Annotated in this window: 54 protein-coding genes, 1 tRNA gene and 1 other RNA gene (2 of these 56 cut by a window edge); 22 read left to right on the top strand and 34 right to left on the bottom strand. The window is 50.2% G+C overall.

What is annotated here, in order from left to right; genetic code table 11:
• Positions 1-27, bottom strand: partial view of a sensor histidine kinase gene (locus CLC93_RS10880; protein WP_095505984.1) — the start only. The gene continues 996 nt to the left of window position 1, outside the view; the window shows 27 of its 1,023 coding nt (coding positions 1-27); it begins with the start codon at positions 25-27; its stop codon lies beyond the left edge, outside the window.
• Between the two features lie 353 nt (positions 28-380).
• Between CLC93_RS10880 and CLC93_RS10875 the strand changes: the two genes are divergently transcribed.
• The gene (locus CLC93_RS10875; protein WP_095505983.1) at positions 381-1,811 is read left to right on the top strand and encodes a sigma-54 dependent transcriptional regulator; all 1,431 of its coding nucleotides are present in this window, start codon (positions 381-383) and stop codon (positions 1,809-1,811) included.
• Positions 1,812-2,075: 264 nt separating this feature from the next.
• On the opposite strand, the gene fliS is transcribed toward CLC93_RS10875, so the two are convergent.
• From fliS to CLC93_RS10785, 18 genes are all read right to left on the bottom strand, one after another.
• Complete coding sequence (gene fliS / locus CLC93_RS10870) at positions 2,076-2,465, bottom strand: flagellar export chaperone FliS (RefSeq protein WP_095505982.1); 390 nt, start codon at positions 2,463-2,465, stop codon at positions 2,076-2,078.
• 169 nt (positions 2,466-2,634) lie between these two features.
• Positions 2,635-2,949, bottom strand: a complete 315-nt coding sequence (locus tag CLC93_RS10865; RefSeq protein ID WP_095505981.1) for a hypothetical protein — start codon at positions 2,947-2,949, stop codon at positions 2,635-2,637.
• The gene (gene fliD, locus CLC93_RS10860; RefSeq protein WP_095505980.1) at positions 2,949-4,331 is read right to left on the bottom strand and encodes a flagellar filament capping protein FliD; all 1,383 of its coding nucleotides are present in this window, start codon (positions 4,329-4,331) and stop codon (positions 2,949-2,951) included. The genes CLC93_RS10865 and fliD overlap by 1 nt, the downstream gene beginning before the upstream one ends.
• A gap of 19 nt (positions 4,332-4,350) precedes the next feature.
• On the bottom strand, positions 4,351-4,737 hold the full coding sequence (locus CLC93_RS10855; protein ID WP_095505979.1) for a flagellar protein FlaG: 387 nt from the start codon (positions 4,735-4,737) through the stop codon (positions 4,351-4,353).
• 135 nt (positions 4,738-4,872) lie between these two features.
• Positions 4,873-5,688 carry a flagellin N-terminal helical domain-containing protein gene (locus tag CLC93_RS10850; RefSeq protein WP_095505978.1) on the bottom strand — a complete coding sequence of 272 codons (816 nt, stop codon included), beginning with the start codon at positions 5,686-5,688 and terminating at the stop codon, positions 4,873-4,875.
• A 169-nt stretch (positions 5,689-5,857) separates the two neighbouring features.
• Positions 5,858-6,676 carry a flagellin N-terminal helical domain-containing protein gene (locus CLC93_RS10845; protein WP_095505977.1) on the bottom strand — a complete coding sequence of 273 codons (819 nt, stop codon included), beginning with the start codon at positions 6,674-6,676 and terminating at the stop codon, positions 5,858-5,860.
• A gap of 53 nt (positions 6,677-6,729) precedes the next feature.
• Positions 6,730-7,935 carry a flagellar hook-associated protein FlgL gene (gene flgL / locus CLC93_RS10840; protein ID WP_095505976.1) on the bottom strand — a complete coding sequence of 402 codons (1,206 nt, stop codon included), beginning with the start codon at positions 7,933-7,935 and terminating at the stop codon, positions 6,730-6,732.
• An 8-nt stretch (positions 7,936-7,943) separates the two neighbouring features.
• Complete coding sequence (flgK, locus tag CLC93_RS10835) at positions 7,944-9,854, bottom strand: flagellar hook-associated protein FlgK (RefSeq protein ID WP_095505975.1); 1,911 nt, start codon at positions 9,852-9,854, stop codon at positions 7,944-7,946.
• Complete coding sequence (gene flgJ / locus CLC93_RS10830; RefSeq protein ID WP_095505974.1) at positions 9,851-10,822, bottom strand: flagellar assembly peptidoglycan hydrolase FlgJ; 972 nt, start codon at positions 10,820-10,822, stop codon at positions 9,851-9,853. The genes flgK and flgJ overlap by 4 nt, the downstream gene beginning before the upstream one ends.
• 57 nt (positions 10,823-10,879) lie before the next feature.
• Positions 10,880-11,971, bottom strand: coding sequence for a flagellar basal body P-ring protein FlgI (locus tag CLC93_RS10825; protein ID WP_095506036.1), 1,092 nt, complete (start codon positions 11,969-11,971; stop codon positions 10,880-10,882).
• Positions 11,971-12,654, bottom strand: coding sequence for a flagellar basal body L-ring protein FlgH (flgH, locus tag CLC93_RS10820; RefSeq protein ID WP_095505973.1), 684 nt, complete (start codon positions 12,652-12,654; stop codon positions 11,971-11,973). The genes CLC93_RS10825 and flgH overlap by 1 nt, the downstream gene beginning before the upstream one ends.
• A gap of 14 nt (positions 12,655-12,668) precedes the next feature.
• On the bottom strand, positions 12,669-13,454 hold the full coding sequence (gene flgG, locus CLC93_RS10815; RefSeq protein WP_095505972.1) for a flagellar basal-body rod protein FlgG: 786 nt from the start codon (positions 13,452-13,454) through the stop codon (positions 12,669-12,671).
• A 12-nt stretch (positions 13,455-13,466) separates the two neighbouring features.
• Positions 13,467-14,210, bottom strand: coding sequence for a flagellar basal-body rod protein FlgF (gene flgF / locus CLC93_RS10810; protein WP_095505971.1), 744 nt, complete (start codon positions 14,208-14,210; stop codon positions 13,467-13,469).
• Between the two features lie 198 nt (positions 14,211-14,408).
• Positions 14,409-15,758 carry a flagellar hook protein FlgE gene (gene flgE, locus CLC93_RS10805; protein ID WP_095505970.1) on the bottom strand — a complete coding sequence of 450 codons (1,350 nt, stop codon included), beginning with the start codon at positions 15,756-15,758 and terminating at the stop codon, positions 14,409-14,411.
• Positions 15,759-15,797: 39 nt separating this feature from the next.
• Positions 15,798-16,490 (bottom strand): flagellar hook assembly protein FlgD, encoded by a 693-nt coding sequence (locus CLC93_RS10800; RefSeq protein WP_095505969.1) that lies wholly within the window; start codon positions 16,488-16,490, stop codon positions 15,798-15,800.
• 9 nt (positions 16,491-16,499) lie between these two features.
• Positions 16,500-16,916, bottom strand: coding sequence for a flagellar basal body rod protein FlgC (gene flgC, locus CLC93_RS10795; protein WP_095505968.1), 417 nt, complete (start codon positions 16,914-16,916; stop codon positions 16,500-16,502).
• A gap of 2 nt (positions 16,917-16,918) precedes the next feature.
• Positions 16,919-17,320, bottom strand: a complete 402-nt coding sequence (flgB, locus tag CLC93_RS10790; protein ID WP_095505967.1) for a flagellar basal body rod protein FlgB — start codon at positions 17,318-17,320, stop codon at positions 16,919-16,921.
• 135 nt (positions 17,321-17,455) lie between these two features.
• A complete protein-coding gene (locus CLC93_RS10785) occupies positions 17,456-18,328 on the bottom strand; it encodes a CheR family methyltransferase (protein ID WP_425439848.1) in 873 nt (290 codons plus the stop codon).
• A gap of 172 nt (positions 18,329-18,500) precedes the next feature.
• Between CLC93_RS10785 and flgA the strand changes: the two genes are divergently transcribed.
• The 11 genes from flgA to CLC93_RS10725 all read left to right on the top strand — a co-directional run bounded on the left by flgA (position 18,501) and on the right by CLC93_RS10725 (position 27,875).
• Entirely contained in the window at positions 18,501-19,157 is a 657-nt protein-coding gene (gene flgA, locus CLC93_RS10780) for a flagellar basal body P-ring formation chaperone FlgA (protein WP_245837143.1), read from the top strand.
• A gap of 87 nt (positions 19,158-19,244) precedes the next feature.
• On the top strand, positions 19,245-19,574 hold the full coding sequence (flgM, locus tag CLC93_RS10775) for a flagellar biosynthesis anti-sigma factor FlgM (RefSeq protein ID WP_095505965.1): 330 nt from the start codon (positions 19,245-19,247) through the stop codon (positions 19,572-19,574).
• A 30-nt stretch (positions 19,575-19,604) separates the two neighbouring features.
• Positions 19,605-20,030, top strand: coding sequence for a flagellar export chaperone FlgN (gene flgN, locus CLC93_RS10770; RefSeq protein ID WP_095505964.1), 426 nt, complete (start codon positions 19,605-19,607; stop codon positions 20,028-20,030).
• 10 nt (positions 20,031-20,040) lie between these two features.
• Complete coding sequence (locus tag CLC93_RS10765) at positions 20,041-21,000, top strand: flagella assembly protein FlgT middle domain-containing protein (RefSeq protein ID WP_095505963.1); 960 nt, start codon at positions 20,041-20,043, stop codon at positions 20,998-21,000.
• 135 nt (positions 21,001-21,135) lie between these two features.
• A tRNA-Arg gene (locus tag CLC93_RS10760) sits at positions 21,136-21,211 on the top strand.
• Between the two features lie 1,242 nt (positions 21,212-22,453).
• Positions 22,454-22,963, top strand: coding sequence for a hypothetical protein (locus CLC93_RS10750; protein WP_141237380.1), 510 nt, complete (start codon positions 22,454-22,456; stop codon positions 22,961-22,963).
• On the top strand, positions 22,960-23,814 hold the full coding sequence (locus CLC93_RS10745; protein WP_095505960.1) for a hypothetical protein: 855 nt from the start codon (positions 22,960-22,962) through the stop codon (positions 23,812-23,814). The genes CLC93_RS10750 and CLC93_RS10745 overlap by 4 nt, the downstream gene beginning before the upstream one ends.
• Positions 23,815-24,190: 376 nt before the next feature.
• On the top strand, positions 24,191-24,712 hold the full coding sequence (locus CLC93_RS10740) for an RNA methyltransferase (protein WP_095505959.1): 522 nt from the start codon (positions 24,191-24,193) through the stop codon (positions 24,710-24,712).
• A 285-nt stretch (positions 24,713-24,997) separates the two neighbouring features.
• Positions 24,998-25,627 (top strand): tetratricopeptide repeat protein, encoded by a 630-nt coding sequence (locus CLC93_RS10735; protein WP_095505958.1) that lies wholly within the window; start codon positions 24,998-25,000, stop codon positions 25,625-25,627.
• 57 nt (positions 25,628-25,684) lie between these two features.
• A complete protein-coding gene (locus CLC93_RS10730) occupies positions 25,685-26,422 on the top strand; it encodes an SDR family NAD(P)-dependent oxidoreductase (RefSeq protein WP_245837142.1) in 738 nt (245 codons plus the stop codon).
• A 109-nt stretch (positions 26,423-26,531) separates the two neighbouring features.
• Positions 26,532-27,875 (top strand): hypothetical protein, encoded by a 1,344-nt coding sequence (locus CLC93_RS10725; RefSeq protein WP_141237379.1) that lies wholly within the window; start codon positions 26,532-26,534, stop codon positions 27,873-27,875.
• A gap of 69 nt (positions 27,876-27,944) precedes the next feature.
• On the opposite strand, the gene chrA is transcribed toward CLC93_RS10725, so the two are convergent.
• The 3 genes from chrA to CLC93_RS10710 all read right to left on the bottom strand — a co-directional run bounded on the left by chrA (position 27,945) and on the right by CLC93_RS10710 (position 32,857).
• The gene (gene chrA / locus CLC93_RS10720; protein ID WP_095505955.1) at positions 27,945-29,099 is read right to left on the bottom strand and encodes a chromate efflux transporter; all 1,155 of its coding nucleotides are present in this window, start codon (positions 29,097-29,099) and stop codon (positions 27,945-27,947) included.
• A gap of 76 nt (positions 29,100-29,175) precedes the next feature.
• Positions 29,176-29,643, bottom strand: a complete 468-nt coding sequence (locus CLC93_RS10715; protein WP_095505954.1) for a hypothetical protein — start codon at positions 29,641-29,643, stop codon at positions 29,176-29,178.
• Entirely contained in the window at positions 29,636-32,857 is a 3,222-nt protein-coding gene (locus CLC93_RS10710) for an nSTAND1 domain-containing NTPase (protein WP_095505953.1), read from the bottom strand. Before CLC93_RS10710 ends, CLC93_RS10715 begins: the two co-directional genes overlap by 8 nt.
• Positions 32,858-33,062: 205 nt before the next feature.
• Here CLC93_RS10710 and CLC93_RS10705 point away from each other — a divergent pair, with 205 nt between their 5' ends.
• A complete protein-coding gene (locus tag CLC93_RS10705; protein WP_095505952.1) occupies positions 33,063-33,629 on the top strand; it encodes a ricin-type beta-trefoil lectin domain protein in 567 nt (188 codons plus the stop codon).
• On the opposite strand, the gene CLC93_RS10700 is transcribed toward CLC93_RS10705, so the two are convergent.
• Entirely contained in the window at positions 33,603-34,505 is a 903-nt protein-coding gene (locus CLC93_RS10700; RefSeq protein ID WP_095505951.1) for a sulfite exporter TauE/SafE family protein, read from the bottom strand. The two genes, CLC93_RS10705 and CLC93_RS10700, sit on opposite strands and share 27 nt — an antisense overlap.
• 131 nt (positions 34,506-34,636) lie before the next feature.
• On the opposite strand from CLC93_RS10700, the gene CLC93_RS10695 reads away from it, so the two are divergent.
• From CLC93_RS10695 to CLC93_RS10685, 3 genes are all read left to right on the top strand, one after another.
• Positions 34,637-35,077 carry an SRPBCC family protein gene (locus tag CLC93_RS10695; RefSeq protein WP_095505950.1) on the top strand — a complete coding sequence of 147 codons (441 nt, stop codon included), beginning with the start codon at positions 34,637-34,639 and terminating at the stop codon, positions 35,075-35,077.
• Positions 35,078-35,230: 153 nt separating this feature from the next.
• A complete protein-coding gene (locus tag CLC93_RS10690) occupies positions 35,231-36,232 on the top strand; it encodes a hypothetical protein (protein ID WP_095505949.1) in 1,002 nt (333 codons plus the stop codon).
• Between the two features lie 208 nt (positions 36,233-36,440).
• Entirely contained in the window at positions 36,441-37,742 is a 1,302-nt protein-coding gene (locus tag CLC93_RS10685) for an NAD(P)/FAD-dependent oxidoreductase (protein WP_095505948.1), read from the top strand.
• 229 nt (positions 37,743-37,971) lie between these two features.
• Here CLC93_RS10685 and ltaE read toward each other — a convergent pair whose 3' ends face one another.
• From ltaE to CLC93_RS10665, 4 genes are read right to left on the bottom strand one after another with little or no spacing between them, the layout of a single operon-like run.
• Positions 37,972-38,985 (bottom strand): low-specificity L-threonine aldolase, encoded by a 1,014-nt coding sequence (ltaE, locus tag CLC93_RS10680; RefSeq protein ID WP_095505947.1) that lies wholly within the window; start codon positions 38,983-38,985, stop codon positions 37,972-37,974.
• Between the two features lie 21 nt (positions 38,986-39,006).
• Positions 39,007-40,134: a phosphotransferase enzyme family protein gene (locus tag CLC93_RS10675; protein ID WP_095505946.1), complete on the bottom strand. Its 1,128-nt coding sequence runs from the start codon at positions 40,132-40,134 to the stop codon at positions 39,007-39,009.
• 12 nt (positions 40,135-40,146) lie between these two features.
• Positions 40,147-40,479 (bottom strand): RnfH family protein, encoded by a 333-nt coding sequence (locus CLC93_RS10670; protein WP_095505945.1) that lies wholly within the window; start codon positions 40,477-40,479, stop codon positions 40,147-40,149.
• Entirely contained in the window at positions 40,469-40,906 is a 438-nt protein-coding gene (locus CLC93_RS10665; RefSeq protein WP_095505944.1) for an SRPBCC family protein, read from the bottom strand. Before CLC93_RS10665 ends, CLC93_RS10670 begins: the two co-directional genes overlap by 11 nt.
• A 106-nt stretch (positions 40,907-41,012) precedes the next feature.
• Here CLC93_RS10665 and smpB point away from each other — a divergent pair, with 106 nt between their 5' ends.
• Positions 41,013-41,498 carry an SsrA-binding protein SmpB gene (gene smpB, locus CLC93_RS10660; RefSeq protein ID WP_095505943.1) on the top strand — a complete coding sequence of 162 codons (486 nt, stop codon included), beginning with the start codon at positions 41,013-41,015 and terminating at the stop codon, positions 41,496-41,498.
• Here smpB and CLC93_RS10655 read toward each other — a convergent pair.
• The 3 genes from CLC93_RS10655 to CLC93_RS10645 form a co-directional block, all read right to left on the bottom strand.
• Complete coding sequence (locus tag CLC93_RS10655; protein WP_095505942.1) at positions 41,495-42,868, bottom strand: sigma-54-dependent transcriptional regulator; 1,374 nt, start codon at positions 42,866-42,868, stop codon at positions 41,495-41,497. The genes smpB and CLC93_RS10655 overlap by 4 nt on opposite strands.
• A gap of 21 nt (positions 42,869-42,889) precedes the next feature.
• Complete coding sequence (locus CLC93_RS10650) at positions 42,890-44,854, bottom strand: ATP-binding protein (RefSeq protein ID WP_095506034.1); 1,965 nt, start codon at positions 44,852-44,854, stop codon at positions 42,890-42,892.
• Between the two features lie 128 nt (positions 44,855-44,982).
• The gene (locus CLC93_RS10645) at positions 44,983-46,035 is read right to left on the bottom strand and encodes a porin (RefSeq protein WP_095505941.1); all 1,053 of its coding nucleotides are present in this window, start codon (positions 46,033-46,035) and stop codon (positions 44,983-44,985) included.
• Positions 46,036-46,364: 329 nt separating this feature from the next.
• Here CLC93_RS10645 and CLC93_RS10640 point away from each other — a divergent pair, with 329 nt between their 5' ends.
• The 3 genes from CLC93_RS10640 to CLC93_RS10630 all read left to right on the top strand — a co-directional run bounded on the left by CLC93_RS10640 (position 46,365) and on the right by CLC93_RS10630 (position 49,079).
• A complete protein-coding gene (locus tag CLC93_RS10640) occupies positions 46,365-48,155 on the top strand; it encodes a flavocytochrome c (protein WP_095505940.1) in 1,791 nt (596 codons plus the stop codon).
• Positions 48,156-48,378: 223 nt separating this feature from the next.
• Positions 48,379-48,733: a transfer-messenger RNA gene (gene ssrA / locus CLC93_RS10635) on the top strand.
• Positions 48,734-48,911: 178 nt separating this feature from the next.
• Complete coding sequence (locus tag CLC93_RS10630; RefSeq protein WP_095506033.1) at positions 48,912-49,079, top strand: integrase arm-type DNA-binding domain-containing protein; 168 nt, start codon at positions 48,912-48,914, stop codon at positions 49,077-49,079.
• 50 nt (positions 49,080-49,129) lie between these two features.
• Here CLC93_RS10630 and arrB read toward each other — a convergent pair whose 3' ends face one another.
• Together arrB and arrA are read right to left on the bottom strand one after the other, a co-directional pair.
• Positions 49,130-49,831 carry an arsenate respiratory reductase iron-sulfur subunit ArrB gene (arrB, locus tag CLC93_RS10625; RefSeq protein WP_095505939.1) on the bottom strand — a complete coding sequence of 234 codons (702 nt, stop codon included), beginning with the start codon at positions 49,829-49,831 and terminating at the stop codon, positions 49,130-49,132.
• An 8-nt stretch (positions 49,832-49,839) separates the two neighbouring features.
• Positions 49,840-52,404 (bottom strand): arsenate respiratory reductase molybdopterin-containing subunit ArrA, encoded by a 2,565-nt coding sequence (arrA, locus tag CLC93_RS10620; protein ID WP_095505938.1) that lies wholly within the window; start codon positions 52,402-52,404, stop codon positions 49,840-49,842.
• 487 nt (positions 52,405-52,891) lie between these two features.
• Here arrA and CLC93_RS10615 point away from each other — a divergent pair, with 487 nt between their 5' ends.
• On the top strand, positions 52,892-53,857 hold the full coding sequence (locus tag CLC93_RS10615; RefSeq protein WP_095506032.1) for a porin: 966 nt from the start codon (positions 52,892-52,894) through the stop codon (positions 53,855-53,857).
• 238 nt (positions 53,858-54,095) lie between these two features.
• Positions 54,096-56,279: a catalase/peroxidase HPI gene (gene katG, locus CLC93_RS10610; protein WP_095505937.1), complete on the top strand. Its 2,184-nt coding sequence runs from the start codon at positions 54,096-54,098 to the stop codon at positions 56,277-56,279.
• A 66-nt stretch (positions 56,280-56,345) separates the two neighbouring features.
• Here the strand turns inward: katG and CLC93_RS10605 are convergent, their stop codons facing one another.
• Entirely contained in the window at positions 56,346-56,810 is a 465-nt protein-coding gene (locus CLC93_RS10605) for an Hsp20 family protein (RefSeq protein WP_095505936.1), read from the bottom strand.
• 140 nt (positions 56,811-56,950) lie between these two features.
• Positions 56,951-57,671: the 3' portion of a LysR family transcriptional regulator gene (locus CLC93_RS10600; RefSeq protein WP_095505935.1), read on the bottom strand. It continues 212 nt past the right edge of the window; only the last 721 of its 933 coding nucleotides appear in the window; the start codon falls outside the window, past its right edge — the gene reads right to left on this strand; its stop codon occupies positions 56,951-56,953.

Here is a 57,671-nt window from a genome sequence, read left to right as displayed (position 1 = left end):
ACTGTGAACTTCGGCAACCCGAGACATCCAAACTCCGTCAAAAAACTGCGCTTATTATTGTTATGCCAAGGAGATTTGCAAGGAGGATGCCAACTCGAGAACATCGGTAATTCATTACCAAAAGTGAAACTTGTTAACAGGTATTGGGCGTCAGATTCCTGACTGTGTTCAAAATTTCGTCAGGATTTCTGGCTAATGTTTGACCTTTTTGGAATTAGCTCGCGAAACCGTCAACAAAGCTCGGATAACTGAGCTTTAGACTTGCGCTTTGGGCATCATTTAGGACATTATTTTGCAAAAGGACTTTAACTCGGTACGCGATTTTAGATTTACGCGAGAAGTCCAAACCGAAGATGCAACTAATAAAACGTTAATAACAAATGCAGACAGACCAGCGGATTCTACTTGTCGACAATTTATCAGAGCGCGTCCAGCGTCTCTTTTGCGTCCTTGAGTTTCTCGGGGAAAAAGTCGAGCTAAGAAAACTGGAAGAAGTAGCCAACGCCGCCGAGCCCAAACGCTGGCGCGCGGTTATCATTGCTACTGACCAGATTACGCCTGAACAAATTTCTAGGGTTGCCGCCAAATTGCCTTGGCAACCGATACTGACCATAGGCAGGAGTCAGGTCGAGCCATGCCAAAACTTAATTGGCCAGCTCGACGAACCGCTAGCCTACCCTCAGGTCACCGAGCTTCTTAATTTCTGCCAAGTCTTTGGCCAAACCGTACGCCCACAAACTCCTACTAGCCCGAATCAAACCAAACTGTTTCGCAGCCTAGTCGGCCGCAGCACAGGTATTTCGCAAGTTCGCCACATGATCAACCAAGTGGCCGAAACCGATGCGACCGTGCTGATTTTGGGACAATCAGGTACGGGTAAAGAAGTGGTTGCACGCAATATTCATTACTTGTCAGCCCGCTCAAATGGTCCCTTCATTCCGGTGAACTGTGGTGCCATTCCTGGCGAGCTGTTAGAGAGTGAATTGTTTGGTCATGAAAAAGGTGCTTTCACCGGTGCAATTAGCTCTCGTAAGGGCCGATTTGAGCTAGCCAACGGCGGTACCTTATTCCTCGATGAAATTGGCGATATGCCAATGCCGATGCAAGTAAAACTGCTTCGAGTACTGCAAGAAAGAACTTTTGACCGCGTCGGTGGAAACAAGTCAATCGCGACCGATGTACGCGTGATCGCAGCAACTCACCGCAATCTTGAGCATATGATTGCCGATGGCACTTTCCGCGAGGACTTGTTCTATCGCTTGAATGTGTTCCCAATTGAAATGCCGAGTTTGAGCGAGCGCGCTGACGATATTCCGCTGCTATTGCAAGAATTAGTATCGCGAGTATTTAACGAAGGCAAAGGTAAAGTTCGCTTCACTCAGCGCGCCATTGACTCGCTGATGGAACACCCCTGGTCGGGCAATGTGCGAGAGCTTTCGAACCTAGTTGAGCGCTTAACCATCTTGTTCCCCAACGGCATGGTCGATGTGAACGACCTACCAATGAAATATCGTCACATTGACGTGCCGGCTTACGCGGTAGAGGTGCCAGAAGAGCAGCTAGAGCGCGATGCCTTGGCCGCTATCTTTACCGACGAGGAGCCGGTGGAGATTCCTATGGGTCAGCTGAGTAACGAGCTGCCCGCAGAGGGTGTGAACCTTAAAGACTTGTTGGCAGAGCTGGAAATCGACATGATCCGCCAAGCATTGGATCAGCAGGAAAATGTGGTTAGCCGCGCCGCTGAAATGCTGGGTATTCGCCGTACGACTCTGGTAGAGAAAATGCGTAAGTATGGACTGAGCAAGGCTTAGTGGCACTCCTGTCGTCCCCAGCTGTCATCCCCAGCTTGACTGGGGACCCATCCAACCGCCACTCACGCTTGTCATTCCCAACTCACGCTTGTCATTCCCAACTCACGCTTGTCATTCCCAACTTGATTGGGAATCTAGCCACTTGCTAACCAGCAGTTAGGTAGATTCCCGCTTTCGCGCGAATGACAGGGGTTCGCGAGAATGACAGGGTTTCGCGAGCACGACTGAGCACGACGAAGGAATTAGGAAGCAAACTTGCAGAGGTTACTTATGATGCATATCCGCCGGAATCGCATCCCAACCAGCTTTAACCTCACGCAGCAAGCCACTAATCTCGTCAATGATATTTACGTCATTGGCCATATTCGCAGCCGCCAACTGACGAGTCATATAGTCGTACAGCGCATCCAGGTTTTGGCTGATCTCGCCACCCTGCTCCATATCCAAACTGCCGCGTAGACCAGAAATGATGCCTTGCGCCTTATTGAGCTGTTCGCCCTTCAGCGCCATATCGTTTTGCTCCATGGCATAACGAGTGCGTGCTAGACGCTCTAACGCGCCATTAAACAGCATTTGTACCAAGCGATGAGGCGAAGCCGCCGCCACCTGACTTTCGATGTCGACCTTGCGATAGGCTTGCAACGATCCTCTCATATGATTTCCTCTATCCTTAGTTTCCAACGTTGGAATAAGTGATTAGTGGGGCGAAACCCCATTGGCCAAATCGCATCAATTGAGATAGCGCGTTTGGCTCTTATTTGTCACCTGACATATCACTACTAACTAAAGCAATTATCAGGCCAAAGGTGTGTGTAATGCGGAATTATCTAGCGTTGGCGACAGCCTGATAGGCCTTTTGGGTATTGGCACCCTTTTTAAGACGATGCAATGCCGCGGCGGAAGCCATTTTTTGCTTCACCGCCCACTCGCTCAACGCCTTGTTAAAGGCCATGTGCTCGGCCAGTTGCTCATCCAAAATCCCTTGGCTAACCAGTTCGTTTAGACAATTCGAACGAACGGCCAGATGCTTTTGTAATTCCAGCAAATAGGCCTCAGGTTCCTCTGGTAAATCCTGGTTGAGAAAATTACGTTCCAACCACACATTAGTCTGTTCCAAATGTTCAAGAAGTGACTGCATTATGTCCGCACCAATCCAGGCAGTGAGTCAAAACGACTTTGCAAAGAGGCGCCTTGTGCATTTAGCTGACTCACTATCAAATCCATAGCGTTGAACTGCTTATATAGCCTGGCTTCCAGAGCTTCCATCCTGTAGGCCAAATCTTCGCGTTGATCGTCAATTCTATCGATTTGTCCATTTAGGCTTTTGTCTCGACCATCTAACAATCCGCCAGTTTGCGTGTATCGTTCAAGAAGCTCGTTAAACCCTACTGCAAGCCCATCCTCTGAATTAGCGAAAAAGTGGGCGGGATCAAGCTGCCCGTCTTCCAGAGCTGCAGCCATTTTGCCTTCGTCTATTTCCAACTTGCCATATCGATCGCTAGTAATTCCAAACTCAGACAATGCCTTCCCGTCAACTAGGTTCATGACCTGAGATTTTAATTGGGATGACAGGCCCCTGACTAAGCTATCACCCTGCAGTGGTCCACCGCTTTCAGTTTCGGCATTATAACTACTGTCTTTTGAAATCAAGTCCTGTATCTCATTATATGCATCAACGAATGCAACAAGAGCTTCGGTAATTTTTTCCTGATCTTTAGCGACCGAAATCCAGACTGGTTCGCCGCCCGTTGTCTCCGTCAAATCTAAACTAATTCCATTAATAACGTTATCGACTTTGTTCGTCGAAGAGGTAACAACTAATCCATCAATTTCGATAATTGCGTCTAATGGTTGTTGTAACTGGGTTAGCTTACTAGTACTAGGGGATTGGTTGTCGCTTTGGCTACCGAATAAGTCCGTGAGAGAAGTACCCGATCCAGAGTTTGTAGCTGAGATTTCTAATGCGTTTGAAGTTCCGGTCTCACTTGAGGTTAATACTAACCGGGCACCTTCATCGCTATTTACTATGCTAGCTTGGACACCAGAATTTTCAGGAGAATCATTAATTGCTCGCATCACGTCCTGTAGGGAATCCGTCGGTCCGACAATAATGTCAAAGTTCTCGCCTCCAACTCCTAAAGTGACAGTACCTTCTCCAACTGGTGAAGTAACGTCGTTCACCGCATTTAAAGCCACTTTGTGTTGAGATGCCAATTGATTAACCTTTACTTGGTATCTTCCTGGAGTCGAATTTTCTGAAGTAGTTACGCTAAAAAATCCATCTTTGCTGAGCTCGGCGGTGGAAGAAGAAAAAAAGCTAGCTTTACTGAGGCTTTCCAACGATTCGCTAAATTTAGCTAGAGTAGATTTTAAATTACCAAAAGCAGATATCTGGGCTTTCAGGCCACTTTCTTGAGCGTCAAAAGAGGCTTCTTTAGGGGCTTTTTGCGCATTCACTAGACTGCTTACAATAGCGTTAATATCTAACCCAGACCCCATCCCCGTAGCGGTCAATGCCATGCGTTACCTCTTAGTATAATCATGCTTCGTCGTTTAAAAGTAATCCTTGAGCATCGGCCAACTTTTGGGCTAGCTCTAAAGCTTCAATAGAAGGGATATGTCTTATCACCTCTCCCGTATCCGTATCAATGACAGCGATTGTTTGCTTTCCGGAGGCTTCGTGAATTCCAAAACTCAGCCCCTTTTGTATCATTTCTACAAACTCTGCCATCTCATGCACGATTTGTTCCAAATCCACCTGTTCACGAGACTCGGCGCCAGACTTTGCTTGGTTGGCTTCCACCGAGCTAACGCTTGCTTGCTCTGGCAGCTCTTGCTGCTTGGCTTGAGCGGCTTGCGCTTCTAGATTCGGCTTAGTCAACAAGCTGGCGTTGCTACTCGCGGCAGCGGCCTGATTAATTTCCATAAAGCCTCCAGTTTCCCTAATGATTCCGGCTTGATAGTTAGCTCTATTGCCGGGCGGCAAATCCTTGCCACCGAAAAACAAAAAGCGGAGACGCGCTTAGTGCACGGCTCCGCGATAGATTCCACCTTGGGTCTGTTACAGTAGCGATAGAGCCAATTGTGGGATTTGGTTAGCTTGCGCTAGCATCGCAGAACCAGACTGTTGCAGTACTTGCTGCTTGGTCATTTCTGCAGTTTCCTTGGCAAAGTCAACGTCTTGGATACGGCTACGCGCATCGGCTACGTTGGCTTGGATATTAGACATGTTATTGATGCTGTGGCTCAATCGGTTTTGAAATGAACCCAAAGTCGCGCGCTGACCATCAACCAATTTGATCGCGTCGTCGATCGCAGTGATTGAAGTCGCAGCTGCACTCGCATCGGTTACATCTAATGAATCTACAGACAAAGCAGCTGCATCGATGTCACTAATGCTTAACGCCAAGGTATCGCCCGATGATGCACCGATGGCAAATGATTTAGATGTAAATGAACCGTCAATAAGAGCAACACCACCGAACTCAGTTTTGTCGGCGATTCGAGTCAATTCTGAGGCTAAAGCAGTGATTTCGTTGCCGATGGCGGTGCGCTCATCTGCTCCGTTTGAGTCGTTTGCGGCTTGCAGAGCCAGGTCACGCATGCGATGTAGAATGTTGGTTGATTCCTGCATAGCGCCTTCGGCGGTTTGAGCTATTGAAATACCATCATTAGCATTTCGCATTGCCACATCGATACCTCTTACTTGTGAGGTTAAGCGGTTGGCAATTTGTAGACCAGCTGCATCGTCTTTGGCAGAGTTAATGCGAAGCCCACTAGAAAGGCGCTCCATCGATTGTTGCATTGCGCCGTTTGCGTTATTCAGGTTCTTCTGAGCAAACATGGAAGTTACGTTGGTATTTACAGTAATAGCCATTTTGATTTTCCCTTTTAGCTTGAATCAAAGAGCCTGAATAAATTGATGTTTTTGCAGGCCATTCACGTTCGGTTCAAAACTATTAACGGCCCCTAAAAGAAAACCTTTAGATCTTTTTTCAATAAAAAAACGACCCATATGGGTCGTTATTTCCTGGCTAGATCAAATGCTATTGCAGTAGCGAAAGTGCCAATTGTGGAATCTGGTTTGCCTGCGCAAGCATGGCAGACCCCGATTGTTGTAACACTTGCTGCTTTGTCATCTCGGCTGTTTCTTTGGCAAAATCCACGTCTTGAATTCGGCTTCGGGCATCAGCTACATTCGCTTGAATGTTGCTTTGGTTATTTATCGTATGTGACAACCGATTTTGGAATGTACCTAGCGTGGACCTCTGCGTGTCGATAGTACCAATTGCTGTGTCAATTGCCGTGATCGCCGCCCCCGCATTTGTCGCATCGGATACGTCAAGAGCGTTCACTCCGAGAGCAGTTGAGTCAAAGTCTCCTATACTCAATCCAATAGTGTCACCAGAAGCCGCTCCAATCTGAAAGGACTTTCCGGTATAAGATCCATCAAGAAGTTTAACTCCACCGAATTCAGTTTTCTCAGAGATTCGAGTTAATTCAGCGCTCAAAGCAGAAATTTCGTTTCCAATGGCAGTCCTTTCAGCAGTACCATTTGAATCGTTCGCAGCCTGTAATGCCAGATCGCGCATGCGGTGTAGAATGTTGGTTGACTCTTGCATAGCACCTTCAGCGGTTTGCGCTATGGATATGCCATCATTCGCATTTCGCATCGCCACATCAATACCTCGAATTTGTGAGGTTAATCGGTTGGCAATTTGCAAGCCGGCAGCGTCGTCTTTTGCTGAATTAATTCGCAAACCGCTAGACAATCGCTCCATCGCTTGCTGCATTGAACCATTGGCGCTATTCAGGTTTCTTTGTGCCAACATTGAAGTGACATTCGTATTTACTGTAATTGCCATCCGCGAGACTCCTTTTGTGGCCGCCTGACTTCTTTCAAAACCCTTGGCTGCACTTAGATATAGTTAAATAAACTTATTGTATTCACTTTCGAAAAAGTGTTGTTTACGGCGTTCAACGCCAACATTTGTTGCTCAAACAGCGTTATAGCTTCTGCATAGTCAACGTCTTGCAAAGGCGAAAGTGCTGTCTCATTCAACAACCGCGTTTCCTCATGCGCTTGTTGAAATGAATCAAGGCTCTTTAAAGTGTTCCCAAACTCACCCCGCTTTAGATGAATGGACGCAAGCCCTTGGTCTATATCATTCAAAAGCTGTGCCAACTCTTTTTGACCCGCGGGTGATTCCAAGCCAGGATCCGCGTTAAGCAGGTCTATCGCTTGATTTAGCGAAGAGAACACATCAAAACTGCTGCCAGGCGTGGTATCGATGACATCACCGATTTCTGGCGTTCCGCTGAACTGAACTTCCATACCGTTGAATTTCAACGGTTGCGACGGGTCGAATGGCGATTGGGTGTGCACCGTATTGCCGCCACTGTCCAGTACCTGCAATTCCATGCCGCCGCTGCCATCGCCAACAAACTGGTAGCGGAAATCGTCTGCCGTGTGGTTTGCCGGATCGGTGATCTTTGCCGACTCCAAGAAACCATCCCCAGTATTGCCCGCGTCGTAACTGGCACGATAATCACCGCTTGGGTTGGCAATTTGCATCAGCATATCTAGGCCGGACGTTGAGGTATCGATGCGAACGCCATCATCGACTAGCGCTTCGAGCTTGCCCGCATCGCCGCGAAATACCACAGTGCCATCCGCTTGACGCACAAACGGCGCTTCACCTTGTTGGTGGCCGCCAAACACGTAATTACCACTGGCGTCTTTGGTGTTGCCAATCGCAACTAACTCGTCCACCAAATTATTCATTTCATCGGACAACAGCCCTTTCTCGTCAGCGGTCAGTTGGCCATTGTTGGCGCGGAGCATCAGCTCTTTGACATTGTTAAGTAGGCTATCGGCTTCACCCATCTTGGCTTCGTTCAAACTCAAGCGATTGCGAGCGTAATCAATATTGCTCAAGTATTGCTCGGCCAAGCGGTTTTGCTGATTAAGGTTGTTAATTGCAATTGCCGCAATCGGGTCATCACCGGCGGTGTTCACCTTTTTACCTGTGGCCAATTGCTCCATGGTTTGGTTGAGCAGGTTCTGCGTCTTGGACAGCTGCGAGTGCGAATTGAAATAAAGCAGATTAGTGGAAATACGCATGATTCATCCTATCGCAGCGAGTTAAATAAAGTGTCGTACAGCTCAGAAGCAGTACTCATTAAACGAGCTGAGGCTTGGTAGGCCTGCTGGAAGCGCATTAGGTTTGCAGCTTCCTCGTCAAGGTTGACGCCAGATTCTGACTGAACGCGAGTGTAAGCCTGGTTGTAGAAAGCTTGAGCACTCTCCACCTCACCGGCAGCACGCTTGGTCTGGGCACCAACTGAGTTGATAGTTTGGTTAAATACATCGACAAAGGTTTGCCGCCCACCGTTCATGATTTTGTCGGTTTGCAAGCCCGCCATGGCCAGCGCATTGCTGTTATCGCCCTCGCCAAAGGACATATCCAAGGTGAAGCTGTCACCATCTTTCAAATCGTTTGGCACGGCTAACGTTACGCCAGCCACCGTTAGGCTTGGTGGCGTATAAGGACCGCTGCTCACCGTATTGCCGTCTTTGTCGGTGGCGGTGTAAGTACCGTTGCTGGCATCAAAAGTTAAGGTCAGAGGCGAATCGGCGGTGGGAAAGTTGTTCGCGGTTCTATCAACACCCAAAACGCCCAGAGTCGCACCGCTGTTGTTCTCGTCAGCTTCGATTGAGTATCCTGCCGCGGCGATGCCATCTGGGTCGGTCATAGTGACTTCTAGCGCGCTAGAAATACCGGCGGCGGGACGAATTTCAAAACGATCGCCGTCGTTCATGGCGCCAGCGTCAATGCGAATGCTGAAACCATCACCGCCAATTAGGCGCGACGGGTCATTCGGGTCAGGCGTCAGGGGAATTTGCTCACCGCTGGTTTTATTGAGTAACTGATACTGGCCAGCTTCAAAGCTCAAGGTATAACTGCCCGAGCCCAATTGGCTGAAGTCGTCGATGTTGACGCTAAGCTGGGCGTTACCAGTATTTTCGGAGTAACCGCCCACTCGCCCTAATGACAATTCAGGGCTATTGATGTCGCTAAAGATGTCCTGACCGATTTGGCCGTTCAAATCAAAGCCGTTGCGTTGCGCTTCGTTGATAGCACCGGCAATACCCGCAGCCAACTGGCTTAGCTGCATTTTGGCTGGGACCAAGCTTTGGTCGCGATACTCAAACAGCGCCTGCATTTGCCCGCCCAGTCGTGCACCATCAACGCTGACAGTACGTCCACCTGAAGTTACTGTGAGACCAATTTCATCGCCAAATGGGTCGCCGTCAGTGACACCCAACTGCATTGGAATTTCACCGGATACCAGCATCACCGAGCCGCCAATCATGATGCTTTTAGCACCGTTTTCCAGCGGCACAGCGTTAACATCTGTGTATTGCGATAACTCTTGAATCAGCTGTTCTTGTCGGTCTTGCAGGGCGGGGTCCTGCACCTGCTGCCCCATCAACTTGGTATTGATGTCAGCAATTTCTTTACTGATGTCGTTAATGCGATCCGCAGTGGCTCGAATTTGATCGTTGGTGTTGTTGTATTGAACGTCCAGTTGACTGCTCAAAGAGCGAATCGACTGAGCGACGCGATCGGCGTTGCTCAGCAAATTGGTGCGCATGCCAGGATCACTAGGCAAGTCGCCTAGCTTGTTAAAGGCATCGAACATGTCGTTGATGGCATTCGGCACGGATTTGCCGGTTAACGAGAAGAGTTGGTCCAACTCATTAAGCTTGGTGTACTTGGCTTCTGAATAGCTCAGATTACTCTGGCTAATACGCATTTCTTTGGTCGCAAACTCATTGTAAATGCGTTTTACATCAGACACATAAGTGCCGGCACCTTGAAACGCTCCACCAATAAAATCCGAGCCAATCGAGCGTTGTTCTGCCACCTGACGGTGATAACCTGCCGTGTTGGCATTGGCAATGTTATTGGAAGTCACGCCCAGTTGGCGCTGCGCCGCGAGCAATCCGCTACGGCCAATATTCAGTAAGTCGCTCATTGGTCAGCCTCGGGCAAAAACTTGCCGCCGAATTGGCGAGTAATTTGTTCCATCAGGCCTTTCACTTTGTCCCCGTAGTTCGGGTCGGTGGCATAACCGGCTTGATGAATGGCGTCGATGAATTCGCCCGGAGAGGCAGCTTTATCCAGAGCCGACTGGTAGCGAGAGCCGGATTGCAAAAAGCTGACAAAATCGTCAAAGCTTTGCTGAAACCCTTGGTAGGCGCGAAAGTCGGCTTGTTTTTTCACCGCAACGCCTTGCTCAAATTCTAAGGTGGCCACTTGGGTCTTATCTCCATTCCATCGACGGTCGGCTTTGATATTGAAAAGATTAAAGCTGGATTCACCGTTGGAGCGTTTTACGATTTTACGTCCCCAGCCAGTTTCCAGCGCCGACTGCGCTAATAGCAATGCAGGTGATGTGCCAAGTTTCTGGCTGGCCTCGATAGCCATAGGGGTAAGCTGGTTGATGAAGTCTTCGGCTTGGTCAAAGAAGCCCGTGGCTTGAGGGCTAGCTTCAGCTTGCACAGAGGCTTGTTTAGATTCCTCTGAAAGCTTTTTAGTATCAGCCACTTGCTCAGAAGGTTTAACCACTGCCGGAGCCATGACGGTTTGACTATCAAGGCCACCGCGAAGACTACTTGCCGGCGCAAAATTGGCACTGCCGCCACCGAGCTGGGTAACAATCAAATCCGCCAAACCCAAACTGCCTTTTTGGCTGAGGTCCACCGACATTTGTTGGTCGTGCATCTGCTGGTAAAACTGGGTGTATTGAGTATTGAAAGGACTGTCGCTTTCAAAAGCCGCGTTAGCTTCACGCATGCTTTTAAGCACCATTTGCATGAATAAGCCCTCGAACTGCTCGGCGGCAGCTCGCAGGGCTTGTGGGTCATTGTCTTTGGCTTGGGAGCGCAATTTATCTAAACCAGCTAAATCCATATAGTGCTGGCTTTCCGATATTTTGTTCATTCCCTGACCTCTGTTCCCTTAGGTATTCGGCTTAGATATTCAGCTTAAATGTTCGGCTTAGATGATGATCAGTTCGCCGTGTAAAGCACCAGCGGTCTTCAGCGCTTCTAATATGGCCATCACATCCGATGGCGCCGCGCCCACTTGATTGACCGCACGAACCAATTCGTTGAGGGTAACGCCTGGGTCAAACAGGAACATACGGCTGTCTTCTTGAGCCACATCAATCGTCGAATCTTGAGTAATTACCGTCTCGCCGGCACCAAAAGGATTCGGTTGCGAGGCGCGCTCGGACTCGGCGATGGTCACGGTTAAGCCGCCGTGGGTCACAGCCGCTGGCAGCAAACGTACATCACTACCAACCACAATGGTGCCAGTGCGTGAGTTAACGATAACCTTGGCGGACTCTCGCGCAGGCTCGACTTCGATGTTTTCTAAGGTCGCCAGATAAGATACGCGTTGGTTGGGATCGCGCGGTGCACTGACCTGTACCGAAGCACTATCTAGCGCATGGGCCATACCAGGTCCTAGCAAGCCGTTGATGGCATCCGCTAAGCGCTTGGCGGTGGAGAAATCCGGGTGGCGTAGGTTAAAGGTTAAGCTATCGCCGGTTTGAAATGGCGAGGCAACCGTGCGCTCCACAATTGCACCATTGGGAATGCGACCTACCGTTGGGGTGTTTTGCATCACTTTCGAGCCATCAAGGCCCTGAGCGCTGAACCCACTGACGACCAAGCTGCCTTGAGCGATGGCATAAACATTGCCATCAGCCCCTTTTAAAAAGGTCTGCAACAAACTACCACCGCGAAGGCTCTTCGCTTCACCGATGGAAGACACAGTAACGTCGACGGTTTGTCCGGTTTTGATGAAGGCCGGCATAGTGGCGTGTACTGCAACCACGGCAACGTTTTTGATTTTTGGCCGTACGTTCTCTGGCAGGTTGATGCCAAAGTTCTTCAACATGGTTTTAAAGGTTTGCTCGGTGTAGCGAGTCTTCTCGCCAGTGCCAGGCAAACCCACCACCAAACCGTAACCAATCAGTTGGTTGTCGCGAACCCCCTGAATGTCGGCAATGTCTTTAATGCGTTGCGCCTGGGCTTGCAGGCTCACGCTTACTAGGGCTAAAGCAATCCATTGAAACCAGCGCATTAGAATGGCCACCATCCGCTCATGAAGAATTTACTCAACCAACCCGATTTTTGAGAGTCGGCAAAGGTCCCGGTACCCGAATATTGAATTCGAGCGTTCGCCACTCGAGGCGACAATATGCTGTTGTCGGTATTGATGTCCTGAGGACGCACAATACCGGTCAGACGAATGAACTCGTCACCATTGTTAATGGTGATCCATTTCTCGCCGCGAATGACTAGGTTGCCGTTCTCCAGCACCTGCATTACGTGAGCAGTAATGCTGCCCGACAAGCTGTTGCTCTGCCCCGCACCCGCTTTACGAGTATTGTTGAAGCTATCGGAATACCCCAAATCAATAGGACGGCCATTGATGGTCACAGGCACGCCACCATTGGTAACCGGCCCGATTTGACCCGAATTGGATTTATCAATCTTATTGTTCGCGCTTTTACTGGCCTGAGTTTGCTCGGTCAGTACCACGGTGACTATGTCACCCACGCGGTGAGCACGCAGATCCGAATACAACTCGTTGACTTGGCTAGTCTGAAAAATTGACCCAGTGGCCACCACAGGCTCTTGCACCTGCTCAGGAAACACAGGCGCGTAGTGCGGGTCATCAGGCAATGGCTTGTTGTTAGCAGTTGAAGTACAACCCGCCAATCCAACTAATGCCAAGGCTCCAAGAACTAATCCAATTCGCATCACGGAGCTCCTAATTAAAGGTTCTGATTGGCGTAAGACAGCATTTGGTCAACCGATGAAATCACCTTGGAATTCATCTCAAACACACGCTGCGATTGAATCAGGTTCACCAGCTCTTCGGTGACGTTCACATTCGAGGTTTCCAACGCGCCTTGGCGAATCGCGCCCATGCCATCCAGGCTGGCAGTCCCTTGAATCGGCGCACCCGAAGCGCCAGTTTCGCGGTACAGATTCTGCCCCATGGACTCAAGGCCCGATGGATTGACAAAATCAGAGATGGTTAGCTGACCAACAATTTGGTTTTCCGCCTGACCAGGGATCGCCACCGACACTTCACCTTCGGCACTCACGGTAACGCTCTGGGCATCTTCTGGAATGGTAATCGCCGGCTGCACTACATAGCCGCTAGGTGTCACCATTTGCCCTTCGTTATCTAGGGTAAACTGGCCGGCACGGGTATAGGCAATGTTGCCATCTGGCATTTCAATTTCGAAAAAGCCCTTGCCGTCGATCATCAGGTCCATGCTGTTATTGGTGGTTAGCATGTTGCCTTGGCTGTGAATTTTTTGAGTGGCTACTACCTTGGCACCGGCACCTAGTGATAAGCCAACCGGCAGCTCGGTATTTTGCGCACTGATGCCACCGGCTTGGTTGATGTTTTGGTACAACAAGTCTTCAAACATGGCGCGGTCTTTCTTAAAACCAATGGTGCTGGCATTGGCCACGTTGTTCGAAATGGTAGAAATATTGGTTTGCTGTGCGTCTAAGCCAGTTTTGCTAATCCATAACGCTGGGTGCATGAGTTGCTCCTATTATCCTATCTTCATCAAGCTAGATGCGCTGCGGTCGTTCTCTTCCGCGGTTTTCATCATCTTGATTTGCATTTCGAATTGTCGTTGTAGGTCAATCAGACCGACCATCTCGGCGACGGCATTAACGTTGCTGCCTTCAATGGCACCGCTTTGCAGTCTGACCGTGGCGTCAGGCAAGGCTGCCACGCCATTTTTTTGGCGAAACAAACCGTCTTCGCCTTTGTATAAATCACCGACATTAGGCTTAACCATTTTTAATCGGCCTACCTGCTCTAACGCCTCAGCTGGTGCACCTTGCGGGCGTACGGTAATGGTGCCGTCCTGACCGATATCCACCTTTTGAATCGGTAGCGGCAAGAAAATTGGGCCATCGTCGCCAAGCATGGGCTGGCCTTGGCTGTTGGTCAGCATACCGGTTGGGTCAAAGCGCAGGCTACCGTTGCGGGTATAGGCTTCATCACCGTTACCACCTTGTACGGCAAAAAAGCCGTCGCCATTGATCGCCACATCTAAATTGCGACCTGTGGTTTGCAGCACACCTGGGGTAAAGTCGGCGCTTGGGCTTTCGGTTACCGCAAAAGCGCGACTGGCATGTCCTTCGCCATAAACCTGTAAGGTCCGGGCCTGAGCAATTTCCGCCTTAAAGCCGTCGGTGTTGGCGTTAGCCAAATTGTTACCGCGTAGGGCTAAAGTCTTGAAGTTTTGCTTGGCGCCGCTCATGGCGATGTAGAGATAGTCGTCCACCGCACTCTCCGTCAATTATTCGCTGTCGCTTGGTGTTATTAACAAGGTAATTGCAACAGCTGTGCCAATTAACGAAACCCAGTGGCTTCAGGGGCTTGCGGGAGGTTTGTTTGGTTACTATTTGTTCGAGGCGGCAATCGTGCGGAAGGATAGGCAAAAGCTTGCCGCCCCGAGAAGACCCCGAGGCGGCCATACCCATTAGCGGATTTGTAGAATGGTCTGCTGTAGGGTGTTGTTGATTTCTAGGCTTCGTGAGTTGGCTTGGAAGTTACGCTGAGCACTAATCAAGTCAACCAGCTCAGAGGTCAAATCGACGTTAGCTTGCTCAAGACTGGCGGAGTTAATCGCACCAAAGGTTCCAGAACCGGCTTCACCTGCCAATGCGTTGCCCGAATCTAAGCTGGCTTTCCACGAGCTGTTGCCGACTTGCGCCAAGCCTTGCTCGTTGTTAAACCGCGCCAGAGCGACACGACCTAAAGGTACTTCACTGCCGTTGGAGTAAGTGGCTTTTACCAAACCGTCCAAACCGATTTCCAGTGCGGTCAAACGACCCACGGTTTGGCCGTTCTGGCTCAAACGAGTCACTTCAAAATTGGCCGCAAACTGAGTTGGGTTGCTGAAGTTAATGTCTAGAGTTTGAGTACCGTCGGCGCCTGCGCCAAGAATACCTGCGCCGTTAGCGCCTAGCTCCACGGTTTTGATATTCGCCGGGTTAGTGCCTTGATAAACGCCATTGTCATCAAAAGTCACTACCGCACCGGCCCAGCCGTTGCCGTCTGAAGCGGGTTCAGTGGTAGTGCCGCCAGCGCCATCATCCTTGGTATAACTGCCCGCAGAGTCAACGTTCACCGGCTTGCCATCAACCGCGTAAAAAGCCACCCATTGGTTCTCACCGTTGACTGAGCCACCTTCAGGTCGAACAAAGTAAGTGGTCATCACATGTGGGTTACCCAGCGAATCGTAAATCGTCGCTGAGGTTGAGTTGTTGTAAGTCGATGGGTCATCAGGATCGAAGTTCGCTGGGTCGTGGTAATCGTCGCCAGCATTCAGGTTCATGCCAATATCCAACGCCGTGGACTTAATTGGATTACCCGCAGTATCAGGCACTTGCAGCGGCTGAGTGGTCGACAAGCTGATGGAAGTTGACGCGCCATTTTGGTCGACTGGGAAGGTCTGGAGGTAGTTACCTGCCGAGTCAACGATGAAGTTTTCACTGTTGAGCTTAAAGGCACCAGCGCGAGTGAAATTGAAGTCCTGACCATCGCCATTTGAGGTCACAAAGAAACCGTTGCCTGAAATTGCCATGTCCAACGAGTTGTTGGTGCGAACCAAGCTGCCCTGTTGGAACTGCTGCGCTACTGAAGAAGTTGCTACACCGCCACCTGTATTGGTACGACTGTTAGAAAACATTGAGCTGGCGTATACGTCAGCAAATTCCGCACGTGAGCCTTTAAATCCATAAGTGTTCACGTTGGCAATGTTGTTTGCCGTGGTATTCAGGTGCTTTTGACTGGCTGAGATACCACTTAGAGCGATGTTAAAAGACATAGTTATCCCCTATGTTGCTAAATGCGTAAATTCTTTTCGTTATGATTCGGCTACTGCTAGGACGTCACCTAACAACACACCGCCAATACCGCGTAAGTTCAGGATTGCACCGGTTTCTGGAGTGCCCAGAGACACACTAGAAACGTGCGCGTAAGTCGATACTGGCAGTTCTTGGCTCTCGCCATCCACAGTACCTTCGACTTTGAAGGTGTACATGCCAGGCTCCACTGCGTTACCTTCGCTATCCAAACCATCCCACTCAAAGTCGACGTTACCTTCTTTGCCGGCTGGAATATCCACAAAGGCCACCAATTGGCCGTTCTCGTCTTCCACACGAACCTTGTTGGCTTCGCCACCAGACGGCAGAGTGACCACGCCCTTAATGCTGGTATTGCCATCACCGATGTAACCGGATGCGGAAGGAATCAATACTTTCTGACCGACCAAACTTGAAGCTTGCAGCGCTTGGCTTGAGGTCATGATGCTGTTTAGGTTGGCAATTTCACCGTTTAGCTGGTTGATACCATCAACCGTCGCGAACGAAGCCATTTGCGAAATCATCTGGTCGTTGTCAACTGGGTTGGACGGGTCTTGCATCGACAACTGCTGAGTTAACAAGGCAAAGAAATCTTCTTGAGTCAGACTTTGGTTGTTATTGGTCGAGTTGGTGCCATTGTTGTTGGTACCTGATGCATTGTTGGCGGTTAAATTGCTTAATTCATTGATATTCATAATCTAACCTTACTTACCTAAGCGCAGAGTTTGCATCAGCATGGTCTTGGCGGAATCGGCCACCTGGACATTCATCTGGTACGAGCGCGATGCGCTGATCATATTGGCCATCTCTTCTACTACATTGACGTTTGACTTGTAGATAAAGCCGTCAGTATCTGCCAGAGGATGATCCGGCGCGTGCTCGCGAGTCAGTGGCTTGTCGCTTTGCACAATGCCTTTGACTTGCACGCCCATACCTTTAGTCTGACCGCCAATCGCTTGTTGAAGCTCGGCGGCAAATACCGGATGGCGAGCGCGGTAAGTTTCTTCCGTGTTGCTAGAAACCGAGTCTGCATTGGCAATGTTTGAGGCCGTGGTGTTTAAGCGCACGGATTGAGCGCTCATGCCGCTGCCGGCTACGTTAAAGATGTTATATAGGCTCATGATTAATCACCTCTAATGGCTTTACGCAAACCAGAAAACTTGCTGTCTAAGAAGGTAAAGCTCATTTGATATTCCATGGCATTACGCACGTATTCGTTACGTTCTTTTTGAACGTCTACCGAGTTACCGTCGCCAGTATCCGCCTGATTTGGCGTGCGATATTTCAGATGCGGCGAAAGATTGCCGTCTAGACCCAAATGGCGTTGGTCGGTGGCGCTCAAGCCAACGGGCGCACTCGTTGACGAAGTCGCCGCGCGCAACGCTTGCTGAAAATCTAAGTCCTGAGCCTTGTAACCTGGCGTGTCGGCATTGGCGATGTTGCTCGCCAACACTTCAGCGCGTTGAGCTCTAAGGCCCAAACTGTGTTGATGAATGCCAAGCGCTTTGTCGAAGTTAATTGCCATGCTCTGAAATAAAACCTTTGACGCTAATCGGTAATGTCAGAACAAAAGCAAAGCGTGTGCCAAAAACCAAAAAAGCGCCGACTAAGCGACGCTTTTCTATCCAGTTTTTCAACTCAATTTGGTAGGAAAATCAGACTAGCTCTGCTTTTGGTAGTAAAAGCCGCTCGAAGCGCGGATCATCTTAAACTCGTCACTGATACCCGCAAGGGATTCACTTGAGCCCAGTACAAGAATGCCACCTGGCTGCAAAGCGGCAGCGATTTGCCGCAGTATCAACCGCTTGGTTTCCGCAGAAAAATAAATCAGTACGTTGCGACAGAATACGATATCAAACTTGCCCAATAACAAGCTCGAATCGGTTAGGTTGTGACGGCGAAACTCGACGTATTTTCGCAAGTTGGCATTTACCAAGTAACGCCCATCAGTGCCCTGTTTGAAGTGGCGTTGCAAGCGCTCGCTACACAAGCCTCGAGATACCGCTAAACCGTCGTAACTGGCCTCGCGACATTGAGACAACATGCTTTCAGAAATGTCACTGGCTAGAATATTCGGGTCCTGTTTTAACAAGCCAGGGTTAGCTCGTTTAAACTCGTCGATGATCATTGCCATAGAGAAAGGCTCTTGGCCCGAACTGCAGGCGGCGGACCAGATTTTCACCGGTCGCGTTAACTGACGAAACTCTGGTAGCAAGGTGTCCGACAACAATTGATAGGGAAAGGTATCCCGAAACCAGAAAGTCTCGTTGGTTGTCATGGCGTCAATCACTTGACTGCGCAGCGCGGAACGCCCGTTCCGCATTACCTGAGATAACATATCTTCGATGGAGCCAAAAGATTCTTGCTGCGCAAGGCTCGCCAAACGGCTGCGCACCAAATACTGTTTGCTCTCACCCAATACAATGCCTGAGTGCTGCTCTAAGAATCGGCAAAAGTCCAAATACATGGAGTGACTGATTTCTGCCACGGGTTTTATCGAAGGGGTTTGCATGCCACCGGAATACTCAATCATACGGCGCGCCGAGTCGGGCACGCATCTTGCTTATCTTTATTATTATCTCGGCCAAGCGTCAAAAGTAGTGACGCTAGTAATTTGGCGTCGTACAAAAGGCAATACACGTTTCATGCGCACCGGCTTTCTTAAACTTTTCTCCGTCCTTGTTTGCTGCTTTGGACTCAATGCCATGGCTGCATCCGACAACGATAACCGTTTATCGGCACTCGAAGCGTTTGCTAAAGACTTTGTCGAGCAGAAGCTAGATTTGTCTCAGGGAGCCATTGCTGACGTCAAGGTTCTTCCGATTGATCCTCGCTCTCAGCTGGTCGATTGCCCATTAGGGTATCAGGCTAAGCTACCTGCTAACAGACAAATTTCAAGACACAATACCCTAAAGGTCGAATGTCGTGAGGCGGATCAAGCCAACGATGGCGATTGGCACCTGTACGTAAAAGTGCGAGTAAATACCCTTTATCCTGCAATCATAGTAACTAAGCCTTTGGTCGCCGGTCATATTTTAACAAAAGACGATTTAAAGCTGGGTTACTTGGCTGAGCACAAATTGCGCGGCGGCACTTTTCAGAATATCGATGAGTTAATAGGCGTTCGCTTAAAAAGACGCCTAAACCAAGACCAACCGGTATTCTCTCAATCCCTGTGCTATGTGTGTCAGGGTGATCAAGTGACTATTATTGCCGCTGCAAGCACTTTACAATTACGGACTCGAGGGCAAAGCGTCAGCGATGGCAATATCGGTGACACAGTGCGGGTAAAAAACAGTCGTTCGGGCAAACTTGTCGAAGCCGTGGTACGCAAGGTTGGCGAGGTGCAGGTTCGGCTATAAAACTCATCTGTAAAAAAAGCTAAAGCTTTCTACAGTGCCGCCGATATAAAGCCTGAATCGCTATAAATTGTACCTAAGGAGCCTGTTATGGCCATAGACATCAATCGCTTAACGCCAAGCCACAACGGCAAAATCAGCTCGGCCAGCGACAACAAGTCCAGCGCGAAATCTAGCGCCAGCCCAGCAGCTAGCACGAGTGCCGCGACCCCGAGCGATAAAGTCGAGGTGAGCGAGCAGGCGAAAAAATTACAAGATATTCAGGTGAGCTTGAACGCTCAACCGGAGATTAACAGCGCGAAAGTTGCCGAGATCAAGCAAGCAATTGCCGAAGGCCGCTATCACGTTGACCCAGAAAAACTGGCAAGCAACATTGCCAAATTAGAACAACAGCTGGATGGCTTAATCGACGAAGACTAGCCCCAGCCAATAGCGATTCATGGAGTGGGTATGGCTGACCTCAGTCAATTATTGGTGCAACAAAAACAAACCTTGGCTCAATTGGCAAGCATTGCCACCGAGCAAAAGACAGCGCTAGAAGCGCAAAATGCCGAACGTTTATTAGAGCTCAACGCGAATCAGCAACAAGCCCTGGTTGAGCTGGCACAAACCGACGAGCAAATCAAAGTCCATCCTCAACAAGCGACGCTTACGCAAGACACAGGACTTGCTGAGCAAGTTGCCGAAATAAAGCAGCAGTTAGCCTCAGTGCAACAACAAAGCCAAGCCAACAAAACCCTCATCGACCTTAACTTGGCGAGCTTGCAGCGTTTTCAACAAGCCTTGATGGCCAGTCGTAATGCCAACAGCCTGACCTACGACGACAAAGGCCAAACCAATACGCAGTCCACTCTGGGTAACAGTGTTACAGCCTAAGGGAAGACTCATGCGTCGATTCACCACTCGCTGTTTTAAGTTTGGATTGGGGTCCTTGTTGACCTTGAGCCTCGGTGCGCTTGCAGAAGAACCTAACAGGGTTACCGTAGAAATGGGTGCTGTATTGGGTGCTATTGCGCAGCCCTCTTGTATCGCTTCGGATAGCCAGTATCGCGCCAGCGTGCTCATTCCCAAGGTACAAGTTAAACACCCAAGTCAGCTTCGCGTAGGTCAAGTGTTTGAAATCGAAACTTGGTTGGCGGCTCAGTTAGCGCGCAGCATGAATCAAGTTGGCCAACAGTCATACGCACGCACACAAGCTAAAGCGCTAGAGCATTTAGCTAAAGCCAGTGACGACGCACGCGCCCAACGAATTTCCGCTAGTGGCGATCAATACCTGCTACAGCTAGAACTTGTGGATTTCTCAACCGGTCCATACAAGAGCTTTGTTGGCGGTCTGTTTGAATCAAGCCCACAGCGGAACATGGTACTGTCCGTCAATTTATACGATGGCACTAGCGGTCGCGCGATTTGGAACAAAGTTATTGAGCGACAGGAGGATTGGGATTTCAGTCGCGACGAGGCAGTCAGTCTTAATTCACGCAAGTTTCAGCGCTCGGACTTTGGCAAGCTTCTCAGTGCCACCACAGATTGGATTGCCGCAGAGGTAAACTCTGTCATACAACAACGTCCGCTGCGTGCGCCATTGCGTCAATCTAGCGGCAACAGGCTGTATGTTGACCTAGGTGCCGAACACGGACTTAAAATTGGTGACAAACTGCAACTTAAAGGGGCTGCGAACAAACCGTTTGAACAGCAAACCGCAACCGTCACCGTGGTTGACCTTGAATCCCGGCGCGCTCGGATCGTGCAAGATTGGTCAGTGGTACCGCTGGCGCTAAACAGTGGCGACACGCTCGAGTTACCAATCTGTAAACAGAGTGAAGAGCCCGCTTCCAACGCGGACTAAAATAGTGTCATCAAAACGTCGGCCGCGATGATTTTTGAAGCTGGTGACACTTTTTCCTCAAACTTCGCTGGCTTTTTAAGCAACTGATTGTACGAGCTTTCCTCTAGCCAAAAAGTGTGACTACAATAGCCCTGTCTCCCTATAGCTCAACAGGATAGAGCAGCCGCCTCCTAAGCGGCCGATCCGGGTTCGAGTCCTGGTGGGGAGGCCACCCTTCTTTTAGGCACTTTGACCCGCTTTGACCCATTTTGCTAAAACCCCAGTGTGTTGCGGCTTTGCGCCAAGTCCTCGTATCTTTCGCCTGTACTCAATTTGATGTGTTTTGAGTGAAAAGGTGGCCTCTGGGTGGCACGCCACTCGCTCTGCCACCACTTGTCAGCTGAGTATCGCCCATATCCCATTTACAGGCTCAGAGGTTCGAGATGAAAAAATTCAAATTCACCGTCAGTCGGATTAAAAACCTGGACACACCCAATACCGTCGCCGAATACGGAGATACGGAAATTAGCACTCTGCAAGTTTTTGTGACGACTAAAGGTCAGAAGTGTTTTAAACTGAGAAAAAAGTTCCAAAGGACCAAAACCCGAGTCAACCTTGGCGATTTTGAGCACATGACGGTGGACCAGGTACGAAATTATTGAGTAGTGTTCGCTCCCCTACCCGTGACACAACTAGAAACTAGAACTTCACCTAATAGTTTCTGGCGATATTCCGTCGAAGGAGCAACTATCGGCGATACGTGCATGCGCTCGTCGTTATAATCCAGACGCCAAATCCCAGCCATGTCTCAAATTTGTTCTAGATCTGAACATAGGAACACATTCAAAATCTATCACCGGAACCAACCGTTAAAACGTTAAAGAAAGCCGTTTTGCTGCTTGCTAAGCTGAATGGCATCATGTATTTGCAATGTTCTTCTCAAAAGCCAGTTTGGTGTGAGCGAATTTTCATAGATTGCCATCTGTACGTTAGACAGCAAGTTCTCAAGAACATTCGCGCACACATGAACTGCTGCTTTGAGCTGTGAGTTCAGCCCAAAGACAAAATCACGCTTTGATAACCAAGCGCTACAAAATACTAACAACAACCTCACAAGGCGCTAACCTTGCGCCGAGTCTACAAAAAGAGTTTCAGTACAAATGTTTGTCAATTATTTTCTTTGGATATTTGTTTTGACGCAAGCTTTAGTCTTTGTAGCTATAACCCATCCTTAGGCTAGGATGTTGGAATTACAAATCCGACACAATTAAGACAGTATTGTGAAGCGCTAGTTATGAGCTGAAAACAAAGGAGTTACCACCCCATTCAAGACCCTGATCACCTAACAACAATGAAGTGCATTCTATTTCCCAACCTTTAAATTTGATCATAAAATCATTTCGGATTTTAATTTTAACCAATCAACTATTAACAATAAAAAATAAAGAAAACACTTATTAAGGATGATGAGTTTATGCGTCATAGATTATTCGCAACATTTGTTGCGCTAACACTATTGTCAGGATGTATATCAACTACCGCGATGAGGGGGCTAAAGTCAGGAGGAACAACAGGGCTCGATGCAAGGATCTTATACAAAGCCAAAGATAATTGCCCTGAATACAAAGTTGTAATCTCAGAAGGAAAGCTTTCTTACTTTGGGCAGCATAATTATTACTGGCCTGAAGAGTTAAGCCTCTGTATAGGCGAACTAAAAAAAGTAAAATTCTATGAGAAGTTTCAGCCCAATAAATTAAATAACAACAGCTTGGAATTGTTCGTGTACCTGGCCGATGGCACTCTAGTTTTCGACGCCAACCCAAACAATCCAAATATAATAAACTATGGAGCTAGAATATTTTTAAATCTAGAGCCTAAGCAAATAGAGAGGAATATAAGTACATTAGAAAACTTTTCAACAAGTATGGCAAGAAATATATCGATAACAATCTATAGCCCAAATTACAAGGAATTAAGCAGATGAAGTCCATTTACAGAGCATCAATCGCAACGGCAATATTACTAGCAATGCCCGGGTGTAAGTCCACAGAACATGCCGCAGAAGCCAACATGCCACTAGCTTCTACTGAAAAAGTAATCGAATTTTCTAACGAGCTCGGCAATGTTGATTTGTATGAAGTTAATAGGCAATTACAAGAAGCTATCTTAAAGTACTCTTCGTATCGGCCTTATGGACCGAAAAAACTAACCATGGGGTATAGCAACACTTATAACAAGGGAATTAAAGTAAGAACTAGCAGCAATAAAGTAACCGTCGACTATGCTAGCTCCATGAAAGACAATGGAAGAAAGTTCACAAGTTACAAAACAGCAGAAATGACAGTATCTGGTGAAAATAACGATGGAAAATTTAAAGTAACAATCAAATCGCCAAACAGCATTAACGTTCATACCGGAAAAGCATTTGTTTTCCCTATTAATCATTTGGATTCGAATGAGAACATTGCTAAAGACCTGGCACAAATCCACGCATCATTAGACAAAATAATTATAGAGAAAAACTCTAACTTTAAACATGAATCGGTTTCTGATTATGGAGTAGACTCGGTAATTTCAAACTTCGAACGAAAATACTCAGTTCAGAATGTACGTTCAAATATAGCTAATGGAAAAGCAATTTCCTTCAGGAATTCCATAAATGGCTCTCTAGTAACGATTGAAGTCTCTCCTTATCGAAATGGCAGTATCGCCGTATCTAGACACAGTATTCCCTACACTTTGTTCGCTGACGGAACAGCATCGACAACGAAAGCAGAGTTGGAATCCTTAGCCGACCGTATCTACAAAGAAATTGACAGTGTAGTTAAGTCCTAATTAACTATCACGATTATAGTGGGAGGTTGCATCCTCCCATTTTTCGCCGGTGGTCAAACCCAGAGTAGGATTAAGCTTCGTTCAAACGCCTTTACAGGCCTATGGAGACACGGGCGACGACACCGAAGTTTAAGACACTGTTTTAACTATAAAAATTTGATACAGATCTCTCCCTAGTGGGGAGGCCATATCCCACCAGAACTCTCCCTAATCAATTGCCACCGACTTTCATTCAGGCTTGTTATTGCAAGGCGGTTACAGGCACTGTTAGCCACAACATCAAGCTCAAGCACCACTTGCCATAGCCACCAATTTTGATAAATTGCGCTCAGCAATTTCTAACCGCTTATGTAGCAGCCCTAACGGGAATCCAAAAATGTCGAAGTATCAGGCCACCATTGCCCTAATCAACCCAAAAAGCCCAAGCAACGTTGGTTCTGCTTTACGTGCCGCGGGTTGTTTTCAAGCTCAGCAACTGGTGTTTACCGGAGAGCGCTACCAACGCGCTGCGCGGTATCGCACCGATACTCACAAGATCGGTGAACAAATTAGCCAAAAGCACCTTCAACATATTCTCGATGAGCGCAATGACGACGAGCAGATTGTCTGTGTCGATCTTGTCGAAGGCGCCACCCCGTTAACCGATTTTGAGCACCCGGCCAATGCCCGCTATGTTTTCGGCCCAGAAGACGGTTCGATTTCTCAGGACATCATTGATAGGGCTGAACATGTGGTCTATTTGCCTACTCAAGGCTGTTTGAATCTCGCCGCCACAGTCAATATTGTTTTGTATGATCGTGCGACAAAGCTCAACTTGGTCGAAACCAGCGATCAACAGCTCAAGCAAAGCCGAGACATTAATAATCAAACCAAAGTAAAAGCCCGAGTAGAGGCATGAGCATACTCGACCTTCTGTCTGAAACCGAAAACTAGCATCAAAAGCGGCCTAATATAGTGTCATTGAATTGTCGGTCGCGATGATTTTTGACGCTTTTGTCGCTCATTTCTCAAACCTAGAAGTCTTTTTAAGCAACTGATTGTACGAGCTTTCCTCTTACCAAAAAGTGTGGCTAAAATAGCCTCGTCTTCCTATAGCTAAGCACGATAGAGCAGCCGCCTAAGCGGTCAATTCGGGTTTGAGTCCCTGTAGGGATAACACTATCCTCAGCGACAAGGAAAGGTTATGCGGATTGTTTTGTTGGCGCTAATTTCATGGCTGATTGCCCAACCGATGCCAGCATCGGCCAAGGACGATCTCAAGTACGCCATTGATACCGTGGTGGGCGCGAAGCAAAGCCAATATCAACAGGCGTTTGAAATTCTCCTTCAAGACGGCTCGATTGCCGGGCGCTATTATCTTGGTGTCATGTACTACAAAGGCTTACACACAGAGCCTGACTTCCACAAAGCTAAACACTTGTTTCAGATTGCCTCCTCTAATGGCTATCCGGAAGCGGATTACTATTTGGGGCTGATGTACCGACACGGTGAAGGTGGCGAAGCTGATGCACAATTGAGCTATCGGCATTTTCTGTTAGCCGGGCAAAACGGCCATGCCCGTGCTCAGTTTGAGCTCGGCTCATTGTTCGAACAAGGCACCTACGGCAAAAAACAGCCCTACCAGGCTCGTGCCTGGTACAAACACGCCGCCAATCAAAGCCATCCCGAGGCCCTGTTTCGACTAGCAAGAATGTATCAGCTAGGCATAGGCGGCGAAGTTAATAGCCCCGCAGCCCACGCAGCCTTCGTCGAAGCCGCTCAACTCGGCCACCAGCAAGCCGCCCAAATCTTGGCCAACCACTACTCGGACTGATCGCTCTCAAACTCTATGGCGTAGCTTAATTAGTTAACGTCATAGGAGATTATTATCGTGGCGCGAGAGTTTGCATTAGTAGTTGGCGCCAGTAGCGCAATAGCCAAGGCATTGTGCCGACAACTGCTTGAAGACAGTGACTTGATGGTGGTCGCCATTAGTCGTGAATTTACCGCAGAGTTTGTTGAGCGTTTTGGCAGCCACCCTCGCCTGCGTCACTACAGTTGCGATTATACCCCCGAACACATCGAGCGATTGGTGTCGCAGCTGAGCGAATGGAACGGTAACTTTACCAAGGCATTTATTTGCAATGGCATGCTGCATCGCGACTCAATCCAACCAGAAAAGGCCCTTGAACAGCTATCCGGGCAAACCATGCTTACTTTGATGGAGGTGAACTTGGTAGTGCCCTCTTTGTGGTTGGCGAAGCTATTGACGCTCATGCGCCACGACCAACCAGCAACGGTGACTTTGTTTAGCGCTCGTGTGGGCAGTATTGGCGACAATCGTCTGGGCGGGTGGTACTCATACCGCTGTTCAAAAGCGGCGCTCAACATGCTGATTCAGACCGCTGCTATCGAATACCGACGCCGCGCCAGCAACGTCAAACTCCTCGCTTTTCATCCAGGCACCACTGACTCGCCGCTCTCAGCGCCATTTCAAGGCCGACTTAAGCAAGGGCAATTACTGACTCCGGATTTTGTCGCCGAAAGGCTACTTGAGCTCATTGAAGAACAACAGCGAGATGGTACCGCGAGCTACTTGGATTGGCGCGGACAGAGTATTCCTTGGTAAGCCTATGTAAACCAATGTAAAGAAAGGTAAAAGGAGAAACTCAAGGGTTTAAAACTGGTCGTAAGGGTGGCAAAACAAGCACGAGTGAACCACCTCATTAAGGAAGACCATGATGTTCTCAACGCCCTTCAAACCCCTTATCGTAACCCTGACACTCGCTCTAGGTGTTAGCGCTTGCGGCAGTGATGATGACGATGCCATGGGGCATCTACAGCTATACAATGGCTCAAGTAACGCTCCGCAAGTCTATTTGGAATTAGACGAAACCCTCTACGGCTCAGCCGAGTTCAGTCAAGCGACCTACACCTCTGATGTCGAGACCGGCAGCTACCCAGCGCAACTCATGTGGTACGACACCTATGGCCAATCTCAAGTGGTGTGGGAAGACGACCTAAATATCTCTAGCGACCAATACACCTGGGTGGCCTTGGTGGGCGATCTTGAAGACGCTCAAGTCCAGCAATATCAATTCGCGTTGGAAAGTCCCGAAGAAGGTTTTGATACGCGCATTTTCAACCTAGATACTGAGCTCAGTCTGGACGTGTATTACTCGGCCGCCCATGAAAGCTTTGAAGACGCGCAGATGCTTCAAAGCGTAGCGCCACTCGAAATGACCGACACTCATAATTTGGACTTAGGCGACTATAAGTTTTATCTGACCCAATCGGGCGAGCAAACACCTATCATGGAATCGCAGGGCATTACCTTTGCCTACAACAATCAGTACAAACTGGTGATCCGCGATAACCTAGGCGCAGGTGCGGCGCCATACAGCATGGACATAGTGTCGCTGCACTACACAACAGAACTGGTCGACACCAACAATACCGCACAGGTACGAGTGTTCAACGGCTATCAAGACATTGATAACATTAACTGGCAAGTAGTTGGTAGTACAGGTGAGAGTGAGCTAACAGCCCTTTCTCACGGACATTTTAGCGCCCCTATTGAGCTGGAGTACGGCGATTATTCGATGAAGAGCTGGAATGCCGACTCGGGAGAATTGCTGTCCGAGAACCACTTGTTGTCATTGGCGGCCAACGAGCATCAATCGGTGTTTTACTACCGTCAGTTTGAAGAGGACGAGGATAGCGGTGAGATCACTGAGTACTATCGCGTGCTTACCAGTAAAGACATGGTGTCCGATAGCTTGTACAGCCACCAGCTACAAATTGCCAACCTAAGCCACAGTTACACCTCGATTCGCGTACACTTGGTGCGCGCTGACGAAACCATAGATAACGCAACCTACAAGGTGCTTGGTTTGGGCAATGCCATGGGGCTATTAACCCTGCCAAATGACAGCTATCAGGCGATGGTGACTTATGTTGAGGATGGTCAGACTCTGTTGTTGGGAAGCTTAGACCTAGGCGATCTTTCCGAGCAATCCACTAGCTATTTGGTGGTTGAGGAAACCGCTGATGGTATTGAGTTACTCCACTTACACGACTAGCGCTGTTCTCTATAGCAAGGTTTATAGCGAAAGTCGGTAACGCAAGCCACTAGCGAATAACCAACCGGGCTAGGCCAACAGGCTTAGCCCTACTCCACTGACAATAAAGAAGAGTACCAGCCACAAAATAGCCCACTGTTGACGCTTAAGCAGATATATCCCCACCACCACTAGTGCCATGTCGGTAGCATTGAGCACAGCCGATACAAACACCGGCTGGTACAGCGCCGCTAACAGCAATCCCACCACCGCGGCATTAACGCCATTAATAGCACCGCTGAGTCGAGGCGAATTAGCTAACGCTTGCCAGTGATTAAACAATCCCAGAATCAACAAAAAGCCCGGTAAAAACACAGCTGCGGTGGCCAGCAAGGCTCCGAGAATTGGTGCTTGGGGCGCTAGCTCGTAGCCAAGGAAGGTAGCAAAAGTAAACATTGGCCCAGGCACCGCTTGCGCCGCCGCGTATCCGGTCAAAAACACATCGCTACTGAGTTGGGCGCCGACTAATTTCTGCAGCAAAGGAAGTACTACATGGCCGCCGCCAAACACTAAGGCCCCGGCTTGAAAGAAGTCACCAAATAAGGCGGTAAGACCACCACTTTTTGCCAACAATGGCAGGCTGACAAATAGCACCACAAACAGCAGCAGTGGCCACCAGTTGATGCCTTGGCTGGCTACCTGAGGTTGGTCGTTATTCTTTAAGTAAGCCTGGCCAATTGCTGCAGCCACTGCCAACACTAGCATCTGCGTGATCAGACTAGGGAGCGTCAGCAAAGCCGCTGCAGTGGCAACGCAAAGTGCCGCCGCCAGTTTGCTGGTACAGAAATTGCGGTACATACCAAGAGTGGCATCGGCGACTACTACCACGGCCAATAATTTAAGACCGTGCATCAGCCCCTCAAACCAGGTGGTGCCCATCAAACTGCTGGAGGCAATGGCTAAACCCAGCATCAAAAGTATCGATGGCGTGGTAAATCCAACGAAAGCGGACAGTGCCCCAAGCAAGCCACCTCGGCGATAACCCAAGGCAAAACCAACCTGACTGGATGCGGGTCCTGGCAAGAATTGGCACAAGGCGACTATCTGGGCGTACTCAGCATCAGTCAGCCACTTCAGTCGTTCGACAAAGGTCTGGCGAAAGTAGCCGATATGAGCGGCAGGCCCACCAAAGCTTAGACACCCAAGAATAAAAAATTGCTTTAAGATACTGACGCTATTGGACATAGTTTTTTATTATCGCCGCAAGGCTTATGTGAATGGCGCACATTCTAGCGCGCCATTTACGACAGAAGCATGACAGTTAATCTTCCACAATCACCTCAGGATCGCAACGAAAATGGACGGTTTCTCCGTTGTCATTCGGCCAAGTGTCTTTTACCCAAACATCGAAGTGAATGTGTGCCTTACGAGTGTTGGGGTGACCTTCCGGATGAACCGTGGGGTCGATTTCCAGTTTGAGCTCATTGGGTGTCATCGACAGTAACTGCAGACGAATGCCATCCCCCGAATCCCAAGGATTGCCGCCTCTCCCTGGACGTGCATTTACCCAACGAAATTGATAGCGCCCCGCGGTGCGCTCGTCAAAGCGAAAGCTAACCAATAGCTGGTTATCGCTTTTAGAGAATCGAATCACCTTGTGGTCGTACAGAAATCGATAGTCTTTGGCCGCCTTTGTGCGGTCAGCCTTTTCAGCGTCCCTCGGTGCATCCGCGTGAGGATTACCGTCAACCGGTCCCCAGACCATCAAATTAAATCCCTTGTCACTCATTATCGCCTCCTAGATCAGCGTTTAGCCAGCGTTCGAACTGGGGGTGGCGATAACCTCTGGCGCGGATAGACTGCAACAATTCCTGCGCTCGCTCGCGATTCCTTTCCAGACTGGCTAGGTAATAGTGGCCCAACAACAGGTATAAGTTGTTGTGACCCGTGGGTTGCGGCAGCTGCTCCCGCAAATAGTCGATCAATTGATTGCGAAGCTCACTATCAGCGCTCATCGATAAGCTAAATACCAACGCCGGTGAGCTATCCACTAAAAACTCAGCGCGTTCTGACATTAGCCAGTTGGCCAATGACTGAATGTCTTGCTGAGTTCTGGGGTGCGAAACGCACTCGTTGTTGGCTTGAAAGCGCAGGTAGGTTCTCAGCCAGCGCCGATTATCTATGGGCCTTTGTCCCAGTAATTCTGCCAGCTGTTGGTGTTGGCGCTGATGCTCATCGCTTTGAGTGTGCGCTAACATCAGCCCGCGCAACTGATACAAAGCGAGCTGAACCTGCCAACTTTTGTTGTCGGCATCTTGTTGGTAGAGGTCCTCAGCGGTTTGGTGAGACTGTTTGTAGAGGTATCTGGCACCGTCGATATCACCCGAGTCCAGATAGGCACCTATGGTGATATTGGCGGCAGTGAGCCACTTGTATTTGGCATCAAAATCATCGGGCTGTTGCTGGAGCATGAACTCAGCAATGGTGCTGGCCTCTGAGGCGATTTGCCGTGCCATGGCCAGATCGCCGTAGCGCGATTCCAGTGTTACTTGCCAATTAAGACTGTTGGCCAACGACTGGGCGTACTCCAGGTTTTCGGGCTCGCTAGCAATCAGTTGGCGCTTGTGAACCACTGCTTGGTCTAGGTAATAACGAGCACTGCCAATGTCTTGTTGGCGGCGAGCCAGCGCGCCGAGATTGTGATGCGCCTGTGCCAGTTCGTACTGCCACTCCGAATTCTCAGGTTGGTACTGTTGCAGTGATTCCACCCGTTCTAGATAGCCAAGCCACCATCGTTTGCTTTGTTCGAGATCGCCCTGATAGTAAGGAATTAGCCCGCGCCAATAATACACATGGGCCAACAATAAGCGCTTGTCTGAAGCTAGGGTCTCAACCGGAAACTGTTCTAATAGCTGTTGCGCTTGCTCCAAGTTGGACTGAGCACTGGCGTACTGGCCCTTGCCAATATCAATCTCGGCACTGAGTTTAAGTGCTTCGGCACGCGCTGGTGCGTTGGAGCTGCTCACCCCTTGGTAATAGCTCAACAGCCGCTGAGCCACACTCTCGAGCAAAGACAGTTTGCCAATCGGCTCGAGCTGGTCGCGCAAATCTACCAGCATAAACTCAGCTAATGCCTCGGCATCCTCTCGAGCGGCACTGGCCTGTTGCTGTCCTCGCCATGCCACCACAGCAAAGCTAAAGGTTGAGACGCTGAGTAATATCAGCGCGGCAACGCCACTTCGGCGCAGCCAGCGAATACGCTTAGCGCGCAACAAAGAGGCGTCAATAAAGGCCAACTCATCGTCAGATAGGCCTATGTCCTCGCGCCCTTTGAGCCAGCGAGCATCGGCTAATTGTTGCTGCGCCCTCAGCAAGTATTCGCGGTTGCGATTGGCATTAAGCCAGCGCTGGCAATCGCTTTGCAACCATTCGTGTTTGGCCAACGCGGTGCGATTATCCTGAATCCAATCTCTCAGACGCTGCCACTGACGAATCAAGGCTTCGTGCGCGATGCGCAAATACTGTTGCTGGTCGCGCTCGTCTTGCTCCACCACAAACAGCCGAGCGGCAACGAATTGCTGTACCAGCTTTTTGCTAGTGTCGTCGCCTATTTTGGCCATCGCCAAGCGTTGCGCGCTGGCTTGACCACTGGCGCTTGAGTAGCTTACTAACTGGTGCATCAAGCGCGACCAACAGGCTTTGGCCTTATCGTCTAGCCCTTGATACTTGGCCTCTGCCTGTTGCGCCACCGCGCCGCTAACCCCGCCCATTTGATGGTAAACGCTGAGCAGCATTGGCTGGCCTTGCTGGCGGCGGTGAAACAACTCAGCCAGTGTGTATTGCAGTAGCGGCAGGGCTTCAGGATGACTGACCGCTTCTTCAAGCAATAGATCGTCGAGGCGCTCACCTGAGTGAGGGTCTTGCTCAAAGCCAACTCCGGCGGCTTGCGCCGGTGCCCGGATCATCTGCGCAATTTCTCCCGGTGCCGCCGCTTTCACATCGTACTGAACGCCAGAGCGCTTGAGTTCGATAAAGCCAGAAATGTCGGTACACGCGCCGTAACAATCGCTACGAAGCGCCCCTATTAACAACAAACCTCGGGTTTTGGCCAGTAGCTGTAGCCACTGGACCCACTGCGATTGAGCATGCGCCGACAAACTTGGTTCGAGTAGCCATTGCTCTAGTGGATCAATGAGCAGCGCCTTGGTCTTACTGGCGTTGGGCTTGAGCCAGCCCTGTAGCGATTGAGGTGTTTTTTCAAGACGCTTGGCAAGCGCTTCGGCAGAGTCTTGCTTATCAATAAAGCCCAACTTTTGCAGCGCGTCGAGCAAGCGTATCAAGGCAATATGGCTACTTTGTGCAGCCCGCGCCCCAAGCTTGTGTTGCTGAGCAAGCTCGATTCCGGCAAAGCCGCCGGTTTGGCACAGCAAAGGCAGCAAACCCGCTTTCAATAACGAGGATTTACCCACCCCGCTGCGGCCTAATACCAACAAGAAGCCCTGCCCTTGCGGTTCCAGCTCACGCAGCGCGTGCACCACTTCGGCGATGGCCTGAGTGCGCCCGAAAAACACTCCTGTGTGCTGTTCTTCAAAACTGGCCAAGCCCAGATAAGGCGAACCACTGGTCCAAGGCTCAGCGTTGGAATGAGTAGTACTTAGTACGCCACTTTCCGAAGAAATCGGTGCGACAATTCGATAGCCACGCTTGGGTAAGGTTTCGATGTACTTGGGATGGCGCGCATCACAGCCCAACTTTTTGCGAAGCCCGGCAATGCACTTTTGAACCGGCGCGTCCCCAAAAAATCGTCCCTGCCACACGGCGATAAGCAGTTGCTCGCTGCTCACCACTTCCCCTTGGTGCTGACACAAATAACTCAGCACATCCATCATTCTGGGTTCTAGGGTTTCGTTACCAAACTCGCCTTTGAGCTGATTTCGGTCCGGCAGCACCCACCAATCGCCGAGGCGAAAGCGCTGTTGCTCTGATGAACTCGAGGTGGACATTAGGCCGCTGCCAAGCAGTTTTGCAAGAAAATCTAAAGATAGCCCAGATGACCAGAATCGCCACCAGAACCCTGATATTACGGCGGTTTTTGGACTTGGTAAGGTGCCACCTTACGGCGCTGACGCAATGGTTAGTGGACGGTAAGGCTTTCTTGACTGGCGGATTTCATAATCGACTCATCGTCAGTACCGCAGGAGTCAAGCCATGTGTATCCGCAAAGCCCTATTTATTACTGGACTAGTTACCCTAACAACTAGTGTTGCCCAAGCGCATCCAGCAGAAAACCTAGCGAAAACCGATCGAATCGCCAAGCTAGACATATTAGAACAAACGTTACCTCAAGCCTTTACCATTCTCAGAGAGAGCGCGTCTATGTGTTTGGCGCCGGTTAGCAATAACATTCGCGCCGGAAGCAAAGTCGTCTTCACTCGCTGTAATCAGCAATTACCGCAGGTATGGAGCCTGACTCGTGAAGGTAAAATTCGCCACCAAGTGTCTGGTCATTGCTTAGTCAATGTAGAAAATACCAACGACCTGGCGATTTGGCCGTGTCACACCAGCTTAGGAGGCTCGGCCGGTTTGTCTGCTGCTGTGCAGTATGTAACTTTTCCCGACCCTCACCCGCTACCAGCGCTGCGCGAAGGCCAATGTAGCCAGTTCAGCAGCCACGGCCGAGAGCTCAGATTGCAGGATTACCACTGCAAGCCTGAACAGTTGCAACCGATATGGATGATTCGAGCTTCGTTAATGAGCAGCGGCATTGGCCAATGAGGCGGCGCCCATGATGAGCACCCATAAGCCAAAGAACAACTTAAGCTGGCGCACCGGCAATCGCGTGGCCAGCTTGCGCGCCAATATCGCCCCGAAAATCGCACCTGGCCCGGCAAACAATACCACTTGCCAGTAGACTTGAGGCTTAAGCCAGGCGTGTTGCGGTAACCCACTCCAAACCGTCAGCGCCGAGATAACCACAGCACAGGCCACCGCTAGCGTGACCTGAAAACGTCTCAAAATCAGGTATATCGCCAAGATCTCGCCAACGCCCACGCTCAGCCAGGCGGTAATCACACCGCCAACAAGCCCGATGACCGCCATTGCTAACCAGTCCCACCAATGCAACTCGGCCTCGCCATTGCGGTTGGGCAACCAAATACTCGAAGCGCAAATCGCCGCGCCGAGGATCAAGCTAAACCAAGCAAAGGAAAGGGTAAGTGACGCGGGCGCATGCCAATTCCCCGCGTAGGCCAGCCAAATCCCGGCAATGCTAAAGGTACTGACAAAGCCGATAATCGGCCAAAACAGTCCCCAGTCGTAGGTGCTGTTGGCGCTAGATTGACAGGCTTGAAAGCGACTCCAGGCGATACTGCCCGAAGTCATGCCCATGCACTGAATTGCAAAACTGGTGGCGATCGCTTGGGAGTGAGTAAATTCGAGTTGTTCGAACGCCGGTATGAATACCACACCGCCTCCCGCCCCGGTGGCATTGGCAAAAATCGCTCCAATGACGCCCAGAAAAGTAAACGCCGCATAATCGGCAACTACGGCCTTTGAATTGGGCAATCCCCACAACACGACAAACCAAATCAGCACAAGTCCAAGCACCAGGCTCAAAATTCGCCGGTCCACCGACTTGAGATAGCGGGTCAAAACATATCCTTATTTTTATTTTTAACCTGAGTATAACAATTCCAATCTAAGCTCTGCCAGCTAGCATTAGTGCATTGTTTCACCTATGTTTTATTGGACTACAGGCGAGGTTCCACCTCTTTGGAGACAGGATGAAATACCAGTTACAAATGGAAATTAATCTACCCAGAGCACGGGTGATCGAGCTTTTCGATAATCAAGACAACCTCCACCACTGGCAACCGGAACTCAAACGTTTTACCCATTTGTCGGGTAATCCCGGTGAAGTCGGTGCCAAGTCCGAGCTCATCTATTTGATGGGTAAACGCGAAATCACCATGATTGAAACCATCACCCTTAAAGATCTGCCGGATCGTTTTGCCGGCACCTACGAGACCAAGGGTATGTGGAATTCAGTGGACAACCAGTTTATTGAAACCAGTCCAGAGTCTACCCTGTGGAAATTCGATACCGAGTTTCGCTGCGAAGGCGTAATGATGCGCTTAATGGCCTGGCTAATGCCGAGCAGTTTCAAGAAGCAATCCCTGTTGTTCATGCAGCGCTTTAAAGACTTTGCCGAGGCACAACACTAAAGCCTGCACAACGCAACAAAAACATAACTCAATCAGAACTCTCGCCAAACATTAGGCAATTGTTTAGGACTGATTCAGGCTTTTTGCTTTACCCCATTTGAGTAGATTTTATAATCGACCCAATTCAATCCCACGCCTTATGAGATAGCCTCAGTGAAAGCCAAACTGCCACTTTTTTTGGCCAGCCTGATGATGGTTGGCTGTACCAGTTCCGAATTGACCTCGCCTTTGGCGCGCCAAATCCACCACGGATTTCTAACCACTGAGCAAGGCCAATGGCAAACCGAATTGGGCCAGGTGGTAATGACGACACTGGATTCCAACCAAGGGCTAACTGAACTTCGACTCAGCTGCCAGACCGATTTAAACCAAAGCGACTACAGCGCCTCAATGAGTGCAAAATTTGTGGGCCAAGATATCGACCACGCACCATCAAGCATGCGCCTGCACTTTGGCGAACGCTTTGGCTACTTTGGCGTAGATGAGGTATTTCAGCCAGACACTCATACCATAGTGCTAACCAGTCAGTTGTCTGCCTCACAGGTAGCGCAATTTGCGGAGCAAGCACCAGCTCGAATCGATGCTTTTGGTGGTAACTTTTCTCGACGCTTAGAGATTGCCAATCACGCCCAAGTGGGCGAGTTTTTTGAGCGCTGCCAAGCGCGACAAACTGCCGCTCTAAATGCGCCTAAACCAGCTGCGCCTCAGCCAGAAGTATATCGTCCCAAAGCGCTGAGCCAGGACGAGGTGCAGGCACTCGACGCTCAACTACTGTTCTCCACCGATGTGGACTTTTTAAAGGTACTCAACACCCAAGCGCACGAACTGGTACCAGGCCGCCACTTAAAAGTAGGCAACAACACAGCTGAATTTAGCGTGGCCCAGCGTTTGAGCGATGGCTCGGTCCTGCTGCGTTCCGACAAAGCCGAATACGCCGACTTGGCGATCATTGTGCACAATGCCCCGCAACTCAATTTGGGTGAGAACCCATTTCCACAGCTAAACTATTACCGCTTCGATGGACTGGTTGAATACAAAACCGTGATGGGTGCTAATCGCTATGCGATTGAGCTACATAATCTCACCGATGCGGTTGTGGCACAGCTCAATTCTGGCAACGCTTACGAACAGGATGAAGCCCAGTTGGCTGAATAGTCCGCCTAAGGTGCGAAACACAACCCGAGTTGTTGCCTGTTTTAGTTAAAAGATCAAAATAACTGCTAACTGACGGTAAAACTTTTGTGACACACCTCCCATAAGTGGTCTGATCGGGCTAAGGACAGACCAGTTACGTGGTAAATTTACTACTAATTCAGGTTTAAGCAGAACCTCAGATTTTTATTTTGTAACCTCAGAGGTAGCTATGGCTCAGTTAGAGAAAATAGTGATCGTTGGCGGTGGTGCCGCAGGCATGGAGATTGCCACCAAACTTGGCCACAAGGTCGGGCGCAAAAACAAAGCGCACGTCACCTTGATTGACATGGCAGAAGCCCATGTTTGGAAGCCCCTTCTTCACGAAGTGGCGACAGGTGCGTTGGACGAAGGCATTGATGCGGTGAGTTATCGCGGTCATGCCAAAGCCCACGGCTATCACTTCCAGCAAGGTGCTCTGCAAGACGTCGACCGTGACAATCGCCAAGTGATTTTGGCACCGATTTCCGATGAAAAAGGCAACGAACTCTTACCAAGCCGCCGCATCGACTACGACTACCTAGTCATTGCGATTGGTAGTGTTGCCAATGACTTCAACATTCCAGGCGTACTGGAGCACTGTGTGTTCTTAGACACCACAGAGCAAGCCATGGACATTCGCAAGATTTTGCTGAACAAGTTCATGCGTTATGCCAGCCACCAGCAATTAGAAGACAGAATTAAAGTTGCGATTGTGGGTGCGGGCGCCACCGGTGTTGAGATGTCAGCAGAAATGCACAACGCGGTTAACTCGCTGCGTGGTTTTGGCTACAAAATTTCTACTGATCTGCTGGATGTGACTCTGGTGGAAGCCGATGATCGTATCCTGCCTAAAGTAGAAAAAGAACAGATTTCAGCGTCAGTCGCAAAGCAGCTAAACGCGATTGGTGTGGATGTGCGCACCGGCACTCGCATTGTCGAGGTTGACGAAACCGGCTTAACCACAGCTGATGGCGAGCGCATTGACGCCGATATGGTGGTCTGGTCGACTGGTGTGAAAGCACCTGACTTCCTAAAAGACATTGGCGGCTTGGAGAGTAACCACATCAACCAGCTAGTGGTGAAAGGGACCTGTCAAACCACCCGTGACGAGCGCGTGTTCTCGATTGGTGATTGTACGGCGTTGCAACAACCCGACGGCTCTTGGGTACCACCGCGTGGCCAAGCGGCCCGTCAAGAAGCACTAATGGTAGCGGATAACATTATCAGCATGCTAAAGGGTGGCACTGCCGACAAAGAATACATCTACAAAGACTTGGGCTCTTTGGTGAACATGTCTAAGTTCCACACGGTCGGAAACTTGATGAGCTTCTTAGGCGGTGGTGTATTGGTTGAGGGTAAGATTGCTCGATTTGTTTACACCTCGCTATATCGTCGTCACTTGATTGAGATCCACGGCTTCTGGCGCGGCACCTTGATGATGTTCATGAAGGGCATCAATCGCATTGTGCGTCCGCACTTGAAGCTGCACTAAACGAATCGATAGTTAGACAAAAGGGGCCGATTGGCCCCTTTTTGCGTCATTCCCTTGAAAAAGGGAATCCACCCAACCGCAAACTAGCAACCAGCTAGGTCCCCGCTTTCGCGAGGACGACAGTAGGGTGCGAGGACGACGACAGGCCGCGAGGACGACGGTAGGATGCGAGGACGACGGTATAAGCCGCGAGCACGACGGTAGGCGCAAGAACCACGGGCGCAATAGCCTAAATACTCTGCTTCAACGCCTCAATAAAGGTATCCACATCGGCACGGCTAACGTCTTTGTGGGTCACCAACCTAAGCGGGTTACCCTTGTAAATCACCACACCCTTGTCCTTCAGGCGCTGTCCCAATGCCAACACATCGTAATCATTGGCAAATTTGGCAAACACCATATTGGTTTGCACCAGAGACTCATCGCACTCAACGCCATCCACTTCGTTTAAACGCTTGGCCAGATAAGCGGCGTTGTCGTGATCTTCAGCCAAGCGCTCTACCATGGTATCCAGTGCCAACTGCCCTGCAGCCGCTAAGCAACCGGCTTGACGCATACCGCCGCCGACCATTTTGCGCAAACGTCGAGCGCGACCAATGGTGGCTTCATCACCCAGTAAAATCGAGCCCACAGGTGCGCTCAAGCCTTTCGACAAGCACACAGAAACACTGTCGAAGTGCTGCATGATGTCTGCCGGATTCACCCCGAGCTTTACCGCGGCGTTCATCACTCGAGCACCGTCCAAGTGCAGTTTTAAGCGCTGATTGAAGGCAAAGGCTTGCGCTTTTGCCAAGTAGTCCATCGGCAGCACTTTGCCACCAATGGTGTTTTCTAGGCTCAACAAGCGCGTGCGCGCAAAATGGCTATCGTCGGGTTTGATGTTGGCCTTGATTAAGTCCAAATCGATACTGCCATCAGGGTTGTTCGCCAAAGGCTGCGGCTGCACGCTACCCAATACCGCGGCACCACCACCTTCAAAGCGATAGTTGTGTGCATCCTGGCCGCAAATGTACTCATCACCTCGTTGGCAATGGGCCATAATCGCCAGCAAGTTTGCTTGAGTCCCAGAAGGCACAAATAAGCAAGCTTCAAAGCCATAACGCTCGGCGGAGCTCTCTTCTAAACGGTTGATGCTCGGATCATCACCAAACACATCATCACCCACTTCGGCGTTGGCCATGGCCTGGCGCATGGCGTCGGTGGGTTGAGTTACGGTATCTGAGCGAAAATCGATATAGCGCATAGCAATCTCTTGGTGGCGTTGTCAGGAAAGGGGGTTGTTAGCGATGCGCTCGCGGGCATCGGCTACAATTTGTTGCAGTTTAGGCTCTTGCGTCAGAAGGCTCTTGAGCAGAGCGAACTGGTTGTTGGCTCGCAATAAGTTGTGCGTTTCAAAATCGGCGCCAAAGTAACTGTCACCGTTAAGGAAATCGGTTAAAAAGCGCACTCCAATGATGAATATCAACAGCTTGGCACCGGGCAGCAAACTGTCCATTTCCAATTCGGTGAGTTCACCTTTCATGCTATCGAGATAACCATCCACTAGCGCTGCAAACATGCCTGGACGCAATACAATCGCATCGGTATCTTTAGTGTCTTCGCGTTCTGGAGAGGTCACGGTGCGCACCATATCGCCAAAGTCATACATCAGATAACCAGGCATCACGGTATCTAGGTCTATCACGCAACTGGCGCTGTAGTCCGAGCGCTTGAGCAACACGTTATTGACCTTGGTATCGTTATGAGTGACTCGCAGAGGCAACCCACGGCTTTGCAAATCCGCAATCTCTTCAACGATACCCGATTGCGACTGAACAAAGGCCAAGGCCTCTCGCGCCATTTCAAAACGGCTGATGCCATCGACCGTGCTTGGGTGCATCTGCGCATAGCTAATGGCCTGATCAAGCTGGCTTAATCGCGCCGGTAAATGGTGAAAATCGGTTAGCACTTCGCCCAAATCACGGGCATCTAAATCCATTAGCGCTCGGCCAAAGGCGCCAAACGAATAGGCCACTTGATAGGCTTGCGATTCGCTGTTGACGGTTTGCAGAGTGACAGTATCTTCAATAAAGCTCAATGCGCGCCAAGCACCCCATTGAGGGTCAATGGTCAACTCTTCGCCGTGGCGGTTCTTCAACAGTTTGAGCACAGAAAAAGGGTAACTGCCTTGGGATTGCTTATTGAGCAAGTGGGTCGCCACTCGAGAGAAGTTGTTGATTAACATCTCTGAACTGGGAAACACCTCGGTGTTGAGTTTTTGCAGTACCAGCGGGCCATTGGCATTGTAAGCCAACCAAGTCTGGTTAATATGCCCTTCGCCCAAAGGCTCTGGCATTGCGTTGCGGTCGATACCAAATTGCTCGACCAGAAAATTAAATAGAGTGTTATCCATAAAAACTATCGGCTAAGAGCTGCTTTTACGAGCGCCAGTGGTGGCGTTCGCTCGACCTTCGGCGACCGCTTTGGCGGCACGCTGACGACGCACGTCTTTCGGGTCGGCAATCAAAGGGCGGTAAATCTCCACTCGCTGACCACTCTCAAGCACTTCGGTTGGCTTAATCAAACGAGAGAAAATTCCCAGTTTATGGCTGGCAAAGTCCACTTCAGGGTAATACTCCTCAATGCCACTGGCTTTAATCGCATCCAGCGCTGTTGCCCCTTCGGCTAACTCAACCTTAAAAATTCGCTGCTCATGGGGCAGCGGATACACCACTTCAACCTTGATGTTAGTTGCCACTGTAAACCACCTTTGCGCGCTCGGTGAAAGCGTTAACCATAGCCCCCATCAGCTCCTTGAATACCTTGCCAAATGCCATTTCGACGATTTTGTTGGAGAACTCAAATTCCAGTTCAAGCTCCACCTTACAGGCATCCTCGGTCAACGGCAAAAAGCGCCACTGGCCTTCTAACGTCTTAAACGGACCGTCTTGCAGCGCCATGTTTATTACTCGGCCTGATTCTAGGCTGTTGAGAGTGGTAAAGCTTTGATTAATGCCCGACTTGGCCACATCAACACGCGCAGTCATTTGCGCATCGCTTTGGCTTAGCACTTCGGAGCCTACGCATCCGGGTAAAAACTTTGGGTAATTGTCGACGTCGTTTACTAGGGCGTACATTTGCTCAGCGCTAAAACGAACCAGAGCGCTGCGGGAGATCTGCGGCATTCAATCGGACTCAAAAATTTCGAAACGCCGGAATAGTAACACGGGCTCACAAAAAGCGGCAGCGCGGCATACCAAAAAGCCCACGCATGGGTATAATAGCCGCCCTATGGCAAAGAAAAAATCCAAAAAAGGCACTCCTTCGTCCACCATAGTACTCAACAAGCGCGCTCGCTTTGAGTACAGCATCGAGGACAAGTTTGAGGCCGGCCTAGCTCTTCAAGGCTGGGAAGTAAAAGCACTGCGACTTGGCAAGGTCAACCTAGCCGAGGCTTACGTGTACATCAAAGACGGCGAAGCTTGGATGTCGGGTTGCAGCATTCTTCCGCTCAACACAGCATCCACCCACGTGATTGCCAACCCAACGCGTATTCGCAAGCTGCTGCTCAATCGTCGCGAGCTAGACCGATTGGCAGGACTGGTAGAGCGTCAGGGCTACTCGATTGTGCCGATGGCGATGTACTGGAAAAAGTCCTTCGTCAAACTAGAGATTGGTCTAGGTAAAGGTAAAAAGGCCCACGACAAGCGCGAAGACACCAAAGAGCGCGAGTGGCAAATCGAGAAAAGCCGCGTGATGAAGCACAAGGTCCGCTAAAGCAAACCCTCTTTTGCCAAGCGCCGGCTCAAGGCGCTTTGGCTGATTCCCAACAACTTAGCCGCCGCTGATTGATTATTGGCACAACGACTCATGGCCTCCATCACCAAAGCGCGATTGGCCTGGGCTAGGCTTGGTAGTTCGTCGCCAAAGCGTATCTGCACCGCAGTCGGTTCGCTTCCCTGCTCCGTGATAGCCATTAAAAATGGCGACTGGCACAAGGTCTGCTCGTCGGAGCGACTCACCGCATCGTAAACCATACCCTTGAGTTCGGTAAGATTACCGGGAAACTCATAGTGCTTTAGTTTGTCAGCCAGCCCGTTGGGCAACAGTGGTGCCTCGCGTTGCAAGTCCTTGGCTGCCATGTCGATAAAGTGATTGATCAACAGTGCGATATCCAGTGGACGTTCACTCAAAGGGGGCAGTACCAGTCGATGCCCGTTGAGTCGATACAGCAAATCTTGACGGAATCTGCCATCGCTCACTAGCTGCTTGAGATCCTGCTGACTGGATACAGCAATACGACAGCTCGCCACGCGTGGACGATCGCTGCCAAGCGGATAAAACTGCCCTTGCTCTAGCAGGGTTAATAACTGTCCCTGTAGCTCCATCGATAACTCGTCGACGTGGCTGAGGTACAAAAGCCCGTTTTGCGCTTGCTGCACTATGCCAGGTTGCGCAGGCTCTGTCCCGTTTGGCACTCGGCCAAACAAGCTCAGCTGAATTTGCTCGTTAGACTGACCACTGAGATTAACGCTGTGAAACGGTGTGTCCGCTTGGCTCAATCGATGTAACGCCTTTGCAAAAGTCTGCTTACCTGAGCCCAATGGGCCTTCTATCAGCACAGGCGCTGGTGAAACGCTAATGGCTTCAAGATACCTTAGCCTGTCGAGCATCTTAGGCTCACAGGTGACCAGGTCGTTGAGCGCTTCTGGTTGCTGGAGTTGCTTGCTAAAAAAGTGCTGGCGCAATTGCGACAGGCTCAATTCTAAGCCCACCACTTCGAGCGCTCTGCGCACCGAGGCTACCAGCTCAGTCACCTCGCAGGCCTTGTTAAAGTAGTCATACGCGCCGTTTCGCATGCAGCGAACCGCCGCATCGATTTGATTGACACCTGTGACAATGATGACTCGAGTATTCGGGTATTTAGCGCGAATTTGCTGCAGCAACTCCTCGCCGGACACATGCGGCATGGTCAAGTCGAGCAGGACCAAGTCGTACCCTCGAGTGGCCATGCGATCCATCACCTCGCGCCCATCCACGCAAGTATCAATTTGGGCCTCGGGTACCATGCGGCGTAAACTGATAGACAAACTGCGTAGCCACTGGGCTTCATCGTCTACCAGTAATACCGGGCGCGCTAACTTCATGTCTAACTCCTAGCTGAGGTATTAAGGTGAATAGGGAAATGTCAGTTCAAACTGGCTGCCTTGCCCGAGTTTGCTTTGAATGTCCCAACTGCCTTTGTGCTCTTGCACAATGCGACTGCTAACCGACAGCCCAAGGCCCGTGCCGCCTTGATTTCGACGAGTGGTAAAAAATGGCTCGCGGATCCGCCGCAAAGTGGCAGGCTCCATTCCGCGTCCGCTATCGCTCACTCGCAGGTGAATCGAGTAACCCTCACGCCAAGTGGCAATCGACAACTCGCCGTTGTCGTCAGCCATGGCATGACAAGCGTTTTGAATCAGGTTAATCAACACTTGCTGCAATTGACTGGCATCGCCAATCAGCAAAGCAGGCTCAGGGCTTAAATCGAGTACAAGCTGATGGCGTTTGGTTTGATTGGTGGTGAGGCGCAAGGACGCGTCCACCACTTGGTTGAGGTCCACGGTTGCCAAGGCTTCTCTTGGCGCAGGTGCCGCGTATTGCTTAAGGTCGCTGACGATGCGACTGATGCGACGAGCGCCTTCTTCAATAGCGCCACTGGCCTGCACGGCCTCTTGCATTGCTTCTTGTGGCGGCAGACCTGCAAGCTGCCAGTATGGGTCTTGAGCTTGTTGTTGCTCTACCAAAGGCTCTATGTCGCAAATCACTTCGGCCAACAGGGAAATGTTGTGCAAAATTAGCCCAGTGGGGTTGTTGATTTCGTGGGCCACGCCTGCGCTTAACTCGCCTAGCGACGCCAGCCGACTGGCTTGCTCGTGAGCTTGTTGTAGGCGCTTTTGTTCGGTGATCAGTTGCAGTAATACAACCACTTGCCCAGAGCTAATCGGGTGAGCTTGGCAGCGCCAATGTTGATTGTCTTTGGTGAGCTCAAATTCGCTGTCTTGGCCTTGCTGAGACACATTGGACAACAGGTCTTTAAGCACAAATGGCTCACCGTTATTTTTGGTCAACTTGCCGCATAATAGCTGCTCTAGATACTTGCCATTACTCCACAGCTGAGTGGCATCCGCGCCAAACAGAAAGACGCCATGAGGAATACCGTCGAGCACGGATTGAAACTGTTGCGAGACTGACGTCAGTGCGCGCTCGGCGGCCTCTCTTTGCTTGAGTTCAGACGACAGCGACAACGAGCGACGGCGCAAGTGAACACTCATATTCCATGTAATCACTAAGCCCACCACAGACAGCACAGCGACCACGATGGCAATCCGCAACCAGCGTTGTTGGTTGGCAATTAAGTCGACCTTCTCTCGACCGATACCAAACCACTTATTCACAAGCGTGTCGTACTCACCTGTGATCTTTAGCTCGCGAATGGCCTTATTGACCTGCTCCATTAGCGCTTTTTGCGAAGGATGGGCAACAAAATTAAAGGTGCCGAAAATCAGCGGATCGCTAGCACTGCGCACCAAGGGGTATTTTGGCAGCAAACGCCGCGCCACCAAGTTTTCCGCTAGCACCACATCGACCCGTCCCCAACCCAGCATGCGAAAACCGGTCTCGTATAAGTCCACATCCACACGTTCAAATGGCGCGTCGATATTACTGACATAGACATCGACAAAGGAGCCCTTTTTGATGGCGACTCGTTTGCCGGCCAGATCGTTCCAACTATTGATAAAAGCGTTAGTTTGACGAGTGAAGGCCTTGGCGTGAGTGGCGTAAATGGGGTCGGATTGCTGCAATGGACGCGAAAAGTCGATGGGCGTGACCACACAAATCAGATCCACGTCCGTTGGCGGCAGCTCCATTTGCTCCACCAAGGCCGAGAAGCTCTTGCGGCGAATGTTCAGCTCGGTACCGGACATGGCCGTCACTTTGCGCATGAGATCGACGTGAAACCCCTGTTCTACGCCGTTCTCACGCCACTCCATAGGTGCTGTTTTAGAATGCACCCCAAAAGTGACCGAGTCTTGGGCTGTCGCGGCTACACTCAGCAATAACCCAATTAATACAACTACAATTCTCATCAGCTCAGAATAACAAAGCTGGCCCACGGGAAACGTGTGCCAGCTCATCGTTTCGCAAGCTTGGATGGCTACCCCTAGCCATCCCGCTGCAATTCAGTTTTTACAATCGGTTCATTTGAAACCGACGATTAGAACTTGGTCATCAAACCTAAGTTGAATACGTTGTCAGTGGCGTCGTAAACGCGGGCACTGGCCACATCCACTTGCGCGTCATAGCGGCTGAAGTGAGTGTATAGCTTAGTGGTTTTGCTAAGTTTGTAGTCTGCACCAATAGCCATGTTAACCACTTTGGTGGCGTTAACTTGAGACTTATCAATACCCAAGTTGCCATCACCCAAAATGCGACCCATGTAGACACCTTGACCAGAGTCGTCCTGGCCGTAACGGGCTTTCAGCGACAATTTAGGCGTGATTGGGTAGGCCGCGTCTAACATAAAGCCAGAGCCGTCTAGGTTGGTGTTAACCAAGCTCTTTGAGTTTTGATATACCGCGCCTAGCTTAAGCTTAGCCACTGCCACTTGACCAGTAATACGCAGCGCTTCTACATTGTTCACGCCGGCGTTGTAACCCAAACCAATGTGGTAAGGCTTGTCTTTTAGAGATTTGTCACCGTACACGGCGCCAATCGAGTAAAGATCACCAGGAACTTCTGCATCTTTGCCGTACACGTCGTCTTTTAGCTGGTAAGAAGCGTAAACAGTAGCACCAGCGATCTTAGGCGACACATAGTTAATCATGTCAGCCACGCGATTGTTACCGGTGAACAAACGGTTCATATCCGCGTTGGTCAGGTTGAACTGATCCACACCACCTTCAGATTTCCAGATAGCCAGTGCCTGACGACCAAAGGTTAGCTGACCGAAGTTACCGGCAATACCCAAGAAGGTGTCACGAGCGTAAAAAGGCTTTTGAGTGTTGGTACTGTCCACACCCTGAACACCAACTTCGGCTTGGTAAACTAGCTGAAATGGTGCATCCAGCTCAATTTTACCGCGAACACCGACCAGAGAGTTGTCATCTTGCAGAGTAAAGCCTGCACCACCACCACCGTTGGCAGCGTAGCCAGTGTCAGCATTAGACACAGCGAAACGCATCGCGCCGTAAAAGTCAGGAGAAGCAGCGCTCGCTGCAGTTGATAGAGTGGCCGCTGCAATGGCCATGGTAAGAATACGCTTGTTCATAGAACTACCCTTTGCGTTGAGTTTTATTATTTAACGGTCTACAAAGTTACGCCTGTGATTTTCGCTAAACCACTGTTTCCATTTGCCTTTGAAGGCAAGCTCAAAAAAGTCAGAATTTTATGAGACGGTTGGCGAGCCGCTATGCAAAAGTGCATACCCCGCTCGACAACCTATGCGATTTTGCATGGCCAAAAATGCTTTTGTGACAGGCGTTAAGCTCTTTCAATTCAGAGTGCGAATTCCATTGAGAAGCAAGGTGGGAAAGGTCAACACTCAGTCATCAACGAATACCCAATGACTGTTCTGGCCTTGAGGCCAAGGAGATCCTCATGAAACTTAAACGCCTTGCGTTAACCGTTAGCTCGCTATTGCTATGCGGCTCACTATCCGCTTCTGCACTAGCCAATGGTTATCTAGCAGACGCTCACGCCGACATGGCCAGCTGTGATTCTTGCCACCTTGATGGCAATCGCTTGTCTGACGACAACCTGAGCCACGAAAATGCTCAGTGCCAATCCTGTCACGGTTCACTAGCTGAAGTGGCCGAGACCACCCAGCGCAACAACTACAACGCCCACGACTCTCACTTCCCAGGCGACACCTCGTGTACTACTTGTCACGCCGGTCACCAAGAGTCTTTGAACTACTGTGATTCTTGCCACAGCTTTGAATTTGACATGCCTTACCAAGGCACTTGGGAGCGCAATGAGCCAACCATTGCTGAGCTTAAGAAAGATGCTGATGAGCGCGCCAAAGCACTAGCGGCTCCAGCGGCTGGTCAAGTCGACGTTCTGGTTATCGGTAGTGGTGGTGCAGGCTTCTCAGCCGCAGTAGCTGCCTTTGATGCTGGCGCCAAAGTGATGCTGGTAGAAAAAGAGCCAGTCATCGGTGGTAACGCTAAGCTGGCAGCCGGCGGCATGAACGCTGCTGTGACCAAGCCACAAGCGGCCAAAGGCATTAAAGACAGCCTAGAGTCGATGAAGTCTGACACCATGAAAGGCGGTCGCAACCTTAACGACACCGCTTTGGTAGACGTACTGGTTAACAACTCTTCAAGCTCAATCGATTGGTTGACAGGCCTTGGCGCAGACTTGAACGACGTAGGTCGTATGGGTGGCGCATCGGTTAACCGCAGTCACCGTCCAACCGGTGGTGCTGGTGTTGGCGCGCACGTGATTCAAGTGCTTTACGACAACTCAGTTAAACGCGACATCGACTTGCGCCTTAACACTCGTGCCGTCGAAGTGCTAAAAGACGACAAAGGTGCCGTGAAAGGTCTGTTGGTTAAAGGTCAATACACTGGATACTACTGGGTGAAAGCCGACGCCGTGGTTATCGCAACCGGTGGTTTTGGTCGCAACAACCCACGCGTAGCTGAGTTAGATCCAAAACTGAAAGGCTTTATCGCCACCAACCACGCTGGTGCTACTGGTGATGGTCTGGACGTAGCGGCCGAAGCCGGTGCTGAAATGGTTGACCTAGAGTACATCCAAGCTCACCCAACTCTGTCTATCAAGGGCGGCGTGATGGTTACCGAAGCAGTACGTGGTAACGGTGCGATTCTTATCAACCGCGAAGGGAAGCGTTTCGTTAACGAACTAACCACTCGCGACAAAGCGGCCGCGGCCATTTTGCAGCAAAAAGGCAAAACTGCGTTCTTGGTGTTCGATGATTCAGTGCGTAAGTCTCTGAAGAAAATCGAGAAGTACATCAAACTGGGCGTAGTACCTTCGGCCTCTAGCCTGAACGAATTGGCTAAGATCATCGAAGTGGATGGCGCCAACCTGACTGCCAGCGTTCAGCGTTACAACCAAAACGTTGCCGCCGGTAAAGACCAAGACTTTGAGCGTCAGAACCTACCGACCGAGCTAAACCAAGGTAATTTCTACGCCATTGAAGTTGGTCCTGGTGTTCACCACACCATGGGTGGCATCAAGATTGACCCTGCGGCAGAAGCATTGAACGCCAAAGGCAAAGCCATCCCAGGTCTGTTCGCAGCGGGTGAAGCCACTGGTGGTGTTCACGGCGCTAACCGCCTAGGCGGAAACGCGATTTCGGACATCGTTACCTTCGGTCGCTTGGCCGGTGAAAACGCTGCTAAATACAGTAGCAAACGCTAGCGCAATCGCCAGCCATCGGTCTCCCAAGCGGTGGCTGGCTATTTCCACTTAACTCGACTTGCTCACGAGTTTGGCCGCAAACACTTTGTTTGCGGTCTTTTTTGTTTATGGGCTTTTTGGTTGCAGGCTCTGGCTGAAGAATGTGCAGTTGGGCGTTAATTTCACTAGATTCAGCTCGCTAACACTTTATAGCCAGACTCGCTTGAGTTATGATTGTCGTTCTGGGGACGATTTTGGATTCGACAAGATTCGCGAAACCCTAGGAGCATGCCGAGGGGCGGTTGGCCTCGTAAAAAGCCGCATTGTTATAGTTGCAAACGACGATAACTACGCTCTAGCAGCTTAGGCTCGCTAGCCATCACCCACAAGTCTTTCGCATGGGCAGTGGATTCGATGGTCACCCTACATCGCGATAGCGAGGGATACCCGCCTGGGGTTGAACCGCGAAACAGTACCAGGCTCGCCAATGTTAATCCTGTTTGTCGGAGTGCCATTGGTTAACCAATAGACAAACTAAGCATGTAGCGCCGAGGATGTAGGTTTTTTGGACGCGGGTTCGAGCCCCGCCGTCTCCACCAAATACACTTCCTAGGAAGTCCTAAGAAAGCCGTTAGACCTAGTTAAAACAAAGGTTTAGCGGCTTTTTTGTATCTATCGCAGTCCGGCAAGATGTAACAAAATCCAGAAAGAAATGTAACAGAGAGCGTAACAAGGTCTATGATTGTAACATTAGCTTGTTACGATCGAGGTGTTACTATGGCTCGCAATCGACTCACAGATACCAAAGTTAAAACTGCCAAGCCTAAAGAGAAAGAATACAATCTAAACGATGGCGATAGCCTTTACCTTAGGATCACACCCAAAGGCACCAAGACGTGGCTGTTTAACTACTACAAACCACACACTACCCACCAACTCGAGTAGCAAAAAGGCATCCATTCGGATGCCTTTTTTGTTTCATTTGCGATTAATCGTCAGCTCGCTCTAACACCAAACGAACGAATATAGTAAACGTTCGGCTTAGTGCCTGCTTCCGGCATCAGTGGACGCCCTTGGTGCATGCGGATCAAGCGTGATACTTCGCTGTCAGGATTGCTTAAATCACCCACCACCCGTGCGCCAGATGGACACGCTTCAACACAGGCCGGCTTAAGCCCCACATTCTGACGGTGATCGCACATGGTGCACTTCTCAATGGTACGACGTGGACGAGTCACCGCATAAGTGTCACCGCGCTCCGGGTTCTCTGTCGGAGAGTTCTTAGCGCCGGTGATTTGCAATACTTCTTTCGGTGAAGAAGTCGCACCTTCGAGTAACGGCGTGTCATCTTGCCAGTTGCGGTGCGGTGCCCCTTTATTAAAGCTAATTACTTTATAAGGACAGGCGCGCTCGCAACGACGACAACCAATACACTTGTCGATGTCGTGCAGAGTCAAACCGTTGTCTGCCTTGTACATGGCGTCTTTAGGACAGACTTCAACACAGGCCGCGTTGTCACAGTGGTTACACATAGTCGGCACATAGCTGTAGTTAACGTCGGGGAACTTACCCGTGGTTTGGCTAATGTGATGGCTCCATGCCACCCCTTCAGGGGTGTTGTTTTCAGTTTTGCAGGCTAGGTTGCAACCGCCGCAACCTACGCATTTTTGCAAATCAATGACCATTCCTAGTTTCATAATTCACCTCAAGCCTTTTCGATACGGATACGGATGTGACCATAGAAAGCGGTTGAGCCACTTAGACGGTCGTATCGGTTTGGAATAATGTCGTTGTTGTTGCCGCCGCGAGCTGTTTTACCGAACTCTTTTGAAGCGACTCGGCCGTATGCCCAGTGTCCTTGTCCAAAACACTTAGCCACGTGGCCCGGCCGAACCCCTTCCCACAATTTAGCGGTACACTCGATAGCGCCGACAGTGCTGACAATCCGAATCGGATCGCCGTCTTTCAGACCAAGTTTGTGAGCATCAACTGGGTTGATCTTGGCTACATCAGCGTTGTTGTCATCACCTGGGTCTAGGTCTTTAAACTCGTAGTACCAAGGGCTGTTGGCTGAACGTCCTTCGTGGTTGAGTCTTGCCTTTTGGTCGACAAAGTAAAGTGGAAACTCGTTGGCATCGCCGTCGCGCTCTGGTGCCTGATAGTTGGGAACGAAAGCAACTTTACCGAGATTGGTGTAGTTACAGGCGGTCAGAGCTTCATCAGGGGTTACCTGATGTTTGTCGGCGTGGGCGGTAAAGGCCTTCTCTAGCGACTTAGAGTAGAATTCGAACTTACCAGTTTTGGTTTTGAACTTACCCCAACGCTTTTGATACGGGTATGGGGACGAATTCCAGATACCCTTCTCTACAAACTCATCCCAGCCAGACAATTTGTCACCGTACTTAGAGGCATCCTCATTCCACAGTGGTGCTGTCACGTACTTAACGCAGATCTCGGCAAACTCTTCGGCATCCTTGGCAGGCTTACCGGTCTCTGGGTCTAGAATCTGTTCATTAATGTAGCGCCATGGCGCGTCGAATCCTTTCTCTGCCAGCTTTTTGGCCAGCATATAAGGCACTTCGGTTTCGTCTTGACGCGTGTCGTGCATGCGCTTGATGTTTGGCTTTTGAATCGACGCCGTGGCGTGTCCATTGCCTGAGGCGGTGAGCACGCCCCATTTCTCAAACATGTGGTGCGATGCAGGCAGCAACAAGTCAGAGAACATACTGAACTCAGAGATGTTGGTGGTCACGTGGGCAATGAAATCCACCTTAGACAAGGCATCTTCCCAACGCTTGGTTTCGGTACCGGCAAACACAAAGTTATTAAAGTAGGCCAGCATGACTTCGATGTTGTAAGGGTCTGCGGCGTTAATGGCGTTAGCAACGTTATCCGTTACTACCCCACCACCTGACTTACCTTTCTTCAGAGCCGGCATGGCAAGACGACCGCGCTGGTCAATCTTCTCAGCTTTTTTACCTTTCTTAGCTACCGCATCCATATATGGCTTAGAGTCTGGGAAGCTCTTGTTCAGCGGCACCTTGTTGTAGGGGAACAAGCCACCTTTACTATCAATACCACCGAATATGCCGTTAAGCGCATGGCAAGCCATCGAGGTATAGGTGCCTCGGGTCTGCATCACAGCACCACGGGCGGTCCACACTTGCACCGCTGGTGCCGCTTTACCCATATCAGTGGCCATTTCCACGATATCGGCAGCTGGAATGCCAGTAATCGACTCACCCCACTCAGGGGTATAGTCTTTTAGCGCCAAGTTCCACCAATCGACTAGGCCGTAACTGTGGATCTCTTCAAACTGAGTGCTTTCGACAGCTTTGCCGGCCATAAAGCGGTTTTTGCCGTCTTTGAAATCACCCACAAATGGTTTGTGCCACAAGCCTTTAACCAAAGCTACGTGAGCAATCGCCAGCGCCAGTGCTGAGTCTTGGCCGGTTTCGATTGGGATCCACTTATGGGCTTTGGCGGCTGTTGCCGACAAACGAGGGTCAACTACCACCACTTTGGCTTGGTCTAGCGTGTCGCCCCAGGCACTTGAGTAGAAGCTCACCTGACGGTTACTGGCAATCGGGTCTGCACCAAAAGACAAAATGTACTTGGTGTTTTTCACATCGTACTGGTTGTATCCCCAGTTGCCATCCATGTAGTAAGGCCCCATTTTATGGGCCTCGGCACAGATAGAACTATGAGATATGTTGTTTGGCGAGCCAATCATGCCTGTCATCTGCTTATATAGCAGGTCGTTCACGTGGGAGTAGCGACCGCGTAGCAAAGCGTACTTGTGCGATTCGTTTTTAGCGCGCAGCGCCAAAATCTTCTCTGCCAGCAAGTCCATGGCCTGGTCCCAGCTAATCGGCTTAAACTTGGGATCTTCGTTTCTGCCTTTTTTAGGATTCGTTCGCAGTAGAGGAGTTTTAATCCGATCCGGATCGTAAACCATCTGAAGGCCCAAATGCTGGCGTGGGCAGCTAGCGGTGTTGTGAATTTTTGAGTGGGGATTACCGCGAACCTTAATCGCGCGTCCGTCCATCACATAGATCTGCTTAGCACACCAAGATGTGCAGCCCTGACAGGTGGTTGGAAGCCAGGTACCTGTGTTGGTGCGCAAATCGACTTTTGGTAGCTCATCAGCGATGGCTTCCATCATAGGATTGAAAGCAAACCCGCCGGTTAGACCGCTCAATACTCCAGAGGCGGTAGTGGCTTTTAGAAAGCCACGACGCCGCATTTGAAACAGCTTGTTTTGACTCATGGTATATACTCTTTTCCATATATCTGAATCTAAATATATATTTAAAAGAATATATTTCTTTGGGGTAGATCAAATTATTACAAGCGTATTAAGGCGCTGAAGAAAAACTTAGACCTGCCTCAAAAATCCAAAAACGCGTGTTGTAGCAAGCTCTAATCTAGATGATAGAAAACATCAAAATTCGTCGCTAGATGAAAATTTACGGTTACCGCGAAGTCGGAACAATCCTGCGCGGCCGATTCGGTAATTCATTCGCCAACCCTCGCTTTTTCTCAATCAAAAACCTTGTTTAGCGCACGTTTTCGCTACATTTTTCGAGCGCTAACACGTCAGACCAGACGCTCGCATTCAAGTTTGCAGAGCGTCTCTAAGAACCAAAACAAGCCCGTTGAATTCGATAAAAAAAGGCGCTGTCATAATTTCATCACAACAAATCCAAAGCGCTGCAACCTGCGCTTTACAGCACTTTAAAATTATCGAGGTAACCATGCCAAATCTTTCCAAACCACTGATTTTATCAGCATTTGTCGCTGCCGCGTTTTCTGCTCAAGCCGCCGAGCCAGTCACCGTTTACGGCAAGCTAAACGTCACCGTACAAAACAACAATGTCGCTGGGGAAAACAGCGCCACCATCCAGTCAAATGCATCGCGTTTGGGTGTGAAAGGTGACTTTGAAATCAACTCTAAATTGGAAGCCTTTTACACCGTTGAGTACGAAGTCGACACCAGCTCAAGTGCCAAGGAAAACTTCAAAGCTCGCAACCAGTTCGTGGGACTTCGCGGCGATTTCGGCGCAATTTCCGTAGGTCGCAATGACACCATGCTTAAGAAGTCTCAAGGTAAAGTGGACCAGTTCAACGACATCTCTGGCGACTTGAAAAACCTGTTCAAAGGCGAAGTTCGCGCAGAACAAACTCTGACCTACGTAACTCCAACTTTCTCTGGTCTTAAGGCGGGTATTACTTGGGTTGGCGAGAACTCAAACAAGCAGGTTGACGCGGTTAAGAACGAGACTGTAAACGGTTTTTCTGCCGCAGTGATGTACGGCGATTCCGGCCTTAAGAAAACACCAATCTACGCTGGTTTGGCCTACGACAACACGGTTCAAGGCTACGACATTGTGCGCGGTACGGTTCAAGGCAAAATTGCCGGCTTTAAGCTAGGTGGTATGTACCAGCAGCAAGAACAAAACGACACGCTTAACGACGACGGTACTGTTAAGAAAAACCAGTCGGACAAAGGCTACTTGCTAAGCGCAGCCTACGGAATCGACGCGGTAACTTTGAAAGTTCAGTACCAAGACATGGAACGCAAAGGCAAAGCTGCGTCTATCGGTGCTGACTACAAACTAGCTAGCCCAACCAAACTATTCGCGTTCTACACCCAGCGCGACTTGGATGAAGCTACAAAGAAAGACAACTACTTCGGTATTGGTCTGGAACATAAGTTCTAAGTCAACTCCTCGAGTTAATTGACGTTAACGGCCAGAAGCCTCTCCCCTTCTGGCCGTTTTGCTTTGCCCATACGCCGATATTTGGTGTACCCCAGCTTGGTATTCGATTTCCTCAATCACCCTATTCCAAATTACTGACTGTCCCACTTGTATCGCTGCATCTATAACTCATAGGCAACTGATTACTTTATAGTCAGACAAGGAGAATGGAACAGTGAAAACAAGACTCAAAAAACTGATGCTCGCCAGTGTTGCCGCGTCAGTGATGGCGACCTCAGGGGTCGCTTCTGCCGCTGGTGCGGCCAAATCCAACCAATACTGGTGGCCAGAGCAACTCGACCTCAGCCCTCTTCGCTCCCACGATGCCCGTTCAAACCCATACGGTGCCGACTTTGACTATGCCGCCGAGTTTGCCAAGCTCGATTTGGATGAAGTGAAAAAGGACATTGCCAAGACTTTGACTACCTCACAGCCTTGGTGGCCCGCTGACTGGGGAACCTATGGTCCCTTTATGATCCGCATGGCTTGGCACAGTGCGGGGACCTATCGCGTCGGTGATGGACGCGGTGGCGCCGCCGGTGGCCAAATGCGTTTTGACCCGCTTAACAGCTGGCCTGATAACGCCAACCTAGACAAAGCCCGTCGCTTGTTGTGGCCCATCAAGCAGAAGTATGGCCGACAGCTATCTTGGGCTGACTTAATGATCCTCACCGGAAACGTAGCCCTTGAAGAATCTGGCTTTAAAACCTTTGGCTTTGCCGGTGGTCGCGCCGACGATTGGGAGCCAGATGTGGTGTATTGGGGCCCTGAAATGAAAATGCTGGAAGACGACCGTCGCGACAGCAAGGGTAAACTCAAGGGCGATTTAGCTGCGGTGCAAATGGGGCTTATCTATGTGAACCCTGAGGGCCCTGGCGCCAATCACGACCCACTCTCTGCCGCGCAAGATATGCGCATGTCCTTTGGACGCATGGCGATGAACGACGAAGAGATTGTGGCGCTGGTAGCCGGTGGTCACACTCTAGGTAAAGCCCACGGTGCGCGCTCGGCTGATTGCGTCGGTGTTGAGCCTGGCGCTGCCCCAATCGAGGACCAAGGCTTTGGCTGGAAGAACAAATGCGGTAAAGGCAATGCTGAAGACACTGTCACCTCTGGTCTTGAAGGCGCTTGGACTTCAACCCCAACCACTTGGTCAATTCAATACCTAACGAACTTGTTTGCCTATGAGTGGAAGCAAACCAAGAGTCCTGCCGGTGCGACTCAGTGGATCCCAACCGATCCGAACGCCGCCAACCTAGTGCCAGACGCGCACATTGAAGGCAAACGTCACGCGCCGATTATGTTCACCACTGACTTGGCACTAAAACGCGACCCAGGCTTTCGCGAAATTTCTGAGCGCTTTATGAAAGACCCAGCCGCCTTTGATCTGGCCTTTGGTAAAGCTTGGTTTAAGCTCACTCACAGAGACATGGGCCCGCGTGCTCGCTATGTCGGCTCGGAAGTACCAAGCGAAGCCTTGCTGTGGCAAGACCCAATTCCATCGGTTGAGCACAAGCTCATCGACGAGTTTGATGTGGCCAAACTCAAGGGTAAGATTTTGGGTTCAGGTATTTCTAACGCGGATCTGATCAAAACTGCTTGGGCGGCAGCTTCTAGCTTCCGCATTACCGACATGCGTGGTGGTGCTAACGGTGCTCGTATTGCGTTAGAGCCGCAAAACCAATGGGCGGTTAACGATCCTGCAAGCCTTAATGCGACCTTGGACAAGCTCAAAGCGGTGCGCGCCGAGTTCAACGAGGAACTATCGGGCGGTAAGCAAGTATCGCTGGCGGATGTGATTGTGCTAGGTGGTAGTGCGGCGGTTGAACGTGCAGCCAAGAATGCCGGGCACGATATTACCCTTCCCTTTAACCCAGGTCGCGGCGATGCCACTCAAGCGCAAACCGATGTGAAGTCTTTTGCTGTGCTTGAGCCGAAAGCCGATGCCTTTAGAAACTACTTCACTCAAGACAGTTTCTACGCGCCCGCTGAGGCCATGGTCGACCGCGCCAGCTTACTCAACCTAACCGTGCCAGAAATGACCGCACTCATTGGTGGACTGCGAGTGCTCGGCGCCAACACGGGCAACAGCAAGCACGGTGTGTTTACCGAGCGCAGCGACACCTTGTCTAACGACTTCTTTGTCAATCTGTTAGATATGGCAACCCGCTGGGCGCCGGCCGAGCAAGAGGGTGTTTACAACGGTTATGACCGCGCCTCGGGTGAGCTTAAGTGGACAGGCACCACGGTGGACTTGATATTCGGTTCAAACACCGAGCTTCGCGCCGTTGCTGAAGTGTATGCCGCCAACGACGGCGAGGCTAAGTTGGCGCAAGACTTTGCCGATGCTTGGAGCAAAGTAATGAATGCCGACCGCTTTTAACTCAAACTCATCCCCAAAAAAAGCGGCGCTCTCGAGCGCCGCAAACAAGGGGATGTAACAATCGTCTTAAGCCGCTTTAGAGTCATCAGCTTTGTGCTCGATGACTCTTACGTCGTCATTAATGGCAATGGTTTTTGGCTTCATGGCCTCGGGAATTTCCTTGACCAGAGTGATAGTCAGTAAGCCATTACTTAAATCGGCGCCTGTGACTTCCACATAGTCGGCCAAGTTAAACTGCCGCTCGAAACTTCGATTGGCGATGCCTTGATGCAAGAATTTGCGATCCTTTCTCGCTTTGTGACGACCGCGGATTTTTAGTACGCCCTGCTCCACTTGAATGTCTAGCTCGTCGCGCACAAACCCAGCGACAGCAAGAGTAATCGAGTATTTGTCGTCATCGATTAGCTCAATGTTGTAGGGGGGATAGCCGCTACCAGACACGTCTGAGGTCAGGGCTCTGTCTAATATCGAAGCAAACCGGTCAAAACCGACACTACTGCGATACAAAGGAGTGAGGTCAATTGAGTTCATAATAAGTCCTCCTAAGAAGCAACATAAAACAAAAACAATAGTCGCGAGTGACCACCATGTGTCGTACCCGCACTATAGACCTATGGACTCACTATTAGTAATTCAACCCCTTGCGGCTAAAAAATTGCGCAATTATTGTGCTAACCCAAATCCAATTGCTCCATCATGCTAATACGCCCCTGCTTGGATACATACTCGAGGAAGGTCGCTGCCACCGTCGACAACTGTTTGTCCTCAAGGTTGGCAAAATACCACTGAGTGGTGATCGGCAACTGTTGAACGTCTAGTTCGACTAGCCCTTGCGAGCCGCCAAACCCTAGGGTGTGTCGTGACAAAATAGCAACGCCGAGTCCAGACATCACCGAGTGCTTAATCGCCTCATTACTGGCAATGGTCATGCGAGTATTTGGCGTAGCAGAAGCGGTTTTGAAAAAGCGCTCCACCGCAAAGCGAGTGCCCGACCCCTGCTCGCGGATCAAAAAGGGATACTGGCTAAAATCCGCCATATCGATATTGCTCTGACTAGCCAGCGGATGGGTTTCTTGAGCAATGGCCACCAGCGGGTTGGGCAAAAATTCGTGCAGCTCAAGGCCCACATCCTGAGGCGGATGACTGAACACGTAAAAATCGTCTTCGCCACTGGCGATGCGGTCCACAATTTGCTGGCGGTTACCTACGTTAAACTCCACATCAATGTTGGGATACGCCTTTAGAAATTCACCCAAGAGGTGAGGAATAAAGTACTTGGCGGTGTTCACCACCGCCAATCGCAAACTACCGGCTTTAAGGCCCTGCATGTCCGAGAGCTTCATTTCCAATCGCTCAAAACACCCTAAGACTTCTCGCGCGCTTTTGACCACC

The sequence above is a fragment of the Paraferrimonas sedimenticola genome (assembly GCF_002282855.1).
Classification (GTDB): Bacteria; Pseudomonadota; Gammaproteobacteria; order Enterobacterales; family Shewanellaceae; genus Paraferrimonas; species Paraferrimonas sedimenticola.
Note: the sequence above shows the minus strand (reverse complement) of the source record. Positions and strands in the feature narration are given on the sequence as shown.

Coding starts and splice junctions, on each gene's coding strand:
- CLC93_RS10875 (WP_095505983.1), top strand. CDS start 381: ATGCAGACAGACCAGCGGATTCTACTTGTCGACAATTTATCAGAGCGC.
- fliS (WP_095505982.1), bottom strand. CDS start 2,465: ATGAGAGGATCGTTGCAAGCCTATCGCAAGGTCGACATCGAAAGTCAG.
- CLC93_RS10865 (WP_095505981.1), bottom strand. CDS start 2,949: ATGCAGTCACTTCTTGAACATTTGGAACAGACTAATGTGTGGTTGGAA.
- fliD (WP_095505980.1), bottom strand. CDS start 4,331: ATGGCATTGACCGCTACGGGGATGGGGTCTGGGTTAGATATTAACGCT.
- CLC93_RS10855 (WP_095505979.1), bottom strand. CDS start 4,737: ATGGAAATTAATCAGGCCGCTGCCGCGAGTAGCAACGCCAGCTTGTTG.
- CLC93_RS10850 (WP_095505978.1), bottom strand. CDS start 5,688: ATGGCTATTACTGTAAATACCAACGTAACTTCCATGTTTGCTCAGAAG.
- CLC93_RS10845 (WP_095505977.1), bottom strand. CDS start 6,676: ATGGCAATTACAGTAAATACGAATGTCACTTCAATGTTGGCACAAAGA.
- flgL (WP_095505976.1), bottom strand. CDS start 7,935: ATGCGTATTTCCACTAATCTGCTTTATTTCAATTCGCACTCGCAGCTG.
- flgK (WP_095505975.1), bottom strand. CDS start 9,854: ATGAGCGACTTACTGAATATTGGCCGTAGCGGATTGCTCGCGGCGCAG.
- flgJ (WP_095505974.1), bottom strand. CDS start 10,822: ATGAACAAAATATCGGAAAGCCAGCACTATATGGATTTAGCTGGTTTA.
- CLC93_RS10825 (WP_095506036.1), bottom strand. CDS start 11,971: ATGCGCTGGTTTCAATGGATTGCTTTAGCCCTAGTAAGCGTGAGCCTG.
- flgH (WP_095505973.1), bottom strand. CDS start 12,654: ATGCGAATTGGATTAGTTCTTGGAGCCTTGGCATTAGTTGGATTGGCG.
- flgG (WP_095505972.1), bottom strand. CDS start 13,454: ATGCACCCAGCGTTATGGATTAGCAAAACTGGCTTAGACGCACAGCAA.
- flgE (WP_095505970.1), bottom strand. CDS start 15,758: ATGTCTTTTAACATCGCTCTAAGTGGTATCTCAGCCAGTCAAAAGCAC.
- CLC93_RS10800 (WP_095505969.1), bottom strand. CDS start 16,490: ATGAATATCAATGAATTAAGCAATTTAACCGCCAACAATGCATCAGGT.
- flgC (WP_095505968.1), bottom strand. CDS start 16,916: ATGAGCCTATATAACATCTTTAACGTAGCCGGCAGCGGCATGAGCGCT.
- flgB (WP_095505967.1), bottom strand. CDS start 17,320: ATGGCAATTAACTTCGACAAAGCGCTTGGCATTCATCAACACAGTTTG.
- CLC93_RS10785 (WP_425439848.1), bottom strand. CDS start 18,328: ATGATTGAGTATTCCGGTGGCATGCAAACCCCTTCGATAAAACCCGTG.
- flgA (WP_245837143.1), top strand. CDS start 18,501: ATGGCTGCATCCGACAACGATAACCGTTTATCGGCACTCGAAGCGTTT.
- flgM (WP_095505965.1), top strand. CDS start 19,245: ATGGCCATAGACATCAATCGCTTAACGCCAAGCCACAACGGCAAAATC.
- flgN (WP_095505964.1), top strand. CDS start 19,605: ATGGCTGACCTCAGTCAATTATTGGTGCAACAAAAACAAACCTTGGCT.
- CLC93_RS10765 (WP_095505963.1), top strand. CDS start 20,041: ATGCGTCGATTCACCACTCGCTGTTTTAAGTTTGGATTGGGGTCCTTG.
- CLC93_RS10750 (WP_141237380.1), top strand. CDS start 22,454: ATGCGTCATAGATTATTCGCAACATTTGTTGCGCTAACACTATTGTCA.
- CLC93_RS10745 (WP_095505960.1), top strand. CDS start 22,960: ATGAAGTCCATTTACAGAGCATCAATCGCAACGGCAATATTACTAGCA.
- CLC93_RS10740 (WP_095505959.1), top strand. CDS start 24,191: ATGTCGAAGTATCAGGCCACCATTGCCCTAATCAACCCAAAAAGCCCA.
- CLC93_RS10735 (WP_095505958.1), top strand. CDS start 24,998: ATGCGGATTGTTTTGTTGGCGCTAATTTCATGGCTGATTGCCCAACCG.
- CLC93_RS10725 (WP_141237379.1), top strand. CDS start 26,532: ATGATGTTCTCAACGCCCTTCAAACCCCTTATCGTAACCCTGACACTC.
- chrA (WP_095505955.1), bottom strand. CDS start 29,099: ATGTCCAATAGCGTCAGTATCTTAAAGCAATTTTTTATTCTTGGGTGT.
- CLC93_RS10715 (WP_095505954.1), bottom strand. CDS start 29,643: ATGAGTGACAAGGGATTTAATTTGATGGTCTGGGGACCGGTTGACGGT.
- CLC93_RS10710 (WP_095505953.1), bottom strand. CDS start 32,857: ATGTCCACCTCGAGTTCATCAGAGCAACAGCGCTTTCGCCTCGGCGAT.
- CLC93_RS10705 (WP_095505952.1), top strand. CDS start 33,063: ATGTGTATCCGCAAAGCCCTATTTATTACTGGACTAGTTACCCTAACA.
- CLC93_RS10695 (WP_095505950.1), top strand. CDS start 34,637: ATGAAATACCAGTTACAAATGGAAATTAATCTACCCAGAGCACGGGTG.
- CLC93_RS10685 (WP_095505948.1), top strand. CDS start 36,441: ATGGCTCAGTTAGAGAAAATAGTGATCGTTGGCGGTGGTGCCGCAGGC.
- ltaE (WP_095505947.1), bottom strand. CDS start 38,985: ATGCGCTATATCGATTTTCGCTCAGATACCGTAACTCAACCCACCGAC.
- CLC93_RS10675 (WP_095505946.1), bottom strand. CDS start 40,134: ATGGATAACACTCTATTTAATTTTCTGGTCGAGCAATTTGGTATCGAC.
- CLC93_RS10665 (WP_095505944.1), bottom strand. CDS start 40,906: ATGCCGCAGATCTCCCGCAGCGCTCTGGTTCGTTTTAGCGCTGAGCAA.
- smpB (WP_095505943.1), top strand. CDS start 41,013: ATGGCAAAGAAAAAATCCAAAAAAGGCACTCCTTCGTCCACCATAGTA.
- CLC93_RS10655 (WP_095505942.1), bottom strand. CDS start 42,868: ATGAAGTTAGCGCGCCCGGTATTACTGGTAGACGATGAAGCCCAGTGG.
- CLC93_RS10650 (WP_095506034.1), bottom strand. CDS start 44,854: ATGAGAATTGTAGTTGTATTAATTGGGTTATTGCTGAGTGTAGCCGCG.
- CLC93_RS10645 (WP_095505941.1), bottom strand. CDS start 46,035: ATGAACAAGCGTATTCTTACCATGGCCATTGCAGCGGCCACTCTATCA.
- CLC93_RS10640 (WP_095505940.1), top strand. CDS start 46,365: ATGAAACTTAAACGCCTTGCGTTAACCGTTAGCTCGCTATTGCTATGC.
- CLC93_RS10630 (WP_095506033.1), top strand. CDS start 48,912: ATGGCTCGCAATCGACTCACAGATACCAAAGTTAAAACTGCCAAGCCT.
- arrB (WP_095505939.1), bottom strand. CDS start 49,831: ATGAAACTAGGAATGGTCATTGATTTGCAAAAATGCGTAGGTTGCGGC.
- arrA (WP_095505938.1), bottom strand. CDS start 52,404: ATGAGTCAAAACAAGCTGTTTCAAATGCGGCGTCGTGGCTTTCTAAAA.
- CLC93_RS10615 (WP_095506032.1), top strand. CDS start 52,892: ATGCCAAATCTTTCCAAACCACTGATTTTATCAGCATTTGTCGCTGCC.
- katG (WP_095505937.1), top strand. CDS start 54,096: ATGCTCGCCAGTGTTGCCGCGTCAGTGATGGCGACCTCAGGGGTCGCT.
- CLC93_RS10605 (WP_095505936.1), bottom strand. CDS start 56,810: ATGAACTCAATTGACCTCACTCCTTTGTATCGCAGTAGTGTCGGTTTT.